The organism is Nocardia vinacea NBRC 16497, from assembly GCF_000308835.1.
Classification (GTDB): domain Bacteria; phylum Actinomycetota; class Actinomycetes; order Mycobacteriales; family Mycobacteriaceae; genus Nocardia; species Nocardia vinacea.
The window spans coordinates 1-55,264 of the sequence record NZ_BAGN01000167.1; the positions used below are offsets into that span (position 1 = coordinate 1).

The window sequence follows — 55,264 nt, forward strand, 5'->3', positions numbered from 1 at the left end:
CGAGCTTCGAACTGCGCGGTCCACCCATCACGGCAAAGTGAGGATTTCGGCGCCTGACTCGGTCACGACCCAACAGCGCGAGCTTCGAACTGCGCGGTCCACCCATCACGGCAAAGTGAGGATTTCGGCGCCTGACTCGGTCACGACCAGTGTGTGTTCGAACTGCGCGGTCCATTTGCGATCCTTGGTGACCACGGTCCAGCCGTCGTCCCAGATCTCGTAGTCGATACCGCCGAGGTTGATCATCGGCTCGATGGTGAAGGTCATGCCGGGCTCGATGACCGATTCGATGGCGGGCTGGTCGTAGTGCAGGATGACCAGGCCGCTGTGGAAGGTGGGGCCGACGCCGTGCCCGGTGAAATCGCGCACCACGCCGTAGCCGAAGCGGTTGGCGTAGGACTCGATGACGCGCCCGATCACATTGAGCGCCCGGCCCGGCCGAACCGCCTTGATGGCCCGCATGGTCGCCTCGTGTGTGCGCTCGACCAGCAGTCGCACCTCCTCGTCGACATCACCGGCCAGGAAGGTTTTATTGGTGTCGCCGTGCACGCCGTCGATGTAGGCGGTCACGTCGATATTGACGATGTCGCCGTCCTCGATCACCGTCGAGTCCGGAATGCCGTGGCAGATCACCTCGTTCAGCGAGGTGCAGCACGACTTCGGAAAACCCTTGTAGCCCAAGGTCGATGGATACGCGCCGTGGTCGCACATGAATTCGTGCGCGATGCGGTCCAGCTCATCGGTGGTGACACCGGGCGCGACCGCCTTGCCCGCCTCCTCGAGCGCTTGCGCCGCGATCTTGCCCGCGATCCGCATCTTCTCGATGGTCTCGTCCGTCTGCACCCAGGGTTCACGGCCCTCGTTCACGGTCTTCTTCCACGCATACTCCGGACGCTCGATCGAGCGCGGAACCTCACGGGTGGGCGAGAGCGTGCCGGGAACAAGCGGCTGGCGGGTACGCACTGACATGGAACAAGACTATCCGCACCGGTCATCGCCCACTGTCCGTGCCCGCGCCGCGAATGCGCGGTCAACCGATGGAATAGTTGCGGACCATGGTCCGTTTAGGCTAGTGGTTGACGTAGAAACTACACACGAACAGGACTCGAGCTGTGGAACTGGGACTCACGACTTTCGCGGAGCTGTACCCGGTCGACGACCGACCGGCGCCCACCGCGGCCGAACGGCTGCGCGAGGTGGTGGACGAGGCGGTCGCCACCGAGCGCGCCGGACTCGACGTCTATGGCGTCGGCGAACATCACCGCAAGGATTTCGCGGCATCCGCGCCCGCGGTCGTACTGGCCGCGATCGCAGCACGGACCGAGCGCATTCAGCTGACCAGCGCGGTGAGCGTGCTGAGCTCAGACGATCCGGTGCGGGTGTACCAGGATTTCGCCACACTGGACGGACTCTCGAACGGTCGCGCCGAGCTGATGGCAGGACGCGGTTCGTTCACCGAGAGCTTTCCCCTGTTCGGTTACGACCTGAGCGACTATGACGAGCTTTTCGAGGAGAAGCTGGCGCTGTTGCTGCACATCCGCGCGGACGAGCCGGTGACCTGGAACGGCAAGTTCCGTGCCCCACTGCGCGATGCGGTGATCTACCCGCGCACCGACAACCGGCCACTGCCGGTCTGGATTGCCGTGGGCGGCAGCCCGGAATCCGTGGTCCGCGCCGGACTGCTCGGCCTACCGCTGGCGATCGCGATCATCGGCGGCCAACCCGCACGCTTCAAGCCACTGGTGGATCTGTACCACCGGGCGCTCGAAGAGGGCGGCCACGAGAAGCAGCCGGTAGCGGTACACGCGCACGGCTATATCGCCGATACCGACGAACAGGCCGTCGCCGATTTCTACGCGCCGTACGCCGGGGCAATGAGCACCATTGGGCGCGAACGTGGTTGGGGCCCGATGACCCGCGCCCAGTTCGATGCCCTGCGCTCCCAGAGCGGTTCCCTCTTCGTCGGCACCCCGGACTACGTCGCGGAAAAGATCACCGACACCCGCGACACCCTCGGCCTGGACCGCTTCATGCTGCACACCAGCGTCGGCACCCTGCCGCACGAAAAGGTGCTGCACAACATCGAATTGCTCGGCGCGAAGGTCGCACCCCAGGTGCGCTGACGGACCCTCACAAGGTCATCACTCCGGTCTCCGGAATGTCTTGCTGGTGCCGGGATTGCGGCGTCGGAAGCGCGGTGAGAATTCCCAAATCGGGTCGCGCGCAGGCGTAGAAGCGGTCTCTGGCTTCCGACGCTGTCGCAAGTGCCAGTCCAACAGCCTCCGCGGAGACCGACTCGGTGTGCAGTACTCGCAGGTCCCATACCTTCTGCTGCCAAGTCCGCGCCGCCGCCACGGTCGGACCATCGGCGAGCAGGAGTATCGCTTCGAGCAGATCGGCGCGGGCATCTTCGGCCGCGACCAGCATCGGCCAACCTTCCGACAGCCCCAATGTTTCATGCCCCGGCCACAGTTCCGGATGTCTGGCCGCCGCCATCTTGATATGCAGCCGAACCTCGTGCTTGATGGCCGCGGCGAAGGCGACGTACGCCTCCCGCCGGGCACCATCCCATCGTGTCGCATGCTGGCGGTCCCACTGCAAGCGGTCCTTGCGGATGTTGAAGTAGTAACCGATCCAGGCCGAGGTGGCGCCGGTCACGATCGCGATCGCAGCACTGTAGAGGGCAAACACCGGCCCAGCGTACGTGGCCGATCACCCACGCGCGCAATAGATCTCGGCCGCCCCGTCGACCCGCGCCCCACGAAACCCGGGCTGTCGTGGCGAGCAGTGGATGTAGCCCCGCACCAGGGCCTATCCGCCGAGTTGCGCTTCGAAGGCGATGCGGTCGCCCCGATAGAGCGCGCGGACGCGTTCGACGGGCGCACCCTGTTGGTCCACGCTGCGCCGGTGCAGAAGTAGCAGCGGTAGGGCCGTGGTGCACTCGAGGAGGGCGGCCTCGCGCGGGGAGGCCAGGACGGTTTCGATGCGTTCGGTGGCCTTGCCGAGCACCACGCCCGAGGCGCGCACCGCGGCGTAGAGCGATGTCGTCGGGTCGTAGGTATCCCGTAGGTGACCGAACCGGTCGAGCGGCATGAAGGTGCTCTCCAGGCCGATGCGTTCGCCGTCGGCGAGGAGTACGCGTTCGAGGCGCATGACCGAGGTGCCGATAGCGAGCCCGAGGTCACGGGCGGTATCCGCGTCGGCGGGGACGTCGTCCCACCCGACCAGCAGTCGGCCCGGCACGCGGCCGTGACTGATCGCGCCCTCGGTGTAGCAACGCAGCGACAGTGGCTGCACCATCTTCGGCCGGGACACCACCGTCCCCCGGCCCTGGCGTCGGATTCGACCCTCCACCAATAGATCTCGCAGCGCCTGCCGGACGGTTTCGCGGGCGACCTCGAATCGAACGGCGAGGTCCCGCTCCGAGGGGACGGAATCCCCCTCCTCCAGATCGGTCAGCAGCTGCTCCAGTTCGGTGCGCACCAGGTACGACTTCGGCAGCCGCGGCGCGAAATCGACACGCCCGCTGAGCATTTCATCGGCCCCGGCTCCGGTCGCACCTGATGTGTCCATACCCGACAGCCTACCCCGCATTGGTCTATACCAATTGTTAACCCAGCGTTCGCGCGCGAAACACTCCTTGGTCTAGACCATTGCGCATTATGTATTCATGCGATTGGTCATCATCGGCGGCGGAATCCTCGGCACCGCGCACGCCCTGGCCGCCATCGGCCGTGGTCACGAGGTCGTGCAGCTGGAGCGGGAGCCCGAGGCGCGCGGTGCGACGGTGCGCAATTTCGGCCTGGTGTGGGTTTCCGGGCGTTCGGCCACCGAACTGGACTTCACGCTGCGTTCCCGGCAACTGTGGGAGGAAATCGGCGGCAAGGCGCCCGGTGTCGGATTCCGGCCCGCCGGATCGATCACGCTGGTGCGCACCCCCACCGAACTCGCGGTCGCCGAGGCCGCCGCGGCGAGACCGGATGCCGGAGCCCGCGGCCTCGAACTGCTCGAACCCGAACAGGTGCGCGCGATCACTCCGGCCCTGCGCGGCAAATTCCTTGCCGGACTGCACTGTTCGACCGATGCCGCCGTGGAATCCCGGCAGGCACTGCCCGCGCTGCGCGCCTATATGACCGCATCGGACCGCTACACCTTCCATGCGAGCACGGAGGCGCGCCAGGTCACCGATACCGGTTCCGGTGCGACGGTTCTCGATGATCAGGGCCGCTCCTTCGACGCAGATCTCGTGGTGGTCTGTCCGGGCGCCGCGCACACCGGCCTGACCCGCGAACTCGTCGGCACCATCCCGGTGCGCCGAGTCCGGCTGCAGATGATGCAGACCGCGCCGCTCGGCGAACCGCTGACCACCGCGATCGCCGACGGCGACAGCTTCCGCTACTACCCGGGCTTCGCCGGTCCGGAGTTGAACGTGCTGAACGCGGAGCAGTCGCAGACCGCGATCGCCGCCGAGCACAGGATGCAGCTGCTGTGCGTACAGCGCTTGAACGGCGGTCTCACAATCGGCGACACCCACGAATACGAGGAGCCCTTCGCCTTCGATGTGGACGAGGCGCCGTACGAACACCTCACCGCCGTCACCGAGGAACTGCTGGGACGCAAACTCCCGCAGGTGGTGCGGCGCTGGGCGGGCGTCTACAGCCAGAGCATCGATCCGGCCACGATCGTGACCCGCGCGAAGGCCGATGCGCATATCTGGGTCGTCACCGGCCCGGGCGGACGCGGCATGACCCTCGGCCCCGCGATCGGCGCGGAAACCGCCGACCTGCTTAATCTCTGAGGAGCACCCGTGTCGGATAAGCACATCACCCTCGCCGTCCTGGATATGGCGGGCACCACGATCGCCGACGGCGGACTGGTACTGCGTGCCTTCGATGCCGCCGCGACCAGTGCCGGTATCGAAACCGAAGGGCCGCAACGCGATAAGGCCCGTCAGTATGTGCTCGACACCATGGGCCAGTCGAAGATCGCGGTCTTCCGCGCCCTGCTCGGCGACGAGGAGCACGCACGGGCCGCCAACCTCGCCTTCGAGGCCGCCTATGACGCACTGATCGACGAGGTCGACATCACTCCGATTCCCGGTGCGGCCGAGGCGATTTCCGCACTGCGCACGGCGGGAGTCAAGGTCGCGCTCACCACGGGCTTCAGCCGCACTACCCAGGATCGGCTGCTGAATGCGTTGGGCTGGAACGAGATCGCCGATCTGACGCTGGCCCCCTCGGATGCCGGACGCGGCCGTCCGTACCCGGACATGGTCCTGACCGCGCTGCTGCGGCTCGGCATCGATGCCGTGGATCAGGTTGCGGTACTCGGTGATACGACCAGCGATATCGCCAGCGGTCTGGCCGCCGGTGCGCGAATCGTCGCAGGGACACTGACCGGCGCACATGACGCAGCGCGATTGCGTGCGGCGGGAGCCACCCACGTGGTGGCCTCGGTCACCGAATTCGCGGATTTGATCCTCGACCGAATCTGATCGCCCCGAATCCCCCGTCCCTTCGATTCCACACCCGACACGAACCGAAAGTTGTAGTCATCGTGCGTACTTCGAACACGCAGGGCCGTCTGGCACGCACCATTTCCCGGACCGCGCTGGCCGTCGCCACCGTCACTGCCGTCGCACTCACCGCGGCCTGTGGCGGCACCGGCACCGACAGCGGCGGCGGCCGAACCATCACCGTGTACTCCGCCGACGGCGTCGGCAGCTGGTACACGACCCAATTCGACGAATTCAAGAAGAAGACCGGTATTTCGGTGAACCTGGTCGAGGCCGGTTCGGGCGAGGTGGTCAACCGGGTGGACAAGGAGCAGTCCAATCCGCAGGCCGATGTGGTGGTGACACTGCCGCCGTTCATTCAGAAGGCCAAGAGCTCGGGGTTGTTGCAGGACAGCGGAATCGACACCAGCTTCGTCGCGGCCGGTGATAAGGATGCCGACGGCGAGTACGTCACGCTGGCGGGTAACTACCTGTCCTTCATTGCCAACCCGACGGTCGACACCACCAATCTCACCTGGGACGACCTGCTGAAGCCGGAGTTCAAAGGCAAGCTGCAGTATTCGACGCCGGGTCAGGCCGGTGACGGCACCGCGGTGTTGATCCTGCTGCAGAATCTGCTCGGCAAGCAGGGCGCACTGGACTACCTGGCCAAGTTGCAGGCCAATAATGTCGGCCCGTCCTCGTCCACCGGCAAGCTGCAGGCCAAGGTCGACAAGGGTGAGCTGGTTGTCGCCAATGGCGATGTACAGATGAACCTCACCACCGTCAAGGACAAGGGCTCGAAGTTCAATATCTTCTTCCCGGCCGCCGACGGTAAGCGCTCCACCGTGGCCGTGCCCTACGTAATGGGCCTGGCCAAGGGCGCTCCGCACCAGAGCGAGGCGAAGCAGCTCATGGAGTTCCTGCTCTCGGCCGACGCGCAGAAGTCGCTGCCCGATACCTTCGCGGTCCCCGCCCGCAAGGAGCTGCGTGATGCCCCGGCGACCGGTTCCGGTCCCTCGGCCAGCGCCGTACTCAAAGGGGTCGAAGTCGTGAATGTCGATTGGACCAAGGTGCTTTCGGACCTGGACGCCGACGTGGCGGCTTACAACAAGGCAACCGGGCAGTAGATCCGCCAAAACCGAGGAGCCGCAATCATGTCCGTCGGTGACGCGCATCCCAGGTCGGTCATTGCAGCCGAAATAACGACCACCGCAACCGAACCCGCGATTGTGTTCGACCGGGTGGGGGTCAGCTACGGCCGCGGCCGCAAGTCCACGGTCGCGCTGGCCGATTTCAATCTGTGCGTCGCCGCCGGTGAAACTGTCGCGCTCCTCGGACCGAGCGGCTCAGGCAAATCGACCGCGCTCAAGGCACTGGCCGGATTCGTCCGGCCGACCTCGGGTGCGGTGCGGCTGGCCGGACGCGATGTCACCGACCTGTCGCCCGCCAAGCGCGGGATCGGTGTGGTCGTGCAGTCGTATGCGCTGTTTCCGCATATGCGGGTGCACGACAATGTGGCGTTCGGGTTGAAGGCGCATCGGGTGCCACGCAAGGAGATCGACGGTCGCGTGGCCGAGGCTCTGGCAATGGTCGGCATGGCGGCGTTTGCGAAGCGGTTGCCGCGCGAACTGTCCGGTGGCCAGCAGCAGCGGGTGGCGATCGCGCGTGCGCTGGCGATCCGGCCGAAGGTGCTGCTGCTCGACGAACCGCTGGCCGCGCTGGATGCCCAGTTGCGGCAGTCGATGCTCGGTGAGTTGCAGGAGTTGCGAAAGGCATTGCCGGATACGGCGATGCTGTATGTCACCCATGATCAGGCCGAAGCGCTGGCCTTAGCGGATCGGATCGCGGTGATGCGCGATGCCCGGCTGGTCGATATCGACACCGCCGGGAATCTGTGGCGGCGACCGCCCAGTGACTTCACGGCGGCATTCCTCGGCGGCGCAAACCTGTTGCCCTGTACCGTGAATCGGGTATCCGGCACCGCCGCACTGGTTACCGTCGGGGCTTTTACGCTGCGGGCCGAGGCACCGGATATCTCCGGTGGTTGGGGCGTGGACGCACCCGGATTGCTCTGTGTGCGTCCGCATACCGTACAGATCGGTGCCACCTCGGAGCGGAACGCGTCGCGCAGCACCGTGGTATCGAGTGTGTGGCGTGGGGCTTCGACGCGATTGCGGCTGACGGTAGACGGATTGGATGACGAGATCACCGTCGATGTGCCCGGCCATCTCGATACCGAGGTCGGCGCGATCACCGGTGTACGGTTCCCGGACCCGGCGGGAGTTTTGATTCCGCCGACCATCGGTGCGGCAGGGACTTCGGCCGCGCACGAGCCAGGCGTACCGAAATGAGGGGCGGCACGATTCCGGCTCGATGGGGCGCCGTGGAGCGAAGTAATCGAATCATGTGCCAGCGTTGCGCGGGCATGTCGGAGCCGAGCGGCAGTGAGGCTCAGGCATGAGCAATTCTGCGCTGCTCGAGCTACAGATTGCCGACGATGCACCTCCTCCGGACACTGCGCTGCGGCGCAATTGGCGGCCGGTGGTGTGGACCCTGCCGCCGCTGCTCGTGGTGCTGCTCATCGCGGTGTATCCGATAGTGCGGGTACTCGCCGAATCGACCGAGACCGAGGACGGTCGGGGTACGGCCGTCTGGTCGCAGGTGCTCAGCTCGGAATCCTTCCGTAATGCGTTGTGGCGCACCATTTCCATTGCGGTCTGCTCGACCGCCGGGTGTCTGGTGCTCGGCACGTTTCTCGCGATTGTGCTGGCATTCGTGCCGTTTCCCGGTTCGGCGCTGGTCGGCAGATTGATCGATACGGTGCTCACGCTGCCGTCATTCCTGATCACCTTGGCCTTCACGTTTCTGTACGGCACCGCCGGTGCTGTCAACGCGGTGATCGCCAGGATCACCGGGGACAAGACGCCGGTGCTGGACTTCCTGAGCACCCCACTCGGTGTGATTCTCGCCGAGATCACGTTCTTCACTCCGTTCGTGGTACGTCCGCTTCTGGCCGGATTCGCTCAACTGCCACGCGAACAATTGGATGTGGCCGCCAGCCTCGGCGCGTCGCCGTGGCGGGTGCTGCGTCAGGTGGTCATGCCGGAGGCATGGCCCGCACTGGCGGCGGGCGGCAGTCTCGTACTGCTGTTGACGCTCAACGAATTCGGCATCGTGCTGTTCACCGGCGCGAAGGGCGTGACAACCCTGCCCGCACTGATCTATACCCGCGGCATCGTGACCTTCGACCTGCCGGGCGCGGCAGTACTGGCCTCGGTGCAGGTGCTGCTGTCGCTGAGCCTGTATATCGGGTACCGGCTGGTCTTCGCCCGCTTCACCGGCCGTGCCGGAAGGGAGAGCTGACCATGCTGGTCTGGACGCGTCGTGGCCGTGGAATCGTGTTGGCGATTTTCGCGCTTGTCGTGGTCGTGGTGTTCGTCGCGCCGATCGCCACTGTGGTCGCGGCGGCGCTGGCGGGCAGCTGGACCGGTCCGCTGCCCTCGAATCTCGGACTCGCCAACTTCCGTGCGGCGCTGTCCGGCCAAGAGGCCGCGAGTCTTTCGGTCAGTCTGCAGACCGCACTGCTCTCCGGTGGGGTTGCTCTGATCCTGGGTACCTGGGCCGCACTCGCCGCGCGCGAGGCCCCTGGCTGGTGGCGCAAACTCACCGACGCGGTCTTCCATCTGCCGGTGGCGGTACCGTCGGTGGCCATAGGTCTCGGCGTGCTTATCGCTTTCAATGAGCGGCCGCTGCTGCTCGGCGGCACCAAATGGATTGTCATCGTGGCACATTCGGTGCTGGTGCTGGCCTACTCTTTCAGCGCGGTCTCGGCCGCACTCGACCGGCTCGATCCCGCCTACCGGCAGGCTGCGGAATCCCTCGGTGCGGGTCCGGTTCGAGTGCTGTTCCAGGTGACGCTGCCGCTACTGCTGCCCGCCCTCGGCGCTGCCGCGGGTTTGGCGATCGCGCTGTCGATGGGCGAGCTCGGTGCGACCGTCATGGTTTATCCGGCCACCTGGAAAACATTGCCGGTCACCATTTTCGGGCTCTCCGATCGCGGTGAGGTATTCGATGCGGCCGCGAGTACCTGCCTGCTATTGGCGGTGACGCTGGCCGCCTTGGTCACCCTCGGTCGGCTGCGTGGTCGCGCCGCGCTGCGCTGAGCACCATACGATGGCCCCATGTCAGCACTGCCCCTTGTCTTCACCGCGGGCTGGGCGAGCGGGGTCAATGCCTATGCGGTGGTCCTGCTGCTCGGCATCTTCGGCGTGACCGGTCTGTCCGATGAGGTGCCGGAGGCACTGCAGCGCACCGATGTGCTGATCGCGGCCGGTGTGTTGTTCCTCATCGAGGCGGTCGCGGATAAGGTCCCCTATCTCGACAGCTTCTGGGATGCGGTGCACACCATCGTGCGCCCGGCATCAGGTGCGGTTGTCGCGGCACTGCTCGCAGGCCAGGATGGTTCGCTTCCCCAGCTCGCGGCCGGCGCGGTCGGCGGAACCACCGCCCTGGCAAGCCATCTCGTGAAGGCCGGAACGCGGATGGCGATCAACACCTCGCCGGAGCCCGCGAGCAATATCGTCATGAGTCTCGTCGAGGATCTGACCGTCGGCGGCATCGTCACCATCGCGATCTTCCACCCGGTCGTGGCGGCCGTGTGCGCGAGCATACTGCTGGTGATCGGTTTGATCCTGGTTTATCTGCTTGCGAGTCGAATCCGCCGCTACCGCATTCGCCGCAGACAACGGCGCGAGGCCAAACGGGCGGCAGCTGTCTAGGCGGGTTTGCGCCACACCAACGAGTAGCGCCAGAAGACCAGCCGCCGCACCCGCGCACCGGGCAGAACCGCCGCGACCCGCACCCGCACCTGCCGCGTCGTCAGCGGCGGATCGAGCACAACCGGCATGACATCATGCGTCTGCTCAACGGCGTACCAACTCCCCCGTCCACGCGCCCGAAGAATCCGAAACACCATCCCGAGCACCCGATGCCCGATCGCCGCCACCAACTCGACGGGCAGCTCCCGAAGGAGATCGGGCCGCGGCAATGCCACAGCAGCGATCACACCACCCGGCCGCACTGCCCGCGCCAACACCGGCAGCACCTCATCGAGCGGCATATGGTGCAACGTGCTGATCGACACGATCGCGTCATAGGCGCCCTCTGCCAGCGGCTCGGTCAGTACATCCCCGAGCATGCAGCGGACATTGTCCGGCGTCGCCTGCTTCGCGGCGTCGATCATCACCGGCGACCGGTCGATTGCATCAACGTGCTCGACCCGCCGCGCGAGTTCCCCCGCGAATGCCCCGGCCCCACAACCGACGTCCAACACCCGAGCACACGGGTGGGGCAGTTGCCGCATGAGAAACCGTTGGTAATAGGCGTTGTGACTCCAATTGAGCTTGCTCATCGAGAACACCTTGCCACCCGTCCGCCGAAACTCCGTCCGCGCCCGAAGTTATGTTCCGATCGCGGCGGAATTCCGTTGCGGAGCAGAGGGTCTGGATCGGGACCCGGGCGACGCGGCCGGTGATCGACACTGACCTGGCCCGAACCGGGACGGTCCGGGTGCCATCCGTCGATCACACCATTGGAGACAGTATGACCGAGTCGGTCATCCAGCTGCCCACCGCTGGAGAAACGGTTCTCGAAACCTACGAGCGAATTTCGCAACGCGGGCCGGTGGTTCCGGTCGAGTTGACCGGCGGCGTCGCGGCCTGGGTCGCGGCGAGCCACAAGGCGGTGACCGACGTTCTGGCGGGCGACGGCACTGTATTCAGCAAGAATGCCAAGAACTGTGCGGCCCTGCACGACGGCACTATTCCGGCGGATTGGCCGATGCGCGCGTTCACCGATATCGACCACATGCTGAACAAGGACGGCGAGGACCATCGGAGGCTGCGCCGGACGATCAGCGCCGCGTTCACCCCGGCTCGGGTCGCCGCACTCGAATCCCGGATTCAGCAGATCACTACGGAGTTCATCGACGACTTCGCCGACGAGAAGGACGAATTCGATCTCGTCCCGCGATTCACCCTCCCGTTCCCGGTGCGGGTGATCTGTGAACTGTACGGGGTCGGCGAGGCGGATCGGTCGCGGATCCGCGATTGGGCCACCACCCTCATGTCGCAGACCAGCACCGGTGAGCAGATGCAGGCCGCCATGACGGAGATGCTGGCGTTCCTCGCGGAATTCCTCGAGGCCAAACGGCGCGAGCCCGGCGACGACCTCACCTCCGCCATGCTGGCGGCCAACACCGACAACCTGACCACCGACGATATGGTCAACATGTTGTGGCTGGTGATCATGGCCGGCCACGAGACCACGGTGCACCTGCTGGCCAACGCGATCATCGCACTGTGCGAGAACCCGGTGCAGCTGGACAAGGCCCGCACCGAGGACCGCTGGGCGGACGTGGTCGAGGAGGCACTGCGCTTCCGGTCGCCGGTGTACAGCGCCAACCTCCGTTATGCCCAGCAGGATGTCACCATCGCGGGCGTCGACCTGCCAGCGGGCGCGATCGTCATCTGGAACGGCAATGTCGGGCGAGACCCGGAGCGATACCCGAACGCGGATGTGTTCGACATCGACCACGATCACCGGAGTCAGTTGGCCTTCGGCAGGGGCCCGCACGTCTGCCTGGGCGCACCGCTGGCCCGCCTGGAGGCGCGCATCGCGCTGTCCACGCTGTTCGACCGCTTCCCGCTGCTGCGCCTGGCCCGGGATTCGGCGCTGCTTCCGGTCAGCCCGCAGTTCATGACCGCGGGCCCGCTCACTCTGCCGGTGCGTTTGCACCCAGCCGACTGACCACCGATGCCGGCTGGCCGGTCTCGGCCAGCCGACGTTTGCGGAACTCCCGCGGGGTTTCGCCGAATCGCGCCTTGAACGCGGCGGAGAACCAGGTGACGGTGAATCCGCTGCGCGCGGCGATCTCGCCGATGGTAAGTGTCGTGCTCGGGTTTTCGAGCATGCCGCGTGCCGCACGCAGTGATTCATCCTGGCGCACTTCACGATACGTGGTTCCGGATTGCTCCAGCGCGGTACGCAGCTGCCGCGGCGACCAGCTCAATGCCCGCGCCACCGCGGACAGCCGAAGGTCGGCGACCCCGATATTGTCGCGCACATACCGGCGCACGGCCTCGGCCGTCTCGGCCAGCTGGGTCCGCTGCGGGGTGCTGTCGCCGACGGCCATCATGCACAGCAGTTCGGTGGTCCGGTCACAGACCGCATTGAATTGACGGCCGGTGAGTCGGGATCGCTCGGCATGGGTGTCGCGGATCATGCTTCGGGTGATGCGTCCGAGTCCGGATTCGAGGTCGAATACCGGTCGGCGCGCGCCGAGCGGTGATATCGCGTGGTCGACCTCGGTACGTGGGATCTGGAAGCCGAATGCCACCGAGCTGGGCACCCCTAACCGAAGTGCTTGGTCCAAGCCCGTCAGAACCGCCTGTCCCGGTGCCACACAAGTGATTTCGCGATCGTCGGCGACCGTGAACGACCCGCGCTCCGGAACCACCAGCCAGTAGAAGTTCTCGGCGGGCATCCGGCGGATGTGTGCCGGTGTGCGGAACGCCAGCCGATCGCCCGGCTGATCCCAGCGCAGCAGGTTGTAGCTCGTCGTATGCTGCGTGATCAGCGTGACCTGCCACTGGTTCCGATCTCGATATCGATGATCCATCGGAACAATGCTGTTGGCCACAGCGGTCCATTCATCGACACCGGTCACGTGCAGTTCGTCGTATCTCATGTCGACACCCCGATCACCTCACCGGACAACGATATCCGGTCCGCTGAACAAAAGGTCGGCCGAACAGGATCGGGGTGACCAGGTGGACGCCACCAGCTGCGCATGTGGTGCGCGGCTGTGCAATTCGCGATCCGGGTCGCCGAGCAGCCGCTGCTGGATGCCACTGCCGACAGCGTGCAGCCGTCGGTCCGCCTCGTCACGCTCGGAACAAGCCAATTGGTCGGAAGTCAGCCGCGCGAAGGGGGATTCCGCTGCCATTCTGCCCTGCCTGTCGGTCGAACGCTGCGCGATGCAGCAAGTATCTTGCCCAACAGTCGAACTCGTGTATTCACGGCCGTCCCGAAAACATAAGTTCTCTGCCTCGGAACAGAATTGAGGGGCGTCAGGCCACGGGTGAGGAGTTGGTCGACGGAATGCATCGAACCGCAGACGGCAGCTCACCACGGTCGCGGCCGGACGCAGGCCGCCGAGTACCGCAGTCCGGTGCCGTCGGTGCGCAGCGGCCCGATCGGTTCCCGGCCGCGGTCACGTGCCGACGATTGCCGGATGGCGTCATCCTCGGCGAGTAGGGCGGACAACCCAGCACCACAACGGAATTGCGTGCGCTCACCAATCGACCGTTTCGTATGCAGTGCGGGCGACTGCTGCACCAGGTTTGACATAGGTCCGGCCTCCGGTTACGCATGAGTGATGCACAACGACCGACGAATCTGATCGTGGGCACGCTGCTGGCGCTGGTTTCCGCGTTGAGCTACGGGCTGTCTGATTTCCTGGGTGGAGTCGCGTCACGGCGCGTCGGGTTCGGACGTGTTGCTCTGCAGTCGTGCTGTCTTCGCTCTACCCCATCGTCCCGGTGATCCTGGGCGTGTCCGCGCTGAAAGAGCAACTGCGCCGGAGCCAGGTCATCGGGCTGGCCGCCGCTTTGATCGCCAGCACGATCATCGCCACTTCCTGATCGTGACGACAGTTCTCAGTACAGGAGGCTGCTCATAACAGCTGGGGCAGCATGATGAACTCGGCGGTGAGCGCGAGCACCGACAGGATGATTCCCATGACCGCCAGGCCCTTGGCGCGGCGTTGTCCGGTGCAGCCGACGATCCCGAGGACGAGTCCGGGAATTGCGAACGGGAGGCCGATCAACGGTCGCACGCCGGTCAGGTCGATCATCGGCAGGAACGGGAGTACGCAACCGACGATGCCGAGGATCGCCGACGCTACCGCGAACCATGGCCCCTGCCGCCGATCGGTCGGCGGTGAGCCGCCTTGCCATCCGGGGTCATTGGTGTACACCCAGGGTTGTTGCTGCTGAGGAGGATTCGGCGAGTACGCACCCGGCGGGATAGGCGCGGAGTATCCGGCGTTCGGGCCGGGAGCCGCCGTACCGGGGTGCCAGCCCGGGGTGGGTTCCGGCGGCGGACTGTACGACATCGGTAATCCTCACTCACAAAATTCCCGAGAATGGCCTGCTATCGCTTGCAGGCCACGATAGCCGCATATCGAGGTCTGTATCTGGCCCAAATCCGCTGGGCCGAAAGCGAACCGACCGAATGGTTTGTTCAATAGGCCGATACGGTAGCGGGCGGCGCGCTGGTCGACCATCCCGCGCGGCGAGTGAAGGCGGCCTTGCCGAGCGCACTCCACACCAGCACCCGGAGACCATACTCGCCATCGCAGGCGCCCTGTCCCGTAGCGGCGAGTTGGCCAGCCCGCTTGCCCCGGTGATGCTGATCCAGCAGTGCGGGAATCACTTCGGCTGGTCGGCACCGCGGGTCGAACCGCTCGCGCACCGCGCGCCCACGACACGGTCGACATTCGCGTCGCGGCGGCAGCAGTCCGGATGGCTGCCGAATGAGTTCGGGCGCTGTCGAATTCAGAGCAGTGGCGAATTCCGTGGCGGGCGTGCCGCGCCAGTCGACCACGCGGCACGCCGGGCGGGGCGCCCCGTTGCGCCCGCCGTCACTGTGCCGGCGACGTTAGCGTCCGGGTCGGGTCATTGGTCGGACAACACGGATCCGGGACGTCGCCAATTGAGCAGTAACGCTGTCGGGGCAGTGTCACTATTGCGGACGAAGGCCGCCGTCAAGACTTCACTGTTCAGGCAAACGGCGGCGGCCACCGGCCACGTCGGTTACCAGATCAGTGTAGCCGTCGACGAGTTCGGCCAAGTGGTACCAGTGTTTATGGGTATTGTCGCTACGCGCGCCATCGACATCTATGGCGGTGTTGGCATCCACCCAGCTGCGCGCCATCCGATCCACCACCGCACCGAGGCTCTCGGTATGTAGCGAAGCGCCATTGCGATGCTGCGGGATCTCCTGCGCAATCCACTCATTGATATCGTCGACGAGTTCGCTACGACGGCAATCGATTTCGGCCACGAGGTGCATGTCTTGAATCTCGGCACGACGTGCGTGCAGTTCGGCGAGTGCGTGTGCGGAACGCAGTAATTCACGATCTTGAAAACGTCGTCCCTGAAATGCACACAATATCTGCGGAGCGGTCGGCAGCACCCCCACCGTGGGCGCGCTCATCGCCGTACCTCGAATTCACCCGACACCAACGCGCTTTGTACCAACATGATTGGCTCTCGATTCGGTTATCCCGGTCATCGGATCGGTTCTACACAACTAGCGTAGCTGGATCATGCTCTTACAAATGCAAGAACGCAAGAGTGCGTTCTCATTGCTGCGGTCACGACCTGGTCACCGAGTGGCGGTCCCACAGACAGCTAGTGACAACGACTTTCACGCTCGATACACACCGGGAGCTGGACCGGTGGCCAAGAGTTTGCCATATCATCGCCCGGCGCGTGGGCAGTATGCGATCGCCGCCTACGGTCGGGGAGTCCCGAGGTAACTAGTCGCCCCCGCTGGACTCGAGGCTCGTCTCCCGCGCCACCGCAGGATCTCACCGGCCGGTGCGCCCAGCGGCGCCTTGTTCGAATCGCTGTTCACCGTTGGCGATTTCGGCGAGGCCGATATCGTGCAGCACAAATCAGGAACATCAGTTCTTCGCCGTGGTCCGCGCCGGGACGCAGACCGGCCTACTCGGCGAGGGCGCCCGCGCACGCTGTGATTGCACAGGGGTGTCACCAGCTCGTGCGTGACCAATTCCTGTGCGGCACGAGCCAACGGAGTCGATGGCAATGGCATTGAAGCCGGTTGTGCCGCAGCCGGTCTCCTCGACCACAGCAGCGTAGTAGATGCGCCGCATCGTCTCCTCGGAGCCGAAGCCGTGTCCGTGCAATGGTGGCCAACCCGTCGGTTGAGGATTCGAGCGATGCCTGCGAGACCTCCACCCCTGTGCGTAATATGACGAGGTGCTCGGCCGATGCGCGCGCCAGTTCGGTGCCACGGTCCTCCTCCACGAGCGCGAGTGTCATATCGCTGCCCGCGGTCACACCCGCCGAGGTGATGATCGGACCGTCGCCCGCGGTGCTGGCATCAGCGTCCACATCTAATTCCGGGATAGCGCGCCGCGAGCTCACCGCATGCCGGTCAATGCGTGGTGGCTCGCCGCCCGTCGGGCAGCAGCACATCATCCGAAACCGCCACCACGATGTCGCCGAGCCCCGCCGATCCATGCCCCTGGTCTCGAGTAGGCAGTGCCGCGAGTACAAAGGCGGGCACCCCGCAGATCCGGCCATCGACCCGCGATCCACCGCGACGAGGGAATTTCGCACCGAAAACTCCGAACTTCGGTGCTGCAAAAGGCGGTAGTCTCTGACCACGCTGCGATTGCATATTTGCGTGTGTGGCGGGCACTTACTACAGACATGTACGCAAGAGTGCTAACAGGTGCGCCGGGCGAAAGGGTTGTCATGGCAGGCAAGCGCACAGTCCTCACCGCGGGTTTGCGGCGGCTCTCGGTGCTGCTGACCGAGATGCGCGAACACGCGGGGCTCAGCAAAGAGGACGTCAGCGGCAAGACCGGCATCAATATCACCACGCTGTACCGCATCGAGACGGCGCAGGCGCGCCCACAGCGGCGCACGCTGATGGCGATGCTGGATCTCTACGGCGTCACCGAACAGCAGCGCGACGATGCGCTCGAACTCCTGTCGGACGCACTCAAGCCCGGGATGTCGCGGCCGTACGAGGCGACGTTGACCGAGGTGCACGCGGCCTATATCAACTTCGAATCCGAGGCGCTCTCGGCCCGGCACTACCAAACCTCCTACATCCCAGGGCTATTGCAGACCTCGGACTATGCCGAGGCGGTCATCGACACCAATATGCCGAAGCTGGACGGAGCCACGGTGTCGCACAATGTGCGGGCGCGGATGGATCGGGCCATGCATCTCACCAAGCCGGATCCGCTAGAGCTGTGGGTGGTGCTCGACGAAGCGGCGATCCGGCGCATGGTCGGCGGCCCCGATGTCATGAAGGCACAGCTGAAGCGGCTGCTCGACGATTCGCAGATGAAAAACGTCATTCTGCAGATACTTCCGTTCAGCGCGGGCGTGCATCCCGGCATGGCCGGATCCTTCACGCTGCTGGACTTCAAGGATCCCGCTGATCCGGAACTGGTGTACGTCGAGGGCATCGCGGGTGATCAGCTGATCGAGGGCCATCCCCAGATCCGCCGCTTCGGCATTATTTTCGACCAGCTGCGCGCCATGGCGCTCAGCCCGCGCGACTCCATGGCGCTGATCGACAAGGCCTCCAAAGAGATGGGCTGATCAGGTGCGGCTGGCCCGTCGATAGCCGACCGCCGCGGGGATCGCGAAGACTACGAGCGCGCCGATACACCAGGCGATGGTGGCCAGTAGCGGGTCGCGCACCGGCCCGCCGACGGATAGCCCCTTCATGGCATCGATGGCGTAGGACATCGGCTGATGCCGCACAATCGGCTGGGCCCACGGCGGATAAGCGACCAGCAGCACGAACCCGGTACTGAAGAACATCATCAACGATGATCCGAGCGAAACAGCCTCCACCAGTGCGGCTTTCGCACTGAACACGGCTACCGCGGTGACCACGGTGGCGAAGGCGATGCCGAACAGCAGTGGCACCGCGAACAGCGCGATACCGGCGAGCAGCCCTTGCTTGAATCGGAAGCCGAGCGCCACTCCCACCGCGAACATCACCGCCGTGCACAGCACGATCCGGATCCCTTCGGCAACGATGCGCGCGATCAATCCGGACGCGCGGTGCACCGGCAGCACCCAGAAGCGGGCCAGCAGACCTTCGTCGCGCTCGCGCCCGAGGGTGATGGCACCTGCCACCGAACCGGACATCACACCGACCAGCGCCGACATCGGCACGAAACCGTACAGCGCGCTCACCTCCGAGAACTCCGAAATCTGTTTTCCGAGAACGGTATTCAGCACGATCAGCAGGAGCGCGGGAAAGACGAGCGACTGCACGACGGTCAGCGGATCACGCCACCAGCGCATGAGCAACCGCTTGGTCTGGATCAGCGTCTGCGGTATCAGCAGACGCCAGGTCTCGGTCCGACCGTAGACCTTGGGCAACTCCTCCGTGGGGGTCAATACCTCGGTCATGCCGACCTCCGGATCGAAACGAATACCGCACCCGCACCGAAGAGAATGATCTGACCGAGGATCCAGGCCAGCCCGGGCCCGAGAATCGACCAGCCGACCACGCCCGCGTGGCCCGATGGGTCACCGGCCAGCGCCCGCAGCCCGTATACGTACTGCGAGACCGGCTGGTTGCGCGCGAACCCCTGGATCCAATGCGGGAATTGGCTGACCGGGGAAAGTCCGCTGGACACCATGCCAAGGATCAGCTGCGGCAGGATCAGCGCCTGAGTGGTCGCCTCCGGGCTCTTGGTCAGACTGCCGAGCAGATCGGCACCCAGGCAAAGCGCCAGCCCGATCAGCATCGCGAACCCGATGAAACCGATTGTTTCCCACCAGCTTCCATAGAAGCGGAAGCCGATCACATGGCCGCACACGAGCGCCGCGGCCAGCGCCACCCCCGCCCGACCCAGCGCGGTCGTGACTCGCGCGGCCAGCGGCACCGGCGAATGCATCGGCATCGATCCGAACCGCACATTGAGCCCGTCCCTGGCATCGGCGGCCGCCCGGAATGCGGCCGTAATGGCGCAGAAAGCGATCGCCTGCATGGCGATCATGGGCATGAGGAATTGCGCGTAGTTGCTGAGCCCGCCCCGCCGGAGGGGGTTCAGCGACATCACGAGGTTCAGCGGGACGTAGAAGCCGACGGTGAAGACCACCGGCGCGAGCAGCGCGGTGAATAGTTCACCATTGCGCCAGGACGGCCGGACCAGGCGCCAGGTCAGCGCCCACCATTGCGCCGCCGTCGCCATCCGCGGCGGTGGCGCGTCCACCAGCCGCTCGCTGCTCAGGCGGCGGTTTTCCCCGTCGCCGCGTTCCTGCTGAACTGTGCTCGATCCCGCGTCGCTACCGATGCTCATCTGCACGCTCCCATCCTGCGCGTCAACCGTGCTTGTCGGTGGGGAACCCGGCTGTTCTCAGCATGTCGCACGCAGCCGCAGCCGGTACTGTTTTCCGCACACTTCGCGTACGTACCGCATGATCAATCTCGCTCGCTCTCGTGCCCTGCCCACCGAAATCGGGCGCGCCGGCGCCGTGCGGCGCGATCGGCTCGCCGTCCAATCTCGCCGCACCGACGACGTTCCGATACCGCCCCCGGGTGTCGCATCCGCGACTCCGAGGGGGCGATAAATCCCACCAAGGTGTCTGCCGACTCGACCAGGCACCGTCTCACGGGTGCATGAATTATGCAGTGTCGCTATCGGTTTCGACGGAATGTCCGATTCGCGAGGTGACTACCGCGCACGGGGTGAGTAATGTATGCCCCGATGACCAGCATGGAAGCCCGTTTCCGTGAAGCAGCGCGGACCGTGCCCCTCCCCAGTCCTTGGAATCTGTCCGCCTACCTCGCAAGTGTCGCCGCGCACCGTGGTCGTTCCATCTCGCTGCAGGCGATCCCCGCGGCCGCGCTCGCGGATATCGGGTGTCGTGGCAGCGGGCTCTGGATCGCGCGCGGTCACGACGACATCATCGTCTACGACGCGTCCGCCACCGAGCGCAATGCGGATCACATCATCCTGCACGAAATCGGTCACATGCTATTCGGGCACGGTAAGGAAGGTACGGAGGCGGGCGAGCCGATTACACCGTCGCTGGCCGCACTGCTGCCGTCCATCTCACCGTCCTCCATCAGGCACGTACTCGGCCGCGAACATTTCGGCGCCGACCGCGAACGGGAAGCGGAGGTATTCGCCGATATGACCATGGTCTACGCCACCCTGCCGCGCCGCCCGGCACGCTCGTTCCGACTTTTCGGGCGCGGGCGTTAGCCACCAGGTAGTCGGCGGGTGCCCTCACGCAATCCGTCGATGAGATCCTGATAGCTATCCGCCAGCTCGTTGAGCTGCACCCACGCGTCATAGAAGACGGGCTCCGGCGCCTCGGACAGCGGCACGAAGGCCTGCGTGGTCATTCTGGCCAGCCGATCCACGATCTCGCCGACGGTTTCGGAGTGCAACTGCGCCTCGGAGCACGGCACCGGCATCGCCAGCGTCACCCACAGGTCGATCGACCGCACCAGTTGGGCACGCCGCCGATCCAGCTTGGGGATTTCACGCACCGGCGTCCGCTCGCGGATCTCGTGCAGCTGCGCCAACTCCCCCGCTGCCTCCAGCATCGGATGATCGTCGTGCGGTAGCCCTCGGCATGCGGCCAGCAACATATCCCGCCCCGGAACCATCCGGTTATTCCCGACATTCCTCATCTGGGCCTCCCACCGACGCCGGAACGCGCCGCCATCGGCGAACCTCCGGACCAGCAATGTCGTTTCCGCACCGCACGACCGCACGTCACGCCTCGATTATCGACCCAGATCCGCGACCGCGACCGGAAACGCCGATATCAATTTGTTACAGACCTGCGCGTTCACGGCAAACGCTCAGTAACCCAAACTATGGTCCGATGGTCAGCGACCGAGTGGGGGCGAGGTGAGCTTCGACTCGGCGGGCACACCCTCGGCCACGCCATCCGCCAGATAGTCCTGACCGCCGACATAGAACGTACGACCGGATTCGCCTGCGGCACTTGCGGCCTCGCCGACGACGGCGGCGAACTCCTCGATGGTCGGCAGCGCACCGTGATCGCGGCGAGCCGAAACCGCCTCGGGATTACGACGTTCCAGCAGGCGAACAATGATCGTGCCGTCGATCATGTCGCCGGACACCACATTCAGCCCGATGCCACGTTCGGTCAGCTCCGGAATCATTGCGCGCAAGGCATCTTCACCCGCACGCTTGCTCGCCGCGATCGGCTCATAGTCCGCCGGAACGGGTTTGCGGCCGTGGAAGTGGGCCTGATGGCTGGTCACGAAGACGATCCGGCCGCCGGATGACAGATGCGGCAAGGCCTCCCGCACCAGACGAATCTGCGCGTCACGATTCAACGCCATCGCGTAGTCGGGCGCGGCATTTCGCTCGAGACCGCCGGATGCGTTGAGCACCAACACATCCAGCCGACCGAACTCCGCCACCACATCGGCGATCATGGCCGTGGTGGCGTCGGCATCCGCAATATCGGCACCGGCAATCGAGGCACTGCCGCCGACGGCACCGATCTCATCGGCGATCGCCTGGGCGCGCTTGCGCTTCTCCCGATAGTTGATGATCACGTGATCACCATCGGCCGCCAGCACTTTCGCCGTCTCGGCCCCTATCCCCCGCGATGCGCCGGTGATCAGCACAATCCTTCGTTCCATCGAGTCGCCCACCATCCGCCTCTCGCTCATGTCTGCGTCTCGCCGGCGCTCGGCTCCGCACGAGCGAGCGGCTCGGCCGTGTCTTTGCTCGCTCGCTGCGCTCGCTCATCAGCCCACAGCAACGCTTCTAATTTAGAATCACTATGGTAGTTCGAAATGAGAAGTGCAAATGGAGCCGAGCCGTCGCGCGGGCGAAACGACCCGGCGCATGCGCCCGTGCTGGCCACCATGGAGCTCATCGGCCAACGCTGGATCCTGCGCGTCCTCTGGGAGTTGGAACCCGGCCACCTCGGCTTCCTCGAACTGCGCCGCCGTATGGGCAACTGCTCGTCGAGCATGCTCTCGACCCGCCTGCAACACCTCCAGACCGCCGGCGTGATCACCAAGAACGCGGATAAAACCTACGAACTCACCCCGGCGGGCATCGACCTCACCGCGGCCCTCCAGCCACTTTGGAGCTGGTCCGAACGCTGGGCCCCGCCATCCCCCGATCCCGAGTAGTACGTACGACAAAGGCGGTCCCCGGTGCTACCGGGAACCGCCTTCGCCTACGGCAGGGTTACTTCAACCGGAGCTTGCCGAACAGACCTTCCTTCTCGTCATCCGGGCCCGCGGTGAAATACAGCGAGTCGGCGTCGCCGAGGCTCTCGCCATTGCCGAACATCAGGGCCCACAGACCCTCGATCTCGATCGGCTGGCCCTTCTCATCGCGCAGATAGTCGACGAACTTGCCGGTGGCGTCGTCGTAGGCGAGCACATGGCCGAGGCCACCGAAGTTGCCGACGAGCAGCTTGCCGCTGAGCGGACCGAAGTTCGCGGGCGCCACCGCGACAGCCCACGGCGCATTGAGGCGACCGCCGTCGTCGAGGATGCGGACCAACTTGCCGTTGCCGTCGAATTCCGCGACCTTGCCCTTGGCAGGCTTGCCCTTGGCGTCCTTCTCCTGGTCCTTGTCGAGCGAATCCTCTTCGGCCTTGTCGAACTTGGACGCATCCTGCTCATCCGGCTTGGTGTCCGCGTACGAGACGAATACGCGGTTGCCGATGGTGGTCACATTGAACGGCGCGGGATCGCCGGGCTTGGCCTTCTTGCCCTTATCCGGGGCGGCCGCGTCGATCTGGTCGCCGGTGGCGAAGGGGTTGGCGAAGCCGACGGTCGGGATCAGCTGCCAGTCCTTGTCGAAGGTGCGGACCTGCGGGTTCTCGCCGAAGTCGGCGGCGAGCAGCTTGTCACCGGACGGAGCGAGCGCGATGCCGAAGAACGCCATGCCCTGGGACTCGCCGTCGAAGACCAGATTCGCCGGACCATCGTGCCGGATGATCGCGCCCTCGGGCCCCTGCTCGGTCCAGGCTGAAATCTTGCCGGAGTCGGTGGCGAAGATGAACCGCGACGAACCGGTCAGCAGCACCGGCGCACCATCGACATCCACCGGCTGGTCGCGGACGACGAACAGATCGGAGGTGATGGGAGCACCGTTGAACACGACGCCGGTGGTCTTGCCGATGCTCTTATCCGAGGTGTCGGCATCCGCACCCGGAATCGTGACGATCTTCAGCGGATCCTGGAACAGCTTCTGCACCCTGGGATCCGCGGACGCGCTGACATCGCCCACGAATTGGAAGGACTTACCGCCCGCGCCGACCCAGAAATGTCCGCCCGCACCCTTCGGGCGATCGGCTAGTCCCCACGCGTTCACCATCTCCGGAAAGGTGTACTGCGCTTTGTATTCGGCGTTGTTGGCGGCGAGGTTGGTCTGCGCGTAGTGATTGCCGTCGAGGGCAGGCACTTCATCGTTAGACGACTTCGAATCCGAGCATGCCGCGGCCACAACCAGGGCAGCGCCGAGCACCGATGCGCGCAGCAGACCGTTGCGGGTCCGCGACCGCCAGGCACCGTTGCGGCGCAATTCACTAAGGCGTGCGTTCAACTTCTTCGTCCTTTCCAGCCACTCGCAACCCTCATTTGGCGATTAGGCGACGCTAACCTTAGCTTGGCGGAATTTCGACCGTATGGGAACGTCCCGAATCCGACGGGTTTAAGCTGTCGCGCGTGGTCGCCCCTCAACCTTCCGTCGCCCCCCATCCGGATATCGCTCCGCTCGCACCGTTGCTCGGCACATGGCGCGGACCAGGGCACGGTGAGTACCCGACCATCGAGTCATTCGACTATGTCGAGGAAATCAAGTTCGGCCACCTCGGCCGACCGTTCCTCACCTACCGGCAGCGCACTCGTGCCGCCGACGGCAGCCGACCGATGCACGCCGAAACCGGTTATCTGCGGTGCCCGCGCCCGGATCACGTCGAATTGATCCTGGCCCACCCGACCGGCATCACCGAGATCTGTGAGGGCAGCCTCACCGTCGTCGATGGTGAACTGCGGATGGAATTCGAATCGACCAGCATCGGCCGCAGCAGTACCGCGAAAGTGGTAACCGCCCTCGGCCGTTCGATCAAGTTGGTCGGGGACACCATCGACTACACACTGCGTATGGCCGCGGTCGGCGAACCACTCACCCACCACCTCGCGGCGACCCTGCACCGCACCTGATCAGTCGCGGGACGGATCCGGACGCCAGGGCACATACGGCGTGCCCGCGGCCTGCGCGGCGGCCTCGGCCGAATGCAGTTGGTACGGCGTGATACCGCCAGGCTCCCAGGCGCCGACAGAACCCGCCGCAACGGCCTCGTGTGATTTCGCGGTCAACCCGATCTCATTGCGTACCACCGCGATCGGACGATCGGCGAGCGTGAACCAGTCCAGGTCGAGGAAATCGTGGCTGCCATGGGTGAGCGCCCCGCGTCGCATGGCGTCGCCGAGGCGCGTCGCCATACCCGCGGTGCTCAAATGTCCTTCGTTGGCTTCGAACAATCCGGCTCCGGCATGTAGGTAGCCGGTTTCGAAGAGTGAAATCACCATGGCGAGCAGGCTGAACGCGCGCGGGTCGTCGTTGGCGCGCGCCATGAATGCGAATACCTCGATCTCATTTTCCAGCGTGGTGCCGTAGCCGGCGAGCACATGCACCCAGTCGTGCTGGGCGAGTAACGGCGGCGCGGAACCCGGCAGGCCGGGCGTGACGAAACCACGGTCGGCATAGAAATCGGAAACGCCACGGCCGAGCGTCCCGACGGGCAACTCGCGCAGCCCGGCCCAGCGCGCGGCCAAGGTCGGGTCATCGCTGACCTGCCCCCAGGACGAATCCAGACTTTCGGTGTGCAGCGCGGTCAACCGGCTCGGATCCAGCCCGCCGAGATAACCGTTGCGGTCGAAGTCGACCGCGGCGAGTTCGATCGCGCCCTCGGCATATTTCTGCGCCACCGCGATCATCTCGTCGTCGACCTCGAGCGCGTCGGCGAACTCCCGCAGTTTGCTCGCGACTGCGGGCGGCAACGGCCGCACCACCAGCGCGGACAACAGCATCGTCTGCACGATCCGCTCCCGGAAGATCCGGTTGCGCCGGTCCAGACCGACCGCGAAGGTCGCGGCATCGACGGGCGGCAGCGTCTCCAACTCGACTCGATGTCCGGTCATCGACAGGAACAGCGACGGAATCAGCAACTGCTGTAGCGGGGTCAGCCCGTCCGCACCGGACGCCGCGGAGACCACACCGCTCGCCAGCAGCGCCACTTCGGCCGCATCGGGCGGGGTCAGCAGTACATCATCCATCCGGTCAACTCCAAGATCGCCGACAATGTCCACCACGGCGGTGGACGATCACATTATCGATCCGAATCCGGCTCGGCGCGTAATCATTTCGCCGACGGCGTACTCGCCACGGGCACGGCGTGCCAGCAGTGCGTATGCTGAATTCCATCGCGTGACGCTTCCGTCGGCGAAACAGCCGTGGGGCAGCGGCGGTCCGGAAGCGGATTGCGTTCGGAGGGAATCTGGTGGGCTCTGCGGGCTCGAATCGACCGGCGCTCGATCTTCGAGTGCTCGGACCGGTGCGCCTGCTGGTCGACGATCAGGCAATTCCGTTGCCCGGCGCCAAACTCCGCGCGCTGCTCGCCATGCTGGTCATCAACCGCCGCAATGCCGTCGCGAAAACCACACTGGCGAACAGCATCTGGGAAGAGGAGATGCCGAATCGCTCCGTCGATGGCCTCTATGCATACGTCTCGAATCTACGCACTGTGCTGCGTTCGGCCGGGGTCGACGACCGGGCCATTCTGCGCACCGTGCACGCCGGATACCTCCTCGATATCGCCGAGGATCAATGCGATGTCGGCCGCTTCGAGCGGGCCAGGACACAGGGCTCGCTGGCCTTCACCACCGGCGACCTGGAAACCGCGGCCGAATGTTTCGCCGACGCGCTCGCGGAGTGGAGTGGTGAGGCGGTCGCCGGACTGCGCGGACTGCGTTTCGCCGACAATTTCGCCACCGATATGGACGAACGCCGGTTGAACGCCATCGCCGATCGCCTGGATGCGGATATCGCATGCGGGCGCGAAGGCGCGGTCCTGGGCGAACTGACCGCACTGACCACCGAACACGCCGTGAACGAGCGGCTCTGGCGACTGTTCATCTCCGCGCTCTACCGCGCGGGCCGCCAGGCCGACGCACTCGCCGCCTGTCTGCGCATCCGCCGCAACCTCGCCGACCAGCAGGGCATCGACCCGGATCCGCGCACCCTGGCACTGGAGGAGGCGATCCGCAGCCAGCAGGCACTGCCGACGGTCTCCTCCTCACCCGGAGCGACCAAGCGGGATCTGCCCGATGTGCTGCGGCAGGCCTGGCTGCGGGTCGGCGACGGTGAGGCGATCGCCATTCCGGCGACCGGGCTGCGGATCGGCCGGGAATGGGATAACGACATCGTGCTCGACGATGCCCGGGTCAGCCGTAAACACGCGCGCATCGTGCCGCGCGAGAACCGGATCTTCATCCGGGATCGGGATTCGGCCAACGGCGTCTACGTCAACGGCGTGCCGATCGGTGCCGATACCGCACTCGCGCACGGCGATGTCATCCGAATCGGTTCCACCACACTGCGTTACGAGATGCCCGATCGCGGCACCCCGCCGGAGTCCACCAGTCGTACCAACTGAGTCGGGTTCAGTACCCTGCGGGCAGGGCGGCGAGCATATCCCGCGTGACCGCCACGGCGTTATCCGAACTGCCGCCCTTGACCAGCAATGTCGCGAAGGCCAGATCCCCGCGGTAGCCGACGAACCACGAATGCGAGCCGCCGTCGACCTCGGCCTCCCCAGTCTTCCCGTACACCTCGCCCTGGTCGGCAATGCGTTCGGCGGTACCGCCGGTGACCACCTTGCGCATCATCAGGCGTAAACCATCGATCACTTCGGCCCCGATGGCCGGACGGTCCCCTTCGATCTCCGTGGTCCGCCCGGCGATCAGATACGGCACCGGCGCCGACCCGTGCGCGACGGTCGCGGCGAGCACCGCCATTCCGAACGGGCTCACCACCACCTTGCCCTGGCCGATGCCGTCCTCGGTGCGCTGGATCATATCGTCGGCCGGTGGCACCGAACCCGATTCGGTCGGCAGGCCCGGAACCGTATACACCTGTCCCACACCGAGTTTCGCTGCGGCATCGTGCAGTGCGTCGCCGGGCAGGTCACTGGCCAATTTCGCGAACGCGGTATTGCAGGATCGCTCGTAGGCGGTGGCCATCGGTACGTCACCGAGTTGGAAGAGATTGTAGTTGGGAATTGTCCGCTCCCCGATGATAATTCGGCTCGGACACGGCAAAACCGTTTCGGGCGTGGCCTTTCCGAGCGACATCGCCGCAGCCGCGGTCACCGTCTTGAAGACCGAGCCCGGCGGGTACTGGCCGATGGTGGCCACCGGCCCGGCACGGTCGGCCGCCTTGTTCTGTGCGACAGCGAGAATCGCGCCGGTCGACGGCCGCAGCACCACCATCATGGTCTGCTCCTCGCGGCCGCTGACGGCACGCTGCGCGGAGTTCTGCACATTGCGGTCGATGCTGAGCGAGAACGACGGGGCGGGTTGTGCGGGCACCTCGGTGAGTACGTCGGTATCGGCGCCGTTGGCGTTCATGGTGACAACGCTCCAGCCCGCCTTGCCGTCCACCTCGGCGATCACCGTCTTGCGCACCTGCGCGAGCAGATCGGGTGCGAAATCGCGGTCGGTGGCGACCATATCCCACTGCTGGGTCAGCGTTACCCCGGGCAGACCGATGAGATCTCCACTCACCTGTTCGAATTCGTACTCGCTCAACAACGCGACGGTGTACTCGCCCTTGGCGGCGTACGCCGCGCTCCGGATCGCCTCAGGGGTGAGCCGGTCGTCGAAGCGGTTCAACGCCGCCGCCAGCGAGGTCGCGGTGTAACCCGGATCCGGTGCGGAGGCCGCGGTGAACGCGACACGAGATACCTTGCCCGGCACCAGCACATCACTGCCGGACTGCTCGTTCACCCTGGCGCGTGGGGCCGGGTTGGCGCGCAGTGCCATGGTCTGGGTGGCGCCGAGTTTCGGGTGGATATCGGAGGAGGTCCAGCGCACCATCCAGCGGCCGTCACTGCGGCCCATCTGCAATTGGCCGGTGTATTTCCAGTTCCGGTCCTTGGGCAGGCGCCACTCGTAGGTGTAGTCGACGGTCGCGGTATCGCCGGTGACCCGGGCCGCACCGGTATGCGCCGTCAACTTCTCGGCCTGCAACTCGTCCCATGCGGAACGCAATGCGGCGGTTGCCTTCTCGGGCTGACTGGTGAGATCGGCCGCGGCCTCGATGTCGTGGTCGGCGAAGGCGGCCAGGAAGGCATCGGCTGCGGGCACCGGTCCCTGCGGGCTGGCCGAGCAGCCGGATCCCGCCGCCGCGAACGCCGCGACGGCCAGCGTGATGAGCATGCGAGTCGACATCGGGACCGATCGTATAGTCAACCGCGAGCAAACGGCTGTGGCACACCGATGTTCGGTGCCGCGTTCAGTCCAGCAGCACGGTCGCGAAGGTGGCGATCTGCCGGAATCCGACCCGGCTGTAGGCCCGGCGGGCGATGCCGTTGTAGTCGTTCACGTAGAGGCTCGCGGTGCGGCCCGAGGCCACCACCGCATTCGCCACGGCGGCCGTACCGCGGGTGCCGAGACCGGCGCCGCGACGTTGCGGATGTACCCACACGCCCTGGATCTGCCCGGCACGCCGGGACAGCGATCCGACCTCGGCCTTGAACACCACTTCGCCGTCCTCGAAACGCGCCCAGGCACGGCCGGATTCGATCAGGCTCTGGATCCGGCGCCGATAGCCGCGGCCGCCGTCGCCCGCGCGCGGATCGACCCCGACCTCCTCGATGAACATGGCGATCGCCGCGGCGAGATAGCGCTCCAACTCATCCGGCCGAACCCTGCGGACCTGCGCATCGGCGGTGGCCAGTGCGGGCTGGCCGAGAGCCAGCAGCGGCTGCGCACCGCGTAGCTCGCGTTCCGGTCCCCAATGCGCGGACAGCATCTCCCACAGCGGCAGCGTCAATTCCTGACGCCCGACCACCGACGAGCACACCCGCGGCCAGCGGAGCGCCCGCGTGGCAAAGGCGCGCAACGCATCCTCGTCACCGCGCAAGGGCACCAGATTCGCCCCGGAGAAGCACAGCGATTCCGACGGTCCACCCCGACTCCACAGCTCACCGTGTCCGACGCCGGTATCCAAGCCGAATTCCTGTAACCGCGCCGCCACCATGCACGAGGCGATCGGATCGCTATCCAGCACCCGCAGCACCTGTGCCAGATCCCGATTCGCGAGCTGACGCGCGGGGGCATCCTTGGCCCGTCGCGCCGGTTCCAGCAGACTCCGCACATCGACAGCCTGCCACGAATCTGTCGACTGTGGTACGGCTACTCGGGAACTCCCGGCCGTAACGACCGCTTGCGGGTCGCTCGAAAGATCAGCCGACGGTGACGACGGGTTCGCCCGCGCCTGCCGTCTCGTCCATCTCCTCGGCAATGCGCATGGCCTCTTCGATCAAGGTCTCCACGATCTGCGCCTCCGGCACGGTCTTGATGACCTGCCCCTTGACGAAGATCTGGCCCTTGCCGTTGCCCGAGGCGACACCGAGATCGGCCTCACGCGCCTCACCCGGACCGTTCACCACGCAGCCCATCACGGCCACCCGCAGCGGCACCTCCATGCCCTCCAGACCGGCGCTCACCTCATTGGCCAAGGTGTACACATCGACCTGGGCGCGACCGCAGGACGGACAGGAGACAATCTCGAGCTTGCGCGGGCGCAGGTTCAGCGACTGCAGAATCTGCCCGCCGACCTTGATCTCCTCGGCCGGCGGCGCGGACAGCGACACGCGAATCGTGTCGCCGATGCCGTCGGCCAGCAGCGAGCCGAATGCGACGGCGGACTTGATCGTGCCCTGGAACGCTGGACCAGCCTCGGTCACACCGAGGTGCAGCGGGTAGTCGGACTGCGCGGCCAACTGGCGGTAGGCCTCGACCATGACCACCGGATCGTTGTGCTTGACCGAGATCTTGATATCGCCGAAGCCGTGCTCCTCGAACAGGCTCGCCTCCCACAGCGCCGATTCGACCAGTGCCTCCGGGGTCGCCTTGCCGTACTTCTCCAACATCCGCTTATCCAGCGAACCGGCGTTCACGCCGATGCGAATCGGGATGCCCGCGGCGCCCGCGGCCCTAGCGACCTCGCCGACCCGGCCGTCGAATTCCTTGATATTGCCCGGGTTTACGCGCACCGCGGCACAACCCGCATCGATGGCGGCGAAGATATAGCGCGGCTGGAAATGGATATCCGCGATAACCGGGATCTGGCTCTTGCGCGCGATGGTCGCCAGTGCGTCGGCGTCCTCCTGGCGCGGGCAGGCAACGCGCACGATATCGCAGCCCGAGGCCGTCAGTTCGGCGATCTGCTGCAGGGTGGCGTTGATGTCGTGGGTTTTGGTGGTGGTCATCGACTGCACGGAAATCGGGTAATCGCTGCCGACGCCCACATTGCCCACCATCAATTGGCGGGTCTTGCGGCGAGGCGCGAGAACGGCCGCGGGTGCGGTCGGCATCCCCAATCCGATTGTGCTGGTCACTTTCGGCTGCCTACTTTCGTGCGTACTGATTCGGGCCGTTCGCCTACCGAGCTTAGCCGCGTATCACGGCTGCTCACCCTGTGACAGCCATGACATGAGTCATGACACACAGATGTCCCGAAATGCCAGCAATCCGGCATTCGCGGTGGTTATCGCGGCACAACCGCGACAGGTTAGCGCGTCAGCGGAACAACTGGATCGGATTCACGATGTCGGCGACCAGCGTGAGCACCATATACGCACCGCCGATCACCACTGCGATGTAGGTCACCGGAAGCAGTTTCAGATAGTCGACCGGACCGCCCGGCGCCAGCCCCTTCCAGCCGCGGACGGTATTGCGAACCTTCTCATAGAGCACCACCGCGATATGCCCGCCGTCCAGCGGCAACAGCGGCAGCAGGTTGAACGCGCCGAGGAAGAAGTTCAGGCTGGCCAGGACCAGGATGAACACGCCCCACAGGCCGCGCTCGGCGGTCTCGCCGCCGATCTTGCTCGCGCCGTAGACACTGACCGGGGTCTCCGGATCGCGCTCGCCACCGGTCACCGCGGTCCACAGCGCGGAAACCTTCTGCGGCATCTGGGCCAGCGATTCCACCGTGCGCACGAACATCTGCCCGGTATACGCACCAGCGGCCGGAATCGCGGCCAGCGCGTTGTACTTCAGGGGCTCGTAGTACTCCGAACCGACGCCGACCGCGCTGACCTCGCGGCCCGGCCCGCCGTCATCGGGATAGCGCGTGACGCGTTCCGGGGTGACCTCGATGGTCCTGGTCTGACCGTCGCGCTCGATGGTGTAAGGGAACGGGCCGGTCTGCTTCTGGGTTTCGGCGGTGAACTGCTGCCAGGTCGTCACCTTCACGCCGTTGACGGCCTTGACGACGTCACCGCGCTGCAAACCGGCCTGCTGCGCCGGTCCGGTGCCCTGGCAGTCGGCCAGCGATTTATCCGGATTCTGCTGGGCGACGCATTTCATCGCGCCGATGGTGGTCGCGGGCGGCTGGTCGAAGCGCGGCAGTCCCCAACCGATCGCGAGTACGACCAGCAGGAGGAAGCCGAGCACGAAGTTCATCGCGATCCCGCCGAACATCACGACCAAGCGCTTCCAGGTGGTCTGGCGATACATGGCCCGGTCGAGATCCTCGGGGGCCAGTTCGTCCAATGCGGTCATGCCCGCGATATCGCAGAAGCCGCCGAGCGGGAGCGCTTTCAGGCCGTATTCGGTTTCACCGCGCCGGAACGAGAAAATCTTCGGACCGAAGCCGATGAAATAGCGCCGCACCTTCATGCCGGTGGACTGGGCAGCCCACATATGCCCGCATTCGTGCAGCGCGATCGAAATCGTGATGCCGAGGGCGAACAGTACGAACCCCAACGCGAACACCATTTGCTGTACAGCCCTCCTGCGTTGCGCAGCTCGCCTCAAATGAAGTGCGGCCGCCCGCAGCGGCCGCGATTACCCACACAGGCACGTCCGTCCGCGCCGCGGGCACCCCGACCACAGTAACCGGCTGCCGACCAACCTTCGCTCCCAAGTCTGCCAGGCCACCATCCGGCGGCGCGTCCGATCGCATCGACGGCCGTTCGGGGCAGACGATCCGCCCTGGCCGCGCACTTTCGCACGCACACCGCAGAAAGCGCCGGATAGGGCGGGAATTGCGCGCTCAGGCCGAGTGGACGAGCGCGCGGGCGTAGTCGCGCGCCCAGGTGTCGGCCGCCAGCACGTCGTCGAGTGTCTCGGGCTCGGCCTGCCACCGATCGGCCGCCTCGACCGTTCGGGCGACGGTGCGCACGATATCCGGGAAACGAATGATCCCGTCCAGGAAGGCTTGCACCGCAATCTCATTCGCCGCGTTGTAGACCGCGGTGACGCTGCCGCCCGCGGTGCCCGCCTGCCTGGCCAGCTCGACCGCCGGGAATACCGCATTGTCGACCGGCTCGAATTCCCAGGTCGACGCGGTGCTGAAATCGCAGGCGGTGGCCGCGCCCGGTACGCGATCGGGCCAGCCGAGTGCCAGTGCGATCGGCAGCTTCATATCGGGCGGGCTGGCCTGAGCAAGGGTGGAGCCGTCTTTGAAGGTGACCATGGAGTGCACGATCGACTGCGGATGCACCGTGACATCGATGCGGTCGTAGGGCACCCCGAACAGCAGATGCGTCTCGATCAGTTCGAGGCCCTTGTTCACCAGCGAGGCCGAATTCAACGTATTCATCAGGCCCATCGACCAGGTCGGATGCGCCTTCGCCTCGGACGGATTCACCGATTCCAGCATTTCGGTGGTCCAGCCGCGGAACGGACCTCCCGACGCGGTCAGCACCAGCCGATCCACCTCCTCGGCCCGGCCGCCGCGCAGGCATTGGGCGAGCGCGGAATGTTCGGAGTCGACCGGCACGATCTGGCCGGGTGCGGCGGCGCGGGTCACCAGCGAGCCGCCCGCGACGAGGGATTCCTTATTCGCCAACGCCAGTCGGGTGCCCGATTGCAGGGTGGCCAGGGTCGGCTCCAGGCCGAGCGAACCGACCAATGCGTTGAGTACGACATCGGCCTCGGTGCGGCGCACCAATTCGGTAACCGCGCCGGGGCCGCGCAGAGCCAGGTCGAGCCGGGTGCCCGCGGCCGGATCGGCGACCGCGACATTGCGGGTCCCGGTGGCGGCCATCTGGGCCGCGAGCAGCTCGGTATTGCCGCCGCGCGCGGCCAGCCCGACCACCTCGAACTTGTCGGGATTGGCGGCAATCACCTCGAGCGCCTGGGTACCGATGGAACCGGTGCTGCCGAGCAGAAGGACTCTCACAATGTCGGACACGGCCCCATTGTGGCAGCGAGGTTAGCGACGCGCCCGAAGGCGGTAGCCCGCGTAACCACGTAGCGCGCCGCTGACCCAGCCGATCCAACACAGCCCTGCTGGCTACGACGAGCGGTCGTATGCCACGATATCGGCAGCAACGCTTACACCGAGCTAAGGAGCGATCGTGGCCGCCACGGAACTCGAACCCACCAGTGACCGCGCAATCGTCACCCACGTGGACACCGCCGAGGTTCCGTCCGCCGCATGGGGCTGGAGCGGGGAATCGCGCCGCACCTTCCGTGTCGCGGGCTGGATCGTCTGCTTGATCCTGCTGGCCATGACGATCGGCAACCACAAGGGCCACATCGAGGACCTGTTCCTGGTCGGTTTCGCCGCCGCGATCGCGGGCGTCCTGATCCGCGACTCGATCCTGCGCCGTAAGCCTCGGTAGTCCACACCGAAAGGTATTGACTCGCTCGGGGATTCGCCCGCCTAACGCCCTCGTCGCTTGGCGGGCTTTTTCTTGGCTCCGGCGTTCTTGACGACATTCCTCGTCGAACGCTTGGCGGTGGTCTTCTTCGGCTCGGTCTTCTTGCGCTGAGCCTGGGCCCGCGAGCTGCGTTCCGAACGGCCGCGCACGACGCCGACGAACTCTTCGATCAGTTCTGTGGTGTGTGCGGCTGGCCAGGCCAGGGCGATTTCCGTAGCCGGGACGCCCATCATCGTCCGGTAGACGAGGTCGCGGCGGGCGTACAGCCGGGCAATGGAATGCGGGACGATGGCGACGCCGACACCGGCCGCGACCAATTCGATGGTGTCCGCGATCGCATCGATATCGCTCGAGTCCTGGATCCGTTCGCCCTCCAGATCGCCCATGCCCACCTGTTCGAACAGCGACAGGGTGTGGTCTTTGGGCACCACGACGACGGGAAGCTCTCGGTAGAGCGGAATCGCGCTCAGACCTGCACGATCGATGGGCAGACGGACGAAACAGGCGTCGACGCGCCCGTCACGCAGCGCGGCGAGTTGTTCGGCCATCGGAATCGGGACCACCTCCAGCGCGGTGTCCGGAAACCGCTCACCCCAGATCCGCGTCCATTTGGAGACCGTCACGCCAGGTACGAAGCCGACCCGTAATGCGACATCCTCCGCAGCCACGGGCTCGGGCTCCGCTGCGCGCGCGATGATATCCCTGGCATCGCGCAGCAACTGCTGCCCCTCGTCGGTCAGCTGGGTCGGCTGCGCTCCGGGCACAAAAAGCTTCTTCCCGAGTTCTTGCTCCAAATCGATCACCGTGTGACTCAACTTCTGCCGCGAAATGTGCAGCGATTTCGCCGCCCGGGCGAAATGCAGTTCCTCGGCAACCGCGACAAACCAGCGCAGGCGGGTCACGTCGATGGACTCGGGGTTCATTCGTATGAGCGTATTGCCATCGGGGCTGTCGACTCGCGAGGCGGGTGGCCCGAGGGCACCGCCGGGCCGGATACGCGGTGGCCTCGCCTTCACTCGTCCGAGTGCAACAGACTGCGGGCGAACTGCGTCCGGGGGTGCCCATTAGGCTGTAGCGGTGAGCCCGGATAAGAAACCGCAGACCATGAAGCCGCTGACCGCGGCGAACAAGCTCGGCATCTACCTTCCGGCGACGCCCGAGGAATTCCGCAACTCCCCGATCTCCCGCGCCGAACTCGAAGAGTTGCGCACCAATCCCCCGGCCTGGCTGACCGAACTACGCAAGACGGGCCCATTCCCCCGCGATATCGTCGCCCGCAAACTCGGAGTTTCCAATACCGGCCTGGCCCGGGCCGAAGTCTCCGATGCGATGAACGCCGAGGAAATCGCCGCGCTGCTCGCCGATCCGCCCGAGTGGCTGATCCACGAGCGCGAGAACTACGCCGCGGTGCTGAAGGAAAACGAGCGCATCAAAACCCAGCAGGCCGAACGCCGCGCCGCGTCCAACCGCCCCGCCAAGAACCGCACCTAGAACAGCCGCACTCAACTGGGTGCGGCTGTGTTCGGGTGGTGGAAGCGGTTATGTCGCACCGGGTTTCGTGGTGACCAGTTGGCAGGTTCCGTCGGTGCACGAGCGCTGCAGTCGGCCGCGGGACAGCGTCTGGAGCAAGCCGATCGCCCAGCAGGTCGGGCAGCCACGCAGTGCGACGAGACCGACCGGCAGGAGCAGCAGACCGACGGGGCCAACCGCAGGCAGCAGTGCGAACGAACCGACCACAGCGCCGAATCCGATTGCGCCACGGGCCAAATGGCGCGGTAGCGACGCACTGGCGAATTCATCGCGCCCGCCCGTCGCCCGACCACTACGCGATGCTTTCGTCATTACCGACCTCCAGACTCGCCTGCACCGCCACACGCGCCCGATGCAGCCGTGATTTCATCGCAGCGGTGCTCAGCCCGAGCAGATCCGCGACCATTCGACCGCTGTACCCCTGCACATCTCGCATGATCAGCACCCGCCGCTGATCGCCGGGCAGTGCCGCGATCGCCGCGGCCACCCGCTCGGCCTCCCAGCGATTGATCGCCTCCTGTTCCGCCGATGCGATGGCGGAGTCGGGAATCGGTTCGGCCCGACGCACGCGTAACCGCAGTTGTCGCAGGCATTCATTGCGCACAATGCGAAACATCCACGAGGCCAACGCACCCGAAGCCCGCAATGACCCGATCTTGCGATACAGAATGATCAACGCCTCCTGCGCCGCATCCTCGGCATCCTCCGGCGTCGCGCACAGCGAGTACGCGAAGCGCCGCACATGCGGATGCGATCCGGACACCAGCGAGGTGATCGACTCGATATCGCCCGCCCGCGCCGCGGCGACGAGATGTTCGTCGGGCCAGCACACCTCGGTCATTCCGACCGGCTCCGCCGCCGCAGCACGGTGATGCTGCACGCGCAAATGAGCAGCGCCCCAACAACAATCGCGGCTATGATCACGACAAACCTCCCGATCTCGTGTCGACCGTGTTGCCGACACAAGTATGAGAGGTGTAAACCCGCACAAAGGATTCACCGCAATCGAGTATCGCGACCCGATCCATGCGGACAAACGACCAGACGTTGTTACGATGTGCCGAGGGACATCTAGGGAGGTGCGGTGGCTGAGGCCGATCGGGCGCCGGTACGCGTCGATCCATCCAAGCCGAACGCCGCTCGGGTGTACAACTACCTACTCGGCGGTAAAGACAACTACGAGGTGGACCAGCGGGTCGCCGAGCGAATGCTCGCGGTCGCGCCGGATACCAAGACGACGGCCTGGTTCAGTCGTAAATTCCTCCTCAACGCCGTGGAAGAGGCGGCCCAGGCGGGGATTCGGCAGTTCATCGATATCGGGGCCGGAATACCCATCTCGCCCAACGTGCACGAGATAGCGCAGAAGGTCGACCCCTCGGCACGCGTCGTGATGATCGACTACGACCCGGTCGTGTACGTGCACACCAACGCGCTGCTGTCCGGCACATCCGGTGTCACATCGATACTCGGTGATATTCGCCGCACGGACGAGATCATCGAGAAGGCGCGGACCGAAGGACAGATCGACTTCGACCAGCCGGTAGCGATTCTGATCGTCGGCGTGCTGCACTTCGTGATGGACGACGAACACCCGGCCGAGATCATCGCGCGACTGCGCGATGTGATGGCACCGGGAAGCATCCTGGCCTTCACCCACGGATCGGTCGACACATACGCGGAGTTCGTCGCGCAGTCGACCAGCGACACCAACGGCAGCTCGGCGCAGGTCCAATTCCGGACCCCGGATATGGTGGCCGCCTACCTGGACGGCTTCGAGGTGGTCGAACCCGGTCTGGTGCCGGTACAGGATTGGCTCGACGACGACCTGCCGCGCACCAAGTTGGTGCTGTTGGGCGGAGTCGGTCGCAAGCCCTAGCTCGCGGCGAGCGTATCGGCGCGGGCCGCGAGCGCGTCGGCGATCGGACGCGGACGGCGACCGAGTCCGCATGCACTCGCGACGCCGTCCACCGGTCTACTCAGTGCGTTCTCGATCAACCGCAAGGTCTCGACCTGCTCTGGCACCGTGGGAATGTCGTGGACGAATCCCGCGTAGAAATTGGTGCCCTCGCCGAGTGACAGGTCCGCGAGGGGTGCGTAGTACGCAGGATCCGCCGACGGTGGGATATCTCCGGCCGCAAGCGGACCGTGCACGTAGGTCAGCGGGCGATCCGACGGCCACTGCCGGACAACGGAATTGGCCAGCTCCACGAAGGGACGCAGATCACGCATGCTGGCCCGGGACTTGTTGTTCATGCTTCCGACGCACAGATGCACGCCGAATCTGGTTCCCGCAGGCGCGGATTCGGCCAGCGCCGCAATCCCCCCGCCGAGGCGCAATGCCGCCTCCAGCTGTCGGTGCAGTGGCTGCGCCTTCGCCATGAGCACCATTTCCGCGGTCGCCTCCAATTGCACGACCACGTCCTCGGTGCCGACCAGTTCGTGGATGGCCGCGATATCGCGCACGGTCGCGTCACGGAATGCCTTGCGGTGCGACCGGACTCCTGAAATACCCATGGCGATGAAGGCTAGGGTGAAATCGGTCGGCATCCCGATCTGGAGAGTGAGTTCGGGCAGTTCGCGCGCCGTGCGCAAATCCCGGAATATCGGCAGCGCCTCCTGGGCCTCGGCGAGATAACCGAGCTCCATCATGTCGCCCGTCAGCTCGCGACCGCTCGGGACGCGATGGATAGTCCGCTCCCGGCTCGACCGCCACGTACCCGGCTTCTTCACTTCCAATGCGCCCTGCGCCACCAGATCCTCGATGATCGGCTGGATGTAGAACTCGTAGCGACGCGTTTCCCCCGTCGGGAGCGTGCGTAGGCGCGGTCCCGCGGCATCGAGCATCGCGCGCATCGCGTCGTCCGTACTCGTACCCGGAAAGCTGCCGACGAAATGCACACCACGCGAACCCATGACGTGCATCGTAGATCGCATCTTCGTCACGCAACCCCATAGCTACGGAACTTCGTGTGCGGTATGGTGATTCGCCAGAAGATGGCGCGGCGCACGACATTTCCCATTCGGAGGGAACGCGGTGACGAAGAAGCTCTACGCCCGAATGCTGGTGGCCGCTACCGCGGCGGCGACAATGCTCGGTGTGGTGCCGGGCGGGGCCAGTGCTGATCCGGCCGCCTCGTCCGACCGTTGTCAGGGGATCTCTTTCCCGGTATCGCAGGGGACATTGGGCGCGACCCTGTGCCTGCCGGACCGGCCGACCGATACCGTCATGGTGTTGATGGCGGGGTCCAATTACAACCACACCTACTGGGATTTCCCTTACGCCCCAGAGACTTACAACTTCCGGCGCGCGATGAACGCCGCAGGTTACGCGACGCTGGTGGCCGATCGACTCGGTAACGGCGCGAGCACCCGTCCGCCGAGCATGTCACTGACCGCGACCGCCACCGCAGAAGCCCTGCACAACATCGTGCAGGCCCTGCGCCACGGACTCGCGGGCGCACAACCATTCGGCAAGGTCGTCACCGGCGGTCATTCGCTGAGCTCCGGCACCTCGGTCATGGAGGCCACCACATACCACGATGTCGACGGCGTGCTGCTCACCGGATACTCGCACACCCTGAGCGTTCCGGACGTCCTCGGTGTGATCGGCACCTACTACCAGGCGGTGCAGGATCCCGTATTCGCCAGCCGCGGATACGATTCGGGCTATCTCGTGACCCGGCCGGGCACCCGGGCCAGTGATTTCTTCGGGCCGGATAATTATGATCCGCAGGTGCTCGCGATCGATGAGGCGACGAAGGAAACCTTCTCGCTCACCGAATATCCCGACGGCCTCACCTCTACCCTGCCAGGGATGTCCAGCTTGATCACCGCCCCGGTCATGGTCGTCAATGGCAGTTTGGACCGGTTGTCGTGCGGGCCCGCCTATGCGATCTGCGCCGACAGCTCGACCCTGCAGGCCGCGGAGGCCGCGTTTTTCAGTCCGGCCGCGCGGTTGCGAACCTTCGTGCTGCCCGGCAGCGGACATTCGGTTAATCTCGCACGGAATACCGCGCAATATCATGCCGCCGTCATCGACTGGATGAAGTCGGTCGTCGGATAGCTCGATCTGCTTGCGGCAGTTCAGTTTCCGTGATCACAACGGACTGATCCGCTGAGGGTACGGGCGCACCACCGCAGCCGCGCGACCATACGCCGCGGGATCGCACAGGTAACGCACCGGCTGACCTTCCGTCAGTGCTCGATACCCCGGCACATCGATACGGCTGTACTCGACGAACACCGGCCCCTGCCGTACACCGTCTGGATCGATGAAGCCGTCTGTCGGCTACCCGCGAATATCACTGGTAAACACCATTTTTCAGGCCGCGAAACAGCCGGACCACCGGGCGATATCCACTCGATTAACCGACCGGATCCCGGGTAGATCGCAAATGCGGTCCGAACCGGGGCCGCAGATAGTTCCAACTACCGAGAAGGAGCGCCGTCATGGCAGATCCGAAGAACCCCGGGCAGTTCGGCAATCGCAAGGACACCCAGGAGCAGGCCAGCAAGGGCGGCAAGGCCAGTACCGGCAGCTTCGGCCAGCGCAATGCGGCCGACCCGCACGAGGCAGGTCGTAAGGGCGCACTGGCGCAGCCGACGGCGGCCAAGCAGAAGGGTGGCCAGCACAGCCACAGCGGCAGCTAGCTCCACCTGTCGAACGGGCCTCGGTCATATCGATCCGGGGCCCGTTCGCACGCGTCGAATATCGCGCATCGGCGACGGTTTCTGCACCGTACTGCCCGACCACTTCGCCACCGGGCCCGATCCGGAACGTCATATCCGCCAACTCCGGCAGTATCTCGATGCCGGTGTCGACGAACTGTACGTCCAGCAGATCGGGCCCGATCTGGATGGCTTCTTCACCGCGTGGGAGAAGGAGATCCAGCCCACCTTGAGCTGAACCGGGACGGCTAGGCGGGCACCGCGACGGTCGACCGGCGCCAGACCCGGTGCTGGGCAAGCGCATTCGCGAACGTCTCGATGAACTCCTCGGCCACGCCCGCGCCACTGGCGGTCGTGGTAAAGACACCTGTTTGCGCGTCATGATCGTTATCGGATACCACACCGGCGACCCGCAGCAGCGTGACACCGTCGCCGAAGCCGCCGATCGGTTTGGCGTGTTTGAACGCCTCCAGGACGAAGTGCACCGCCGCGCCGTTGCCCACCAGGGTGTCGGCGGACTGCGCTCCACCCGCGACCAGCACCGCATCGTAGAGAACCGAGGCGACGGTGGCCAGCGACCGGTCCACCGGGAGGGTTTCGCCGTCGCTGCCGTCACCGCCCAACGTACCGGCATGCGGCGCAAGCACTTCGGGGATTGCACCACGGTCCGACAACCACGATTTGATGCGGCGTACGCCGAGTGTGTCCACACCATCGGCGGCCAGGATCGCGATCTTCCGGGTCGCGATGGTGTCGGTGACCGTATTCAGTTGCGACAGCGCGGGAGATACCACCGCCTCCCGATCACCCGAGTCCGATTGCGGCACCGGCATACCCAGTTCACTCGCGACTCGCTCGGCCAGTTCGGGCTCGATCCGCACCAGATGTTCGAGCACCCTGGTCCGGATGATCGGCAGCTGGGCGAAATTCGGCCCGCCCAAACGGATCAGCTGGGTATCCAGATAGGAGAAGTTGCGCAACTGCAGCAGCGGATCATCGCTGAAATCGATACCGGGCACCAGATTGGCGGTGTGGAAGGCCACCTGCTCGGTCTCGGCGAAGAAGTTGTCCGGGTTGCGGTCCAGCACCATGCGTCCGACCGGCTGCACCGGAACCTGTTCTTCCGGAATGATTTTCGTCGGATCGAGCAGGTCGAAGTCGAAGCCGAATTCGCTTTCGTCCGAGACCAGCTGCACGCCGAGTTCCCACTCCGGATACTGGCCGGCCGCGATGCAGTCCCACAGATCGCGTCGGTTGAAGTCGGGATCACGCCCGGCGACCTGCTGACATTCATCCCACAGCAGCGAGTGCACGCCGAGTTTCGGCGTCCAGTGGAACTTCACGAAAGTGCCTCGGCCCTCGCTGTTGACGAGTCGGAAAGTGTGTACGCCGAAGCCCTGCATCATGCGATAGCTGCGCGGCAGTGCCCGGTCCGACATCAGCCACATGATCGCGTGCAGTGTCTCCGGCTGCTGACCCACGAAGTCCCAGAGGGTGTCGTGCGCGGAGGCGGCCTGCGGAATCTCATTGTGCGGCTCTGGTTTCACCGCGTGCACGAAGTCCGGGAATTTGATTCCGTCCTGGATGAAGAACACCGGGAAGTTATTGCCGACCAGATCGTAATTGCCCTGGGCGGTATAGAACTTCGTCGCGAAACCGCGCACATCGCGCACGGTATCCGCGGATCCGCGCGAACCTGCGACGGTCGAAAACCGCACGAATACGGGCGTTTCCACGCTCGAATCGATGAGGAAGCGGGCGGCGGTGAAGTCGCCGAGCCAGCCGTCGTAGGGCCGGAAGTATCCGTAGGCGCCCGCGCCTCTGGCATGGACCACTCGCTCCGGGATCCGCTCGTGATCGAAGTGGGTGATCTTCTCCCTGGCATGGAAATCCGCGAGCAGCGTCGGTCCGCGCTCCCCCACCTTCAGGGCGTCGTCGGTGCTGTCCACCCGTACGCCCTGCTGGGTGGTCAGCTTCCCCTGTTCGCGATCCACCCGATATCGATCCAGCTGGCGCTGCTTCTCATTCGATGCACCGTTCCTATCGGTTGCGTCGGCCATACCGCTCACCCCTCGGTCTTACGGCGCCAATCGCGCACCGCGTCGCGAATCCGATCGAAGAGCGCAAGTGGCGGTCCGGCAACGATATTCACCAGCGCCGACTCACCCGCCTCCGGATGCGGCCGAGTCGGGGCGACGGCCTCGGCGACCCGCACGACATCGGCGAGCACCGCGCTCTCGTTGGCGGAAATCTCTTGGCGCAGCTGGTCGAATTCCTCCTTCTCCTCCATATCGGCGTGTTCGATCACCGATTCGGCGAAGCTGCGGAATTTGGTATCGAAATCCTCGTGCTGCACGCCCATGTCGTAGAGCTCGGCGAGCACGCGTTTGGCCTGTTCTTCTTCGTGCAGCCTGTCGTCGACGACGCTGGCGGGCACAGATGTGCGCCGTGATGCCGGATGCACCACTTCCTCTTCGGCGCTCTCGTGCACGGCCAGCGCACGGACCAACTCCTCGAACGGCTCTCGCTTGGCCGCACCCTGCGCAAGCTGTACTTTTTCGATCAGCCCCTTGATCAGTTCGTGTTGTGCCAGCAAGAGCGTGACGACGTCTTCCTTCTGACCGGTGGCCATTGCGTACCTCCTCTATCGGGGACGGAGCCACCGCGGCTCCTCTCGTCCGCGCATACCCGCAAGCGGCACACTCACACCGGCACTCAGGCAGCGCGGACGAGACGGTTCGGAGGTCGCGGTCAGTCCGTCGACACGGCGGTTGCCATCGTTGCCCTCCTGTTCGTCGCAAGCAGATTCGGGTTCGCGGTACCCGCCGCGATCGCCGATACGCCCTGATTGATCCGGAACATGTCGGGTACCCGCTCGAACGAGACGATCCATCCGAATGGAGAGGACGCCATGTTTCCCGAACCCGACGCATCCGATCGGCTGCGCTCCGACTTCCCCGACCGCGCACGGCACACCAGAAATCACGCGGGCGAAATGATCGCCGATACCCACAACTGGCCCGGTGTCATCCTGGTGCTGCTCGGCGTAGTCGGCGCCGCCCTGACGCTCACCGCCGCAGGCTACGGATTCGCCGGCTGGGCCGTCGTGGCAGGCATCGCCACCGCTCTCTGCCTGATCTGCGGCGGCGGACTCATCCTGGCCGAACACCGCCGCGTCAAGGCCGACGAAGGCCGCGAACTCCTCGAGCCGGGCGGCCACTGACTGTTCGAGCACTGGTTCGGCGGCGAAGAGACCTCGAATTGCTCGACGCCGCCGCTGCCGCCTTGGCGAGAAACTCTACCTGCGCTGGCGAATTCGAATGTGCCCCAAGGATTCCTCGAATGGAGCCCGCGCCGAACAACACATCTTCGCCAGCGCAACCGACCGCATCGAATCCCTCGACCTGCTCTGCTCGGGCTGGAGCCCGCCTGACCTTCGGCTGCGAGCGCAATGGTCTAGCCCCGAAATGAGCGCTCCGCCGGCGCGTCACGAATTCTTTTTGCTGCGAGCTATCGCAGAAGCCCGCCACCGCATCCAACTTAGCGCTGCGGACGCAACGATTAGCGGCGCTACCTCGCAGCTTCAATGGGTTCCGTAGGCTATCATTGCTATCGCACCGTTAAGTGCCCCTACCTAACGGCGAGCTGCGCGATTTACGCGGGCTTGCACCACTAGCACTTCGATAGCAACGATAGGAGTTCGGGTGACGCGGCCGAAACCTCGTCGGCGATCTCGGGACGAGATGGGTCCGCTCACTTCCTTCGGAGCCTTCATCGCGGAGCGGCGGCGCAGTCTCGGACTGACCCAAATTGATCTATCGGATCTTGCCGATGTCGGTGTGTCATCGGTGCGCACCCTGGAGGCGGGGCAAACATCACCGACCCTCGCGATCACCTTGCGCATCCTGGACGCCCTCGGGTTGACGCTCGTAACCATGCCGCACGCGGATGCCAGAACCCGGTCCACCAGCACCGCCGAACTGCGCGCCGTGGAAACCAACCGCCAGTGACCACACCAGACGACCTTGCCGACCTTCGCGCCATCGACAATGCCGATGTCTACAAGGCCGGGCGGCTCGCCGGACAATTGCGCCGCGAACGCGACGACGTCGTGTTCACCTATGCCGAGCCCTATTTCGCCGATCCGACGGCACCACCGGTCGCATTGACCTTGCCGAAGTGGACAGGAACTTACCGGGCGACCGGAGGCTCGGTCCCGGCCTTTTTCGCGGGCCTGCTGCCCGAGGGCCTGCGCCTGACTGCGATCACGACCGCCGCACGGACCAGCGAGGACGACCATTTCAGCATTCTGCTGGCCGTCGGCGCCGACACCATCGGCGACGTCCAGGTGCTGCCCGCGGGAACCGTCCCCTCCGACCCACTACCCCTGTTCGACCAGACCGACACCACGAACGCGGATTTCGCGACACTGTTCACCCGCGCCACCTCCACCGACGCCGGCGAACTCGACCGCACCGCGCTGCCCGGAGTCCAGATCAAGGTCTCCGCACAAATGATTTCGGCTCCGGTCTCCACCACACGAGGCCCGGCCATTCTCAAACTCAACCCACCCGAGTACCCGTACCTGGTCGAGAACGAGAACTTCTTTCTCGACATGGCCGACGCGTGCGGTATCCGAGTTCCCGACCACCAGCTCGTCACCGACCAAAACGGCCGCACGGCACTGTTCATCGACCGATTCGATCGCGTCATCGAGCACGGCGAAATCCGCCGCCTGGCGCAGGAGGACGCCTGCCAGGTTCTGGGACGATACCCGGCCGCCAAGTACCGAGTCACGTTGCAGGAAGCCATCAAAGCCCTTGCCGACGCAGTGGTCGCCGGCCACGGCTCATATCCTCTGGCCACATTGCACATGCTCGAAATCGCCGCATTCAGCTACCTCATCGGCAACGGCGACCTGCACGGCAAGAATCTGTCGATCCGGCAGAACCCCGACGGCATCTGGGAAGTCACCCCCGCCTACGACCTGCTGTGCACCCAGCCGTACCTGAGTTGGCATGACCCCATGGCCATTTCGCTATACGGACGCGACACCAAGCTCGTCTACCGCTGGTGGGCAGAAGCAGCGACCCGCCTCGGCGTCACAACGCGGGCTATCAACCGCAGCCTGGCGCGGATCGTCGACGCATCGGCTTCGTGGACCAGCCGGGTCGCGGAAATCGGCTTCGACGACAAGACCACGCACCGCCTGGCAGCCTTCATAACGGAACGACGCAAAGAGCTCCGACAATCTTCGACATGAGCCTATTACGCTGCGCCCCAATAGGATACGGTTCTCCGGCAGTCTATCGCCGAGGGCCGAAGCGATGGCTTCGTAAAAGGGAACAGTCTAGCCCTCTGCGGCCAACTGCCCGCAGGCCGCGGCGATTTCCTGGCCCCGCGTATCGCGCACGGTGCACGGAACGCCCTGCGCGTTGACGCGCCGAACGAATTCCTGCTCAACAGGTTTCGGGCTGGCATCCCATTTGCTGCCCGGCGTCGGGTTCAGCGGGATGACGTTCACGTGCACGCGGGAGCCAAGGGCCTTGTGCAGTTTCGCGCCGAGCATGTCGGCGCGCCACGGCTGGTCGTTGATATCGCGAATCAGCGCGTATTCGATGGACACCCGGCGACCGCTCTTATCGGCGTAGTAGCGGGCGGCATCGAGGACCTCGGCGACCGGCCATCGGTTGTTGACCGGCACCAGGGTGTCGCGCAGTTCGTCATCGGGGGTGTGCAGCGACACCGCGAGGGTCACCGAGAGGTCCTCGTCGGCGAGCTTGCGAATGGCCGGAGCCAAGCCGACGGTGGAAACGACCACGTTGCGCTGAGAAATCCCGAAGCCGTCGGGTGCGGGTGAGGTGATGCGACGAACCGCGGCGACCACCCGCTTGTAATTGGCCAGCGGTTCACCCATACCCATGAAGACGATATTGGACAGGCGGCCCGGACCGCCCGATACCTCGCCATCACGCATGGCAGCGGCTGCGGCACGGACCTGATCGACGATTTCGGCGGTGGAGAGATTACGGTTGAGGCCGCCCTGACCGGTGGCACAGAACGGGCACGCCATACCGCAGCCGGCCTGGCTGGAAATGCACAGGGTGGCGCGGTCCGGATAGCGCATCAACACGCTCTCCAGCAAGGTGCCATCACCCGCACGCCACAGGGTCTTTCGCGTCTCGCCGCCATCGCACGCGACATGCTTGACCACCGACATCAGCGGCGGAAACAGCGCCGCGCCGACCTTTTCGCGCACAGTGGCGGGCAGATCGGTCATCAGCTCCGGATCGGCCTGCAGGCGGCCGTAGTACTGGCGCGCGATCTGGTCGGCGCGGAACTTCGGCAGACCGAGCTCCTCGACCACGGCCTTGCGCCCATCGGCATCGAGGTCGGCGAGGTGCCGCGGCGGCATGCCACGGCGCGGAGCATCGAAGACGAGGGGCAGGGAGACGGTCATAGTCTCTCCAGTGTCCCATCTCGCGTGTGCGGCCCGGACCGAAGGTGGCCATCACGGCGCCCGACGCGACGAACGTCACGTTCGACCGGGCCGGATGCGCACCCCCTGCCTCGACATAACGACATATCGGTCAGCGCGTAGAAATACGTGCACCCGAGATAGCGATCGGCAATGATCGAAGTATGACCAGTCATGCCGAGTCGTCCGAGCCGGAGCGCACCGAAGATGTCGCACCTGCGTCGACCGGCCGTAAGCCGGTAGAGCCGACCGGTCGCAAGTCGCTGGTGAAGAGCCGGACCGGTGACACTTGGGTCGCCCTGACCGCCGCGACGCTGATCGGGATCGTGCTGCTGATCTTCATCCTGCAGAACCTGGAGCAGCAGCGGGTGGATCTCTTTTTCTGGAGCTTCTCCATGCCGGTCGGCATCATGATGCTGCTGTCGGTGATCGCCGGTGCGCTGGTGATGGCGCTCGTCGGCGGGGTGCGGATCATTCAGCTCCGTCACGCTGCGAAGCGCTAGATCAAGCTGCTGAGCACCAGCCACGACACGAAGGCCGAGGGCAGCATCGAATCGAGGCGGTCCATGATGCCGCCGTGGCCGGGCAGCAGGGTGCCCATATCCTTGATGCCCAGTTCCCGCTTGACCTGGGATTCGATGAGATCGCCGACGGTCGCGACCAGGACCAGGCCGACGCCGAGCACCACGCCGATCATCGAATTGGCTTCCAGCAGCAGGGTCACCGTCAGCAGACCGCCGATCACGCTGAACACCAGCGAACCGCAGAAGCCCTCCCAGGACTTCTTCGGGCTGATCGCGGGCACCATCGGATGCCGCCCGAACAGCACACCCGCCACATAACCGCCGACATCGGAGCAGACCACCAGGATCATGAAGGTCAGCACCCGCAGATTACCGTCGGGTTCGAGCAGCAGCAGCGTCGCGAACGAGGCGAGCAGCGGGATCCAGGCCAGGGTGAAGATCGTGATCGCGGTGTCGCGCAAGAAGTTTCGCGGCGCGGTCTGCAAGCCGTGATCGAAAAGACGCCACACCATGCAGATCAGCGTGGTCGCGGCAAAGGCGCCCGCCACTCCGCTGGCGCCCCACGGCCAGCCGAGCCAGAACACCGCCTGACCGCCGACGATGAGCGGGATCCGCGGGACGAGGACATCCGCCTCGCGCAGCCGCTTGGCGACCTCCCAGGTCGCGACGCCGACTCCGGCGGCCGCAACGCCGATGAATACCTTCGGCACGAACAGCAGGATCGCGATGAGCGAGAGCCCGAGGCCGAAGCCGACGGCCAAGGCGGCGGGCAGGTTGCGGCCGGCGCGCGAGGCGGGAGCTGCGGATTCGTCCGAGTTCTGTTCCTGGGCTGTGGCATTCACGGGCTCGGCGGCCGAATATTCGGGGGTCACGGAACCGCCGTTTTCGGATCCTGGCGTCGCCGGTCCCCAGCTCGAAGGCCCATCGGTCGCAGGTTCTGGATTCGCAGGTCCATCAGTCGCGGGGCGGGGTGTCGCGGGACCATCGGTCGCGGGGCCATCGGTCGCCGAGCCGAGCGTCGCGAGACCATCGGTCGCGGGGCCGGATGTCGTCGGTCCCGAGGGAACGACGGTGGCATCGCCCGGGGTAGCGGGCCGACCGGTCGAGGCCACCGGCACCGAGGATCCCCGACGTTCAGCCTCCGACGTCGCGGAGTCTGTGTGTACGCGTTCGGGAGGTGCGGCTTCGGGAATCGCGGCATCGACCGCGCGCCCGTCCGTCGCATCAACAGTGCCGTTGGCCGGCCTCGGCTCCTCGGCCGCACCGGTCGCGGCGGCGTTCTCGGCCACGATTGTCCCGTCGCTCAACTCGTCGTTCCGTTCGTCCCCCGCCCGGGCGGGCCCGAAAGATCCGGCCTCGGACCTCAGACCTCGAGCAGTTCAGCTTCCTTGTGCTTGACCAGTTCATCGACCTGGCCGACATATTTCGCGGTGGTCTTGTCGAGCTCCTTCTCGGCGCGCCCGACCTCATCCTCACCCGCCTCGCCATCCTTCTGGATCCGCGACAGTTCGTCCATGGCCTTTCGGCGGACATTCCGAATCGAGACCTTGGCGTCCTCGCCCTTGCCCTTGGCCTGCTTGGCCAGTTCACGGCGCCGCTCCTCGGTGAGCTGCGGGACCGAGATCCGAATGATGTCACCGTTGTTGGTGGGGTTGACACCGAGATCCGAATTGCGGATCGCGGTCTCGATCGCGCCGAGCGTCGACTGCTCGTACGGCTTGATCACCACCATCCGCGGCTCGGGCACGGTAATGCTCGACACCTGGGTAATCGGGGTCGGCGAACCGTAGTAGTCGATGACAATCCGTTGGAACATACCCGGATTCGCTCGACCGGTACGGATGGACCCGAGATCGTCCTTCGCCACCGAGACGGCCTTCTCCATCTTCTCCTCGGCGTCGAAGAGCGCTTCTTCAATCACGACCGTTTCCTCCACAGCGTCGTCATCGTCATGATCCGCGGGCGCGGGGTCAGGACCGAACCAATGTGCCGATCTTCTCACCGGCGACCGCACGGGCGATATTGCCCTTCGTCAACAAATTGAACACCAGGATGGGCATCTGGTTGTCCATACACAGGCTGAAGGCCGTCGCGTCGGCGACCTTCAGGTCACGCTCGATGACCTCTTTATGCGTGATTTCGGTGTACATGGTCGCGCTCTCGTCGACGCGGGGGTCCGCAGTGAAGACTCCGTCGACTGCCTTGGCCATCAGCACCACATCGGCACCGATCTCCAGCGCGCGCTGGGCGGCGGTGGTGTCGGTGGAGAAGTAGGGCATGCCCATACCCGCACCGAAGATGACAACGCGGCCCTTCTCCAGGTGCCGCTTGGCGCGCAGCGGCAGATACGGCTCGGCCACCTGTCCCATCGTGATCGCGGTCTGGACTCGGGTGTCGATGCCCTGCTGCTGCAAAAAGTCTTGCAGCGCAAGGCTGTTCATCACGGTGCCGAGCATGCCCATATAGTCCGAGCGGGCGCGTTCCATGCCGCGCTCCTCGAGCTCGGCGCCGCGGAAGAAGTTGCCGCCGCCGATCACCACGGCGACCTGAACGCCGCTGGAGACCACCTCGGCGATCTGCTCGGCGACCGTCTGCACCACATCGGGGTCGAGCCCCACCCTGCCGCCGCCGAACATCTCCCCGCCCAATTTGAGGAGCACCCGGCGATATCCTGGGCGTTCGATCCCGGGGGTCGTCATGGGTGTTCGTCTCCTTCGGCGATAGATTTCGGTCTGTCGACACAGCACGTGGGCCGGATGGCAACGCGGAGGCTCAACACAGAGCGCCTTTATCCTGCCCTACTCCGATTCGATGTGGGTAGAAGACCCCCTCGGACGCAACGAACTCGCCCGGTCAGGCTCGGGAATTGCGGATGAACGGGCGGCGTCCGGACAGCCGAAACCCCTCGCACACCGCATCCGGAGCACGAGGGGTTTCGCGGGCGTTATCAGGCCTGGCCGACCTCGAAGCGGGCGAAGCGGGTCACGGTGACACCGGCCTCGTCCAGCAGCGCCTTGACGGTCTTCTTCGAATCGGTGACCGACGCCTGCTCCAGCAGGACGACATCCTTGAAGAAGCCGTTGACGCGGCCCTCGGTGATCTTCGGCAGCGCGGCCTCGGGCTTACCCTCTTCCTTGGCGGTCTGCTCGGCGATGCGGCGCTCGTTCTCCACCACGTCGGCAGGCACCTCGTCGCGGGTCAGGTACTTGGCCTTGAGCGCGGCGACCTGCATGCCGACGGCACGCGCGGCGTCGGCGGCGGCGTCACCCTCGCCCTGGTACTCGACCAGCACGCCGACGGCGGGCGGCAGGTCGGTGGCACGCTTGTGCAGGTAGACGGCGACCGGGCCGTCGAAGGAGATGACACGACGCAGCTCGAGCTTCTCGCCGATCTTGGCGGCCAGCGCCTGCAGCGCCTCCTCGACGGTCTGACCGTCCAGCTTCAGCGCCTTCAGCGTGTCCAAGTCGGCGGGCTTGACGGCCGCGGCGGCGGTCACGATCTTGTCGGCGAGGCCCTGGAACTCGTCGTTCTTGGCGACGAAGTCGGTCTCGGAGTTGATCTCGATCAGCACGCCGTCCTTGGCGACGACCAGGCCCTCGGCGGTGGCGCGCTCGGCGCGCTTGCCGACATCCTTGGCACCCTTGATGCGCAGCACCTCGACGGCCTTGTCGAAATCGCCGTCCGTCTCGACCAGCGCGTTCTTGCAGTCCATCATCCCGGAGCCGGTGAGCTCCCGCAGCCGCTTCACGTCAGCGGCGGTGTATGTCGCCATGGGTGGCGATCCTCCTGTGTGTTGTTTCGGGTGGTAACACCACCTTGCCGACCGCTCCTATGCAGGAGAGGTCGGCAAGGTGAACAAACGCGACGATCAGGCGTCGGCCGGGGTGGCGGGGGCCTCGGCGGCAGCCTCGGCCTCGGTCGCGGTGGGGGCGGCCTGCGCAAGCAGCTCCTGCTCCCACTCGGCGAGCGGCTCGCCCGCACCGGCTTCCGGCTTCTCGTCACCGGAGGAGATACCGGCCCGCGCCTGCACGCCCTCGGCCACCGCGGAGGCGACGACCTTGGTCAGCAGAGCGGCGGAACGGATCGCGTCGTCGTTACCCGGGATCGGGTAGTCGACCAGATCGGGATCGCAGTTGGTGTCCAGGATCGCGATGACCGGGATGTTCAGCTTGCGCGCCTCGCCGACGGCGATGTGCTCCTTGTTGGTGTCGACGACCCAGATGGCCGAGGGCACCTTGGCCATATCGCGGATACCGCCGAGGGTGCGCTCCAGCTTGTTCATCTCACGCGTGAGCATGAGGATTTCCTTCTTGGTGCGACCCTCGAAGCCACCGGTCTGCTCCATCGCCTCGAGCTCCTTGAGGCGCTGCAGGCGCTTGTGCACGGTGGAGAAGTTGGTGAGCATGCCACCCAGCCAACGCTGGTTGACGTAGGGCATCCCGACGCGAGTCGCCTCGGCCGCGATCGACTCCTGGGCCTGCTTCTTGGTGCCGACGAAGAGAACGGTGCCACCGTGGGCGACGGTCTCCTTGACGAACTCGTAGGCCTTGTCGATGTAGGTCAGCGTCTGCTGCAGGTCGATGATGTAGATGCCGTTGCGGTCGGTGAAGATGAACCGCTTCATCTTCGGGTTCCAGCGCCGGGTCTGGTGTCCGAAGTGTGCGCCGCTGTCGAGCAGCTGCTTCATTGTTACGACAGCCATGGTGCCGTATCTCTCTTTCGTTGCCGGTTGCCGCGGCGAATCGGTGATCCGCCGCCCTGGCGCCTCCGAATCATCGGACCTGATCGCGAGGATCAGGACCAGCCGATGATTCCCTGCTCCGCATGCACTGCCGATTCACGAAGTCGAGCTCCGGTTCGAACAGCGCCGTTACGAACAAGCACGGGGTGGCGCGCGAAGTCGGTCCGTGCAGGCACAGACCGCTCGACCAGTCTACGGGCTGAGGGGGTGAGTTCCTAAATCGCCCTGTCATGGGTCGAAATAGGCCGTCTCCACAACCGAGCAAGTTGTCCACACTCGCCGAAGTAAGGGTACTGCGGGTGCTCTACGCGGCCGACGCTTGAAACATGAATCGCATAGCTATCTCGATGACCATGCTCATCCCACCGCTGTTCCTGCTGTCACTGGCTCTGGCACAGCCGGTTTCGGCCGCACCGCGGGTTGGCGGGGCTCCCGTGGCGGTGCCTTGGGGATCTGCGGCAACCGCTGCGCCTGATGGCGGTTTACCCGGATCGGAAGTCGTGTTCGGGGAGTGCACGGGTTCGGCTTGTTCGGCGGGTGGCGGGCCGGTGCGGGTGCCGGATCCGCTTCGTGCTGCGCCACTCGTTGTGAATATTTCTCCTGGTGCGCCGGGTGTGAATGTAGCGCCGGATGCAGCCCGCGTGAACCTCGCGCCTGGGACGCTGGGAGTTGATATCGCGCCGAATGCGCTTCGAGTGAATATTGCGCCGGATGCATTGCGCGTGAATGTCTCTTCCGACGGACTCCGCGGAAATATCGCCCCCGAGCCACTCCATGTGAACGTTGCCGCCGATGCACCGCGGGGGAACGTCACGCCCGACGCACTCCCCGTCGATATCGCGCCCGACGCACTCCGCTTGGACCTTGCACCCAACATGCTCCGGGTGGGCGGTGCGTTCGAAAGGCATTCGGTCGGCGGCGTGCAGACGTCGATCTTCGCGGAGGACGTGACGCCGCTCGCGACCGATATCGCGCGTGCGGGCAGTACCGGGTCGGCGAGTTCGTTGCCGCGGGTTTTCAGCGATCTGCTGTCGCGGCTGCTGGATCTGGTTCAGCAGGCTCCGCTTCCGCTGCAGTGCTGATTTCGGATGAATGATCTCGGCGGGGTCGGCCGTCTACATCGGCGGCGGCTCGGTTCGATCGTTCTCGGGGTTATCGCTCTGCTGGGACTCGTTGCGGAGCAGTCGGTTTCGGCTGCTCCGCACGGGGAGTTCAGCTGGCCGCTGCAACCACGGCCCGCGGTCGAGCGGCCCTTCGACAAACCCGCGCAGGACTGGCTACCCGGACATCGCGGGGTCGACCTGGCAGGTACGAATGGGCAGGCGGTACTCGCGGCCGGAGACGGAATCGTGGTGTTCGCGGGCACTGTCGCAGGCAAACCGGTCGTGTCGATCGATCACCCCGGCGGGCTGCGAACCACGTACGAGCCGGTGCAAGCAGAGGTTTCGGTGGGCATGCGAGTCGGTCGCGGAACGCGAATCGGCGCTCTGGAAGCGGGACACGAGGGTTGCGTGGCGGTGGCGTGCCTGCATTGGGGCGCGCGACGAGAAGCAAGCGGTCACAGCCGACGTGAATACATCGATCCGCTCGGACTACTGCACCCGACTCCCCTGCGACTGAAGCCGGTGACTTGAATTCAGGGCCGAGCAGCCGCTTCGGAGGGTGCTCTTCCACAATGACGGTTTGGGCGCGAGGATCGGGTTATGGGAGATGCGCTCGGAGATCCGCCGTTCACCTATGCCGAGGTCGGCGCGACGAAGGAGGTGCTACCTGCGGGCTATCACCGGTTTCGGCTGCGCCGCCGCATCGGGTCCGGGCGGGCGCTGTTCGAGCGCGCGGGTGCGGAGATCCTGGCGTATCGAATGCAGAAGGGCACCGGCATCTTTCGGGAGGCCGACACGCCGACCGCGGAGCCGGGGACGCAGCTGACGGTGCGGTTGGGCGTCGGTCCGGTCGGCATCACCGCGCCGTGCCGAGTCGTCTACGTCCTCGACGAACCCGACCGGCGCGGCTTTGCATACGGCACTCTGCCCGGACACCCAGAGATCGGCGAGGAGCTGTTCACCGTCGAGTACGACACCACCGATGACACCGTCTACGGCCTGGTCACGGCGTTCTCCCGCCCCGGGGCCTGGTACGTGCGGCTCGGCGGACCGGTGGTGCGAGCCATCCAGCGCGTCATCGCCGGAAGGTACCTCGACACGCTCCCGACCTCCGCCTAGAAGACCGTCCGCAGTACGGCACGGAATACAGCATTCGACTGCAGCATTAACGGATTCGGCGCGCTCGCCTCGATCCGCGCCGAGCCGCCGCGAACGAACGTACGATGACGTGCTCGACGGCCATCCAGACGTCGCGCTCGTGCCCGAGATCCCATCTCAGTTCGGGTCAAGACAGCGGCTTCTACTGCAGCACAGCCGAATTCGACGCACTTTCCTGGATGGGAGACAACACGAAAACGTGCGCCGACTGCGCTGCTCTCGATGACACCGGCCTTGATGTCCGCCGTATCGAGGGCTTCGGCGTTATCGATGGCACCGAACGCGCAGCGCAGGCCGGAGATCGCGCTGCGGTCGCGGGTCTTATCGCGGCCGACAGCGCAGTGCGGAGGCGCTCACGCAAAGGTACGGATTTGTCGATGGCTTCGGTGGACATGGTCGCCGACCGTACGCGCGCCGGGAACTCGCGGGTCGAGCAATTTACCGAGCGGCACGCGAGCGCTATCTCACGGGGTGACGATGGCGAAGTCCGGATCCGGCGCGTCGATCACACCGACCACCGCGTTCAGCCCGCTGGGATCTCCGGCAATGGCGATATCGCCCGCGGCGACCAGTGCGCCGAGATTCTCGCCTGCCAACAAGGCTCGAATCAGAATCGACCTCGTCAAGGTGAAAGAGGCGTCCGGATCGGGTAAGTCGGCGCCGTCGGGCTTGTCGTAGTGGACCATCAGGCCGTTGCGCAGTTCGAGGCGGTAGGTGCGTTTCTCGTCGGTGATGTGCCAGTCGATCACCACGTGCAGATTCCACGCCTTCGGTCCGTCGATGCGCAGCGCGATCA

At 65.4% G+C, this 55,264-nt stretch carries 63 protein-coding genes and 1 pseudogene (1 of these 64 cut by a window edge); 28 read left to right on the plus strand and 36 right to left on the minus strand.

The annotated features are described in order from the left end of the window. Window positions 1–105: 105 nt before the first annotated feature. Window positions 106–969, minus strand: coding sequence for a type I methionyl aminopeptidase (gene map, locus ON44_RS22205; RefSeq protein ID WP_040693157.1), 864 nt, complete (start codon window positions 967–969; stop codon window positions 106–108). A gap of 143 nt (window positions 970–1,112) precedes the next feature. Between map and ON44_RS22210 the strand changes: the two genes are divergently transcribed. Continuing rightward, window positions 1,113–2,123, plus strand: coding sequence for an LLM class flavin-dependent oxidoreductase (locus ON44_RS22210; protein ID WP_040693160.1), 1,011 nt, complete (start codon window positions 1,113–1,115; stop codon window positions 2,121–2,123). Window positions 2,124–2,130: 7 nt separating this feature from the next. Here the strand turns inward: ON44_RS22210 and ON44_RS22215 are convergent, their stop codons facing one another. Both ON44_RS22215 and ON44_RS22220 read right to left on the minus strand, forming a co-directional pair. Beyond that, entirely contained in the window at window positions 2,131–2,691 is a 561-nt protein-coding gene (locus ON44_RS22215) for a hypothetical protein (protein WP_051182325.1), read from the minus strand. A gap of 120 nt (window positions 2,692–2,811) precedes the next feature. Then, window positions 2,812–3,534, minus strand: a complete 723-nt coding sequence (locus ON44_RS22220) for a GntR family transcriptional regulator (protein WP_040693305.1) — start codon at window positions 3,532–3,534, stop codon at window positions 2,812–2,814. A gap of 136 nt (window positions 3,535–3,670) precedes the next feature. Here ON44_RS22220 and ON44_RS22225 point away from each other — a divergent pair, with 136 nt between their 5' ends. The 7 genes from ON44_RS22225 to ON44_RS22255 all read left to right on the plus strand — a co-directional run bounded on the left by ON44_RS22225 (window position 3,671) and on the right by ON44_RS22255 (window position 10,275). Next, window positions 3,671–4,798: a TIGR03364 family FAD-dependent oxidoreductase gene (locus ON44_RS22225; protein ID WP_040693161.1), complete on the plus strand. Its 1,128-nt coding sequence runs from the start codon at window positions 3,671–3,673 to the stop codon at window positions 4,796–4,798. 9 nt (window positions 4,799–4,807) lie between these two features. Continuing rightward, window positions 4,808–5,494 (plus strand): phosphonatase-like hydrolase, encoded by a 687-nt coding sequence (locus ON44_RS22230; RefSeq protein WP_040693162.1) that lies wholly within the window; start codon window positions 4,808–4,810, stop codon window positions 5,492–5,494. A gap of 62 nt (window positions 5,495–5,556) precedes the next feature. Next, window positions 5,557–6,624 carry a 2-aminoethylphosphonate ABC transporter substrate-binding protein gene (locus ON44_RS22235; protein WP_174415116.1) on the plus strand — a complete coding sequence of 356 codons (1,068 nt, stop codon included), beginning with the start codon at window positions 5,557–5,559 and terminating at the stop codon, window positions 6,622–6,624. 27 nt (window positions 6,625–6,651) lie between these two features. After that, complete coding sequence (locus tag ON44_RS22240; RefSeq protein ID WP_051182326.1) at window positions 6,652–7,848, plus strand: ABC transporter ATP-binding protein; 1,197 nt, start codon at window positions 6,652–6,654, stop codon at window positions 7,846–7,848. 106 nt (window positions 7,849–7,954) lie between these two features. Continuing rightward, window positions 7,955–8,860 carry a 2-aminoethylphosphonate ABC transporter permease subunit gene (locus ON44_RS22245; protein ID WP_051182327.1) on the plus strand — a complete coding sequence of 302 codons (906 nt, stop codon included), beginning with the start codon at window positions 7,955–7,957 and terminating at the stop codon, window positions 8,858–8,860. Between the two features lie 2 nt (window positions 8,861–8,862). Continuing rightward, window positions 8,863–9,660, plus strand: a complete 798-nt coding sequence (locus tag ON44_RS22250; RefSeq protein ID WP_040693163.1) for an ABC transporter permease — start codon at window positions 8,863–8,865, stop codon at window positions 9,658–9,660. 18 nt (window positions 9,661–9,678) lie between these two features. After that, complete coding sequence (locus ON44_RS22255) at window positions 9,679–10,275, plus strand: DUF4126 domain-containing protein (protein WP_040693164.1); 597 nt, start codon at window positions 9,679–9,681, stop codon at window positions 10,273–10,275. On the opposite strand, the gene ON44_RS22260 is transcribed toward ON44_RS22255, so the two are convergent. Then, window positions 10,272–10,907, minus strand: coding sequence for a class I SAM-dependent methyltransferase (locus ON44_RS22260; RefSeq protein WP_040693315.1), 636 nt, complete (start codon window positions 10,905–10,907; stop codon window positions 10,272–10,274). The two genes, ON44_RS22255 and ON44_RS22260, sit on opposite strands and share 4 nt — an antisense overlap. A 191-nt stretch (window positions 10,908–11,098) precedes the next feature. On the opposite strand from ON44_RS22260, the gene ON44_RS22265 reads away from it, so the two are divergent. Continuing rightward, entirely contained in the window at window positions 11,099–12,304 is a 1,206-nt protein-coding gene (locus ON44_RS22265) for a cytochrome P450 family protein (RefSeq protein WP_157187254.1), read from the plus strand. Here the strand turns inward: ON44_RS22265 and ON44_RS22270 are convergent. From ON44_RS22270 to ON44_RS50370, 3 genes are all read right to left on the minus strand, one after another. After that, a complete protein-coding gene (locus ON44_RS22270) occupies window positions 12,270–13,244 on the minus strand; it encodes a helix-turn-helix transcriptional regulator (RefSeq protein WP_051182329.1) in 975 nt (324 codons plus the stop codon). The two genes, ON44_RS22265 and ON44_RS22270, sit on opposite strands and share 35 nt — an antisense overlap. Before the next feature lie 18 nt (window positions 13,245–13,262). Next, the gene (locus ON44_RS22275; protein WP_040693167.1) at window positions 13,263–13,502 is read right to left on the minus strand and encodes a hypothetical protein; all 240 of its coding nucleotides are present in this window, start codon (window positions 13,500–13,502) and stop codon (window positions 13,263–13,265) included. A 179-nt stretch (window positions 13,503–13,681) separates the two neighbouring features. Then, complete coding sequence (locus ON44_RS50370; RefSeq protein WP_157187255.1) at window positions 13,682–13,906, minus strand: hypothetical protein; 225 nt, start codon at window positions 13,904–13,906, stop codon at window positions 13,682–13,684. Between the two features lie 161 nt (window positions 13,907–14,067). Here ON44_RS50370 and ON44_RS53510 point away from each other — a divergent pair, with 161 nt between their 5' ends. Further along, window positions 14,068–14,199, plus strand: coding sequence for a hypothetical protein (locus ON44_RS53510; RefSeq protein ID WP_281005289.1), 132 nt, complete (start codon window positions 14,068–14,070; stop codon window positions 14,197–14,199). 32 nt (window positions 14,200–14,231) lie between these two features. On the opposite strand, the gene ON44_RS52015 is transcribed toward ON44_RS53510, so the two are convergent. The 4 genes from ON44_RS52015 to ON44_RS53515 form a co-directional block, all read right to left on the minus strand. Further along, on the minus strand, window positions 14,232–14,672 hold the full coding sequence (locus ON44_RS52015) for a DUF4190 domain-containing protein (RefSeq protein WP_218007618.1): 441 nt from the start codon (window positions 14,670–14,672) through the stop codon (window positions 14,232–14,234). 128 nt (window positions 14,673–14,800) lie between these two features. Then, window positions 14,801–15,163, minus strand: coding sequence for a hypothetical protein (locus ON44_RS22285; protein ID WP_040693174.1), 363 nt, complete (start codon window positions 15,161–15,163; stop codon window positions 14,801–14,803). A 168-nt stretch (window positions 15,164–15,331) separates the two neighbouring features. Continuing rightward, window positions 15,332–15,775, minus strand: a complete 444-nt coding sequence (locus ON44_RS22290) for a DUF4254 domain-containing protein (protein ID WP_040693177.1) — start codon at window positions 15,773–15,775, stop codon at window positions 15,332–15,334. 966 nt (window positions 15,776–16,741) lie between these two features. Beyond that, window positions 16,742–16,873, minus strand: a complete 132-nt coding sequence (locus ON44_RS53515; RefSeq protein ID WP_281005290.1) for a hypothetical protein — start codon at window positions 16,871–16,873, stop codon at window positions 16,742–16,744. A gap of 191 nt (window positions 16,874–17,064) precedes the next feature. Here ON44_RS53515 and ON44_RS22300 point away from each other — a divergent pair, with 191 nt between their 5' ends. After that, on the plus strand, window positions 17,065–17,925 hold the full coding sequence (locus ON44_RS22300; protein ID WP_040693181.1) for a helix-turn-helix domain-containing protein: 861 nt from the start codon (window positions 17,065–17,067) through the stop codon (window positions 17,923–17,925). Here ON44_RS22300 and ON44_RS22305 read toward each other — a convergent pair whose 3' ends face one another. Together ON44_RS22305 and ON44_RS22310 are read right to left on the minus strand one after the other, a co-directional pair. Beyond that, window positions 17,926–18,750, minus strand: a complete 825-nt coding sequence (locus ON44_RS22305; protein WP_040693184.1) for an ABC transporter permease — start codon at window positions 18,748–18,750, stop codon at window positions 17,926–17,928. Continuing rightward, complete coding sequence (locus tag ON44_RS22310; RefSeq protein ID WP_306306505.1) at window positions 18,747–19,646, minus strand: ABC transporter permease; 900 nt, start codon at window positions 19,644–19,646, stop codon at window positions 18,747–18,749. The genes ON44_RS22305 and ON44_RS22310 overlap by 4 nt, the downstream gene beginning before the upstream one ends. 408 nt (window positions 19,647–20,054) lie before the next feature. On the opposite strand from ON44_RS22310, the gene ON44_RS22315 reads away from it, so the two are divergent. After that, window positions 20,055–20,555 carry a hypothetical protein gene (locus ON44_RS22315; protein WP_040693323.1) on the plus strand — a complete coding sequence of 167 codons (501 nt, stop codon included), beginning with the start codon at window positions 20,055–20,057 and terminating at the stop codon, window positions 20,553–20,555. On the opposite strand, the gene ON44_RS22320 is transcribed toward ON44_RS22315, so the two are convergent. Then, window positions 20,552–20,989, minus strand: coding sequence for a DUF4254 domain-containing protein (locus tag ON44_RS22320; RefSeq protein ID WP_040693325.1), 438 nt, complete (start codon window positions 20,987–20,989; stop codon window positions 20,552–20,554). The two genes, ON44_RS22315 and ON44_RS22320, sit on opposite strands and share 4 nt — an antisense overlap. A 201-nt stretch (window positions 20,990–21,190) precedes the next feature. Beyond that, on the minus strand, window positions 21,191–21,979 hold the full coding sequence (locus tag ON44_RS22325) for an SDR family oxidoreductase (RefSeq protein ID WP_083898069.1): 789 nt from the start codon (window positions 21,977–21,979) through the stop codon (window positions 21,191–21,193). Window positions 21,980–22,135: 156 nt separating this feature from the next. Between ON44_RS22325 and ON44_RS22330 the strand changes: the two genes are divergently transcribed. Further along, window positions 22,136–22,480: a winged helix-turn-helix transcriptional regulator gene (locus ON44_RS22330; protein ID WP_040693187.1), complete on the plus strand. Its 345-nt coding sequence runs from the start codon at window positions 22,136–22,138 to the stop codon at window positions 22,478–22,480. A 58-nt stretch (window positions 22,481–22,538) separates the two neighbouring features. Here ON44_RS22330 and ON44_RS22335 read toward each other — a convergent pair whose 3' ends face one another. Next, entirely contained in the window at window positions 22,539–23,843 is a 1,305-nt protein-coding gene (locus tag ON44_RS22335) for a TIGR03118 family protein (protein WP_040693328.1), read from the minus strand. Between the two features lie 176 nt (window positions 23,844–24,019). Between ON44_RS22335 and ON44_RS22340 the strand changes: the two genes are divergently transcribed. Further along, complete coding sequence (locus tag ON44_RS22340) at window positions 24,020–24,526, plus strand: peroxynitrite isomerase (protein ID WP_051182333.1); 507 nt, start codon at window positions 24,020–24,022, stop codon at window positions 24,524–24,526. Here the strand turns inward: ON44_RS22340 and ON44_RS22345 are convergent, their stop codons facing one another. Then, window positions 24,527–25,642 carry a hypothetical protein gene (locus ON44_RS22345; protein WP_157187256.1) on the minus strand — a complete coding sequence of 372 codons (1,116 nt, stop codon included), beginning with the start codon at window positions 25,640–25,642 and terminating at the stop codon, window positions 24,527–24,529. It abuts the gene before it with no gap. Between the two features lie 224 nt (window positions 25,643–25,866). Here ON44_RS22345 and ON44_RS22350 point away from each other — a divergent pair, with 224 nt between their 5' ends. After that, complete coding sequence (locus tag ON44_RS22350) at window positions 25,867–27,021, plus strand: BTAD domain-containing putative transcriptional regulator (protein WP_245567281.1); 1,155 nt, start codon at window positions 25,867–25,869, stop codon at window positions 27,019–27,021. Between the two features lie 7 nt (window positions 27,022–27,028). On the opposite strand, the gene ON44_RS22355 is transcribed toward ON44_RS22350, so the two are convergent. The 5 genes from ON44_RS22355 to dxr form a co-directional block, all read right to left on the minus strand. Further along, a complete protein-coding gene (locus tag ON44_RS22355) occupies window positions 27,029–28,816 on the minus strand; it encodes a penicillin-binding transpeptidase domain-containing protein (RefSeq protein ID WP_040693194.1) in 1,788 nt (595 codons plus the stop codon). Window positions 28,817–28,880: 64 nt separating this feature from the next. After that, window positions 28,881–29,744 (minus strand): GNAT family N-acetyltransferase, encoded by an 864-nt coding sequence (locus ON44_RS22360; protein ID WP_083898063.1) that lies wholly within the window; start codon window positions 29,742–29,744, stop codon window positions 28,881–28,883. A gap of 88 nt (window positions 29,745–29,832) precedes the next feature. Further along, window positions 29,833–30,990 (minus strand): flavodoxin-dependent (E)-4-hydroxy-3-methylbut-2-enyl-diphosphate synthase, encoded by a 1,158-nt coding sequence (gene ispG, locus ON44_RS22365; RefSeq protein WP_040693197.1) that lies wholly within the window; start codon window positions 30,988–30,990, stop codon window positions 29,833–29,835. A 181-nt stretch (window positions 30,991–31,171) separates the two neighbouring features. Continuing rightward, complete coding sequence (locus ON44_RS22370; protein WP_040693200.1) at window positions 31,172–32,374, minus strand: M50 family metallopeptidase; 1,203 nt, start codon at window positions 32,372–32,374, stop codon at window positions 31,172–31,174. A 277-nt stretch (window positions 32,375–32,651) separates the two neighbouring features. Next, window positions 32,652–33,794, minus strand: a complete 1,143-nt coding sequence (gene dxr, locus ON44_RS22375; protein ID WP_040693202.1) for a 1-deoxy-D-xylulose-5-phosphate reductoisomerase — start codon at window positions 33,792–33,794, stop codon at window positions 32,652–32,654. 166 nt (window positions 33,795–33,960) lie between these two features. On the opposite strand from dxr, the gene ON44_RS22380 reads away from it, so the two are divergent. Continuing rightward, window positions 33,961–34,227, plus strand: coding sequence for a DUF2631 domain-containing protein (locus tag ON44_RS22380; protein ID WP_040693204.1), 267 nt, complete (start codon window positions 33,961–33,963; stop codon window positions 34,225–34,227). A 41-nt stretch (window positions 34,228–34,268) separates the two neighbouring features. Here the strand turns inward: ON44_RS22380 and ON44_RS22385 are convergent, their stop codons facing one another. After that, window positions 34,269–35,189 carry a LysR family transcriptional regulator gene (locus ON44_RS22385; protein ID WP_040693206.1) on the minus strand — a complete coding sequence of 307 codons (921 nt, stop codon included), beginning with the start codon at window positions 35,187–35,189 and terminating at the stop codon, window positions 34,269–34,271. Window positions 35,190–35,343: 154 nt separating this feature from the next. Here ON44_RS22385 and ON44_RS22390 point away from each other — a divergent pair, with 154 nt between their 5' ends. Beyond that, on the plus strand, window positions 35,344–35,757 hold the full coding sequence (locus tag ON44_RS22390) for a DUF5997 family protein (protein ID WP_040693208.1): 414 nt from the start codon (window positions 35,344–35,346) through the stop codon (window positions 35,755–35,757). Window positions 35,758–35,805: 48 nt separating this feature from the next. On the opposite strand, the gene ON44_RS22395 is transcribed toward ON44_RS22390, so the two are convergent. Then, entirely contained in the window at window positions 35,806–36,108 is a 303-nt protein-coding gene (locus ON44_RS22395) for a hypothetical protein (RefSeq protein ID WP_040693210.1), read from the minus strand. After that, a complete protein-coding gene (locus ON44_RS22400; protein WP_040693212.1) occupies window positions 36,089–36,637 on the minus strand; it encodes an RNA polymerase sigma factor in 549 nt (182 codons plus the stop codon). The genes ON44_RS22395 and ON44_RS22400 overlap by 20 nt, the downstream gene beginning before the upstream one ends. A gap of 243 nt (window positions 36,638–36,880) precedes the next feature. Here ON44_RS22400 and ON44_RS22405 point away from each other — a divergent pair, with 243 nt between their 5' ends. Beyond that, window positions 36,881–37,672: an SAM-dependent methyltransferase gene (locus ON44_RS22405; protein ID WP_040693213.1), complete on the plus strand. Its 792-nt coding sequence runs from the start codon at window positions 36,881–36,883 to the stop codon at window positions 37,670–37,672. Here ON44_RS22405 and ON44_RS22410 read toward each other — a convergent pair. Next, entirely contained in the window at window positions 37,669–38,709 is a 1,041-nt protein-coding gene (locus tag ON44_RS22410; RefSeq protein ID WP_040693335.1) for a hypothetical protein, read from the minus strand. The two genes, ON44_RS22405 and ON44_RS22410, sit on opposite strands and share 4 nt — an antisense overlap. A 121-nt stretch (window positions 38,710–38,830) precedes the next feature. Here ON44_RS22410 and ON44_RS22415 point away from each other — a divergent pair, with 121 nt between their 5' ends. Beyond that, window positions 38,831–39,859 (plus strand): alpha/beta hydrolase, encoded by a 1,029-nt coding sequence (locus ON44_RS22415; RefSeq protein WP_245567282.1) that lies wholly within the window; start codon window positions 38,831–38,833, stop codon window positions 39,857–39,859. Between the two features lie 33 nt (window positions 39,860–39,892). Here the strand turns inward: ON44_RS22415 and ON44_RS54055 are convergent, their stop codons facing one another. Continuing rightward, a complete protein-coding gene (locus ON44_RS54055) occupies window positions 39,893–40,069 on the minus strand; it encodes a S1 domain-containing protein (RefSeq protein ID WP_083898064.1) in 177 nt (58 codons plus the stop codon). Window positions 40,070–40,245: 176 nt separating this feature from the next. On the opposite strand from ON44_RS54055, the gene ON44_RS22420 reads away from it, so the two are divergent. Continuing rightward, entirely contained in the window at window positions 40,246–40,446 is a 201-nt protein-coding gene (locus tag ON44_RS22420) for a hypothetical protein (protein ID WP_040693214.1), read from the plus strand. 106 nt (window positions 40,447–40,552) lie between these two features. Further along, a pseudogene (locus ON44_RS53765) lies at window positions 40,553–40,702 on the plus strand (LLM class F420-dependent oxidoreductase); the annotation flags it as partial. Between the two features lie 10 nt (window positions 40,703–40,712). Here the strand turns inward: ON44_RS53765 and ON44_RS22430 are convergent. Next, window positions 40,713–42,524: a catalase gene (locus ON44_RS22430; protein WP_040693217.1), complete on the minus strand. Its 1,812-nt coding sequence runs from the start codon at window positions 42,522–42,524 to the stop codon at window positions 40,713–40,715. Between the two features lie 5 nt (window positions 42,525–42,529). After that, window positions 42,530–43,096: a hemerythrin domain-containing protein gene (locus ON44_RS22435; protein WP_040693219.1), complete on the minus strand. Its 567-nt coding sequence runs from the start codon at window positions 43,094–43,096 to the stop codon at window positions 42,530–42,532. A gap of 279 nt (window positions 43,097–43,375) precedes the next feature. Here ON44_RS22435 and ON44_RS22440 point away from each other — a divergent pair, with 279 nt between their 5' ends. The 3 genes from ON44_RS22440 (at window position 43,376) to ON44_RS22450 (ending at window position 45,727) form a co-directional block, all read left to right on the plus strand. Beyond that, the gene (locus tag ON44_RS22440; protein WP_040693221.1) at window positions 43,376–43,687 is read left to right on the plus strand and encodes a hypothetical protein; all 312 of its coding nucleotides are present in this window, start codon (window positions 43,376–43,378) and stop codon (window positions 43,685–43,687) included. 481 nt (window positions 43,688–44,168) lie between these two features. Beyond that, window positions 44,169–44,474: a helix-turn-helix domain-containing protein gene (locus tag ON44_RS22445; protein WP_218007619.1), complete on the plus strand. Its 306-nt coding sequence runs from the start codon at window positions 44,169–44,171 to the stop codon at window positions 44,472–44,474. Beyond that, on the plus strand, window positions 44,471–45,727 hold the full coding sequence (locus ON44_RS22450) for a type II toxin-antitoxin system HipA family toxin (RefSeq protein ID WP_040693226.1): 1,257 nt from the start codon (window positions 44,471–44,473) through the stop codon (window positions 45,725–45,727). The genes ON44_RS22445 and ON44_RS22450 overlap by 4 nt, the downstream gene beginning before the upstream one ends. A gap of 87 nt (window positions 45,728–45,814) precedes the next feature. Here ON44_RS22450 and rlmN read toward each other — a convergent pair whose 3' ends face one another. Beyond that, window positions 45,815–46,924, minus strand: a complete 1,110-nt coding sequence (rlmN, locus tag ON44_RS22455; protein WP_040693228.1) for a dual-specificity RNA methyltransferase RlmN — start codon at window positions 46,922–46,924, stop codon at window positions 45,815–45,817. Between the two features lie 182 nt (window positions 46,925–47,106). Here rlmN and ON44_RS46980 point away from each other — a divergent pair, with 182 nt between their 5' ends. Continuing rightward, on the plus strand, window positions 47,107–47,445 hold the full coding sequence (locus tag ON44_RS46980; protein ID WP_051182335.1) for a LapA family protein: 339 nt from the start codon (window positions 47,107–47,109) through the stop codon (window positions 47,443–47,445). Here ON44_RS46980 and ON44_RS22465 read toward each other — a convergent pair. From ON44_RS22465 to rpsB, 5 genes are all read right to left on the minus strand, one after another. Beyond that, entirely contained in the window at window positions 47,442–48,308 is an 867-nt protein-coding gene (locus ON44_RS22465; RefSeq protein WP_051182341.1) for a phosphatidate cytidylyltransferase, read from the minus strand. The genes ON44_RS46980 and ON44_RS22465 overlap by 4 nt on opposite strands. Window positions 48,309–48,829: 521 nt before the next feature. Then, complete coding sequence (gene frr, locus ON44_RS22470; RefSeq protein ID WP_040693344.1) at window positions 48,830–49,387, minus strand: ribosome recycling factor; 558 nt, start codon at window positions 49,385–49,387, stop codon at window positions 48,830–48,832. Between the two features lie 49 nt (window positions 49,388–49,436). After that, complete coding sequence (gene pyrH, locus ON44_RS22475; protein ID WP_040693231.1) at window positions 49,437–50,165, minus strand: UMP kinase; 729 nt, start codon at window positions 50,163–50,165, stop codon at window positions 49,437–49,439. Window positions 50,166–50,413: 248 nt separating this feature from the next. Next, window positions 50,414–51,238, minus strand: a complete 825-nt coding sequence (gene tsf / locus ON44_RS22480; RefSeq protein ID WP_040693233.1) for a translation elongation factor Ts — start codon at window positions 51,236–51,238, stop codon at window positions 50,414–50,416. Between the two features lie 96 nt (window positions 51,239–51,334). After that, window positions 51,335–52,168 carry a 30S ribosomal protein S2 gene (gene rpsB, locus ON44_RS22485; RefSeq protein WP_040693236.1) on the minus strand — a complete coding sequence of 278 codons (834 nt, stop codon included), beginning with the start codon at window positions 52,166–52,168 and terminating at the stop codon, window positions 51,335–51,337. Between the two features lie 365 nt (window positions 52,169–52,533). Here rpsB and ON44_RS50375 point away from each other — a divergent pair, with 365 nt between their 5' ends. From ON44_RS50375 to ON44_RS22500, 3 genes are all read left to right on the plus strand, one after another. Continuing rightward, window positions 52,534–53,289, plus strand: a complete 756-nt coding sequence (locus ON44_RS50375) for a hypothetical protein (RefSeq protein WP_157187257.1) — start codon at window positions 52,534–52,536, stop codon at window positions 53,287–53,289. 6 nt (window positions 53,290–53,295) lie between these two features. Continuing rightward, window positions 53,296–53,841 carry a M23 family metallopeptidase gene (locus ON44_RS22495; RefSeq protein WP_051182336.1) on the plus strand — a complete coding sequence of 182 codons (546 nt, stop codon included), beginning with the start codon at window positions 53,296–53,298 and terminating at the stop codon, window positions 53,839–53,841. A gap of 69 nt (window positions 53,842–53,910) precedes the next feature. Next, window positions 53,911–54,429, plus strand: coding sequence for a DUF1990 domain-containing protein (locus ON44_RS22500; protein ID WP_040693241.1), 519 nt, complete (start codon window positions 53,911–53,913; stop codon window positions 54,427–54,429). Window positions 54,430–54,932: 503 nt separating this feature from the next. On the opposite strand, the gene ON44_RS22505 is transcribed toward ON44_RS22500, so the two are convergent. Beyond that, a protein-coding gene (locus tag ON44_RS22505; protein ID WP_040693349.1) for an alkyl/aryl-sulfatase crosses the window boundary here: on the minus strand, window positions 54,933–55,264 show its end. The gene runs 1,567 nt beyond the window's last position; the window shows 332 of its 1,899 coding nt (coding positions 1,568–1,899); its start codon lies off the right edge, out of view; the stop codon is at window positions 54,933–54,935.

What these genes read in the sequence shown, in the direction of transcription:
- map (WP_040693157.1), bottom strand. Translation starts at nt 969, where the DNA reads ATGTCAGTGCGTACCCGCCAGCCGCTTGTTCCCGGCACGCTCTCGCCC.
- ON44_RS22220 (WP_040693305.1), bottom strand. Translation starts at nt 3,534, where the DNA reads ATGCTCAGCGGGCGTGTCGATTTCGCGCCGCGGCTGCCGAAGTCGTAC.
- ON44_RS22225 (WP_040693161.1), top strand. Translation starts at nt 3,671, where the DNA reads ATGCGATTGGTCATCATCGGCGGCGGAATCCTCGGCACCGCGCACGCC.
- ON44_RS22240 (WP_051182326.1), top strand. Translation starts at nt 6,652, where the DNA reads ATGTCCGTCGGTGACGCGCATCCCAGGTCGGTCATTGCAGCCGAAATA.
- ON44_RS22245 (WP_051182327.1), top strand. Translation starts at nt 7,955, where the DNA reads ATGAGCAATTCTGCGCTGCTCGAGCTACAGATTGCCGACGATGCACCT.
- ON44_RS22250 (WP_040693163.1), top strand. Translation starts at nt 8,863, where the DNA reads ATGCTGGTCTGGACGCGTCGTGGCCGTGGAATCGTGTTGGCGATTTTC.
- ON44_RS22255 (WP_040693164.1), top strand. Translation starts at nt 9,679, where the DNA reads ATGTCAGCACTGCCCCTTGTCTTCACCGCGGGCTGGGCGAGCGGGGTC.
- ON44_RS22260 (WP_040693315.1), bottom strand. Translation starts at nt 10,907, where the DNA reads ATGAGCAAGCTCAATTGGAGTCACAACGCCTATTACCAACGGTTTCTC.
- ON44_RS22265 (WP_157187254.1), top strand. Translation starts at nt 11,099, where the DNA reads ATGACCGAGTCGGTCATCCAGCTGCCCACCGCTGGAGAAACGGTTCTC.
- ON44_RS22270 (WP_051182329.1), bottom strand. Translation starts at nt 13,244, where the DNA reads ATGAGATACGACGAACTGCACGTGACCGGTGTCGATGAATGGACCGCT.
- ON44_RS22275 (WP_040693167.1), bottom strand. Translation starts at nt 13,502, where the DNA reads ATGGCAGCGGAATCCCCCTTCGCGCGGCTGACTTCCGACCAATTGGCT.
- ON44_RS50370 (WP_157187255.1), bottom strand. Translation starts at nt 13,906, where the DNA reads ATGTCAAACCTGGTGCAGCAGTCGCCCGCACTGCATACGAAACGGTCG.
- ON44_RS52015 (WP_218007618.1), bottom strand. Translation starts at nt 14,672, where the DNA reads ATGTCGTACAGTCCGCCGCCGGAACCCACCCCGGGCTGGCACCCCGGT.
- ON44_RS22290 (WP_040693177.1), bottom strand. Translation starts at nt 15,775, where the DNA reads ATGAGCGCGCCCACGGTGGGGGTGCTGCCGACCGCTCCGCAGATATTG.
- ON44_RS22300 (WP_040693181.1), top strand. Translation starts at nt 17,065, where the DNA reads ATGGCAGGCAAGCGCACAGTCCTCACCGCGGGTTTGCGGCGGCTCTCG.
- ON44_RS22305 (WP_040693184.1), bottom strand. Translation starts at nt 18,750, where the DNA reads ATGACCGAGGTATTGACCCCCACGGAGGAGTTGCCCAAGGTCTACGGT.
- ON44_RS22310 (WP_306306505.1), bottom strand. Translation starts at nt 19,646, where the DNA reads ATGAGCATCGGTAGCGACGCGGGATCGAGCACAGTTCAGCAGGAACGC.
- ON44_RS22315 (WP_040693323.1), top strand. Translation starts at nt 20,055, where the DNA reads ATGACCAGCATGGAAGCCCGTTTCCGTGAAGCAGCGCGGACCGTGCCC.
- ON44_RS22320 (WP_040693325.1), bottom strand. Translation starts at nt 20,989, where the DNA reads ATGAGGAATGTCGGGAATAACCGGATGGTTCCGGGGCGGGATATGTTG.
- ON44_RS22325 (WP_083898069.1), bottom strand. Translation starts at nt 21,979, where the DNA reads ATGGAACGAAGGATTGTGCTGATCACCGGCGCATCGCGGGGGATAGGG.
- ON44_RS22330 (WP_040693187.1), top strand. Translation starts at nt 22,136, where the DNA reads ATGAGAAGTGCAAATGGAGCCGAGCCGTCGCGCGGGCGAAACGACCCG.
- ON44_RS22345 (WP_157187256.1), bottom strand. Translation starts at nt 25,642, where the DNA reads ATGGATGATGTACTGCTGACCCCGCCCGATGCGGCCGAAGTGGCGCTG.
- ON44_RS22355 (WP_040693194.1), bottom strand. Translation starts at nt 28,816, where the DNA reads ATGTCGACTCGCATGCTCATCACGCTGGCCGTCGCGGCGTTCGCGGCG.
- ON44_RS22370 (WP_040693200.1), bottom strand. Translation starts at nt 32,374, where the DNA reads ATGGTGTTCGCGTTGGGGTTCGTACTGTTCGCCCTCGGCATCACGATT.
- ON44_RS22385 (WP_040693206.1), bottom strand. Translation starts at nt 35,189, where the DNA reads ATGAACCCCGAGTCCATCGACGTGACCCGCCTGCGCTGGTTTGTCGCG.
- ON44_RS22395 (WP_040693210.1), bottom strand. Translation starts at nt 36,108, where the DNA reads ATGACGAAAGCATCGCGTAGTGGTCGGGCGACGGGCGGGCGCGATGAA.
- ON44_RS22400 (WP_040693212.1), bottom strand. Translation starts at nt 36,637, where the DNA reads ATGACCGAGGTGTGCTGGCCCGACGAACATCTCGTCGCCGCGGCGCGG.
- ON44_RS22410 (WP_040693335.1), bottom strand. Translation starts at nt 38,709, where the DNA reads ATGGGTTCGCGTGGTGTGCATTTCGTCGGCAGCTTTCCGGGTACGAGT.
- ON44_RS22420 (WP_040693214.1), top strand. Translation starts at nt 40,246, where the DNA reads ATGGCAGATCCGAAGAACCCCGGGCAGTTCGGCAATCGCAAGGACACC.
- ON44_RS22430 (WP_040693217.1), bottom strand. Translation starts at nt 42,524, where the DNA reads ATGGCCGACGCAACCGATAGGAACGGTGCATCGAATGAGAAGCAGCGC.
- ON44_RS22435 (WP_040693219.1), bottom strand. Translation starts at nt 43,096, where the DNA reads ATGGCCACCGGTCAGAAGGAAGACGTCGTCACGCTCTTGCTGGCACAA.
- ON44_RS22440 (WP_040693221.1), top strand. Translation starts at nt 43,376, where the DNA reads ATGTTTCCCGAACCCGACGCATCCGATCGGCTGCGCTCCGACTTCCCC.
- rlmN (WP_040693228.1), bottom strand. Translation starts at nt 46,924, where the DNA reads ATGACCGTCTCCCTGCCCCTCGTCTTCGATGCTCCGCGCCGTGGCATG.
- ON44_RS46980 (WP_051182335.1), top strand. Translation starts at nt 47,107, where the DNA reads ATGACCAGTCATGCCGAGTCGTCCGAGCCGGAGCGCACCGAAGATGTC.
- pyrH (WP_040693231.1), bottom strand. Translation starts at nt 50,165, where the DNA reads ATGACGACCCCCGGGATCGAACGCCCAGGATATCGCCGGGTGCTCCTC.
- tsf (WP_040693233.1), bottom strand. Translation starts at nt 51,238, where the DNA reads ATGGCGACATACACCGCCGCTGACGTGAAGCGGCTGCGGGAGCTCACC.
- rpsB (WP_040693236.1), bottom strand. Translation starts at nt 52,168, where the DNA reads ATGGCTGTCGTAACAATGAAGCAGCTGCTCGACAGCGGCGCACACTTC.
- ON44_RS50375 (WP_157187257.1), top strand. Translation starts at nt 52,534, where the DNA reads ATGAATCGCATAGCTATCTCGATGACCATGCTCATCCCACCGCTGTTC.
- ON44_RS22495 (WP_051182336.1), top strand. Translation starts at nt 53,296, where the DNA reads ATGAATGATCTCGGCGGGGTCGGCCGTCTACATCGGCGGCGGCTCGGT.
- ON44_RS22500 (WP_040693241.1), top strand. Translation starts at nt 53,911, where the DNA reads ATGGGAGATGCGCTCGGAGATCCGCCGTTCACCTATGCCGAGGTCGGC.